Source organism: Streptomyces sp. NPDC001450, assembly GCF_053597295.1.
This window is the reverse complement of sequence record NZ_JBSFHY010000007.1, coordinates 1-56,930: the sequence shown is the minus strand read 5'-3', so window position 1 is coordinate 56,930 and position 56,930 is coordinate 1. Positions and strand designations below refer to the sequence as shown.

Annotated in this window: 50 protein-coding genes and 8 pseudogenes (1 of these 58 running past the window's edge); 23 read left to right on the top strand and 35 right to left on the bottom strand. The window is 69.9% G+C overall.

Features of this window, described 5'->3' with window-relative positions:
- The 3 genes in view from ACWC5O_RS09435 to ACWC5O_RS09425 are tightly spaced (at most 13 nt apart) and all read right to left on the bottom strand, a layout consistent with a single transcriptional unit that may run on beyond the window.
- Window positions 1–694 carry the 5' end (the start) of an ABC transporter ATP-binding protein gene (locus ACWC5O_RS09435; RefSeq protein ID WP_450581047.1) on the bottom strand. 1,208 nt of this gene lie to the left of the window's left edge, so only the first 694 of its 1,902 coding nucleotides appear in the window; it begins with the start codon at window positions 692–694; its stop codon lies beyond the left edge, outside the window.
- A gap of 5 nt (window positions 695–699) precedes the next feature.
- A complete protein-coding gene (locus ACWC5O_RS09430) occupies window positions 700–1,275 on the bottom strand; it encodes a TlpA family protein disulfide reductase (protein ID WP_450581048.1) in 576 nt (191 codons plus the stop codon).
- 13 nt (window positions 1,276–1,288) lie between these two features.
- Window positions 1,289–1,810, bottom strand: a complete 522-nt coding sequence (locus ACWC5O_RS09425; RefSeq protein ID WP_450581049.1) for a MauE/DoxX family redox-associated membrane protein — start codon at window positions 1,808–1,810, stop codon at window positions 1,289–1,291.
- Window positions 1,811–2,293: 483 nt separating this feature from the next.
- Here ACWC5O_RS09425 and ACWC5O_RS09420 point away from each other — a divergent pair, with 483 nt between their 5' ends.
- Entirely contained in the window at window positions 2,294–3,034 is a 741-nt protein-coding gene (locus ACWC5O_RS09420; protein ID WP_450581050.1) for a class I SAM-dependent methyltransferase, read from the top strand.
- A 66-nt stretch (window positions 3,035–3,100) separates the two neighbouring features.
- Here the strand turns inward: ACWC5O_RS09420 and ACWC5O_RS09415 are convergent, their stop codons facing one another.
- The 10 genes and pseudogenes from ACWC5O_RS09415 to ACWC5O_RS09370 form a co-directional block, all read right to left on the bottom strand.
- Window positions 3,101–4,222: an ABC transporter ATP-binding protein gene (locus ACWC5O_RS09415; protein ID WP_450581051.1), complete on the bottom strand. Its 1,122-nt coding sequence runs from the start codon at window positions 4,220–4,222 to the stop codon at window positions 3,101–3,103.
- Between the two features lie 19 nt (window positions 4,223–4,241).
- Window positions 4,242–5,306 carry an ABC transporter ATP-binding protein gene (locus ACWC5O_RS09410; protein WP_450581052.1) on the bottom strand — a complete coding sequence of 355 codons (1,065 nt, stop codon included), beginning with the start codon at window positions 5,304–5,306 and terminating at the stop codon, window positions 4,242–4,244.
- A gap of 10 nt (window positions 5,307–5,316) precedes the next feature.
- Entirely contained in the window at window positions 5,317–6,297 is a 981-nt protein-coding gene (locus tag ACWC5O_RS09405; RefSeq protein ID WP_450581053.1) for an ABC transporter permease, read from the bottom strand.
- Between the two features lie 85 nt (window positions 6,298–6,382).
- Window positions 6,383–8,191, bottom strand: coding sequence for an ABC transporter substrate-binding protein (locus ACWC5O_RS09400; RefSeq protein WP_450581054.1), 1,809 nt, complete (start codon window positions 8,189–8,191; stop codon window positions 6,383–6,385).
- A 121-nt stretch (window positions 8,192–8,312) separates the two neighbouring features.
- Entirely contained in the window at window positions 8,313–9,347 is a 1,035-nt protein-coding gene (locus ACWC5O_RS09395; RefSeq protein ID WP_450581055.1) for an ABC transporter permease, read from the bottom strand.
- Between the two features lie 565 nt (window positions 9,348–9,912).
- Window positions 9,913–10,400: pseudogene (locus tag ACWC5O_RS09390) on the bottom strand (translational GTPase TypA); the annotation flags it as partial.
- Window positions 10,364–10,588, bottom strand: coding sequence for a hypothetical protein (locus tag ACWC5O_RS09385; RefSeq protein ID WP_450581056.1), 225 nt, complete (start codon window positions 10,586–10,588; stop codon window positions 10,364–10,366). The gene ACWC5O_RS09385 and the pseudogene ACWC5O_RS09390, both read right to left, overlap by 37 nt.
- Window positions 10,589–10,909: 321 nt before the next feature.
- Complete coding sequence (locus ACWC5O_RS09380) at window positions 10,910–11,395, bottom strand: hypothetical protein (RefSeq protein WP_450581057.1); 486 nt, start codon at window positions 11,393–11,395, stop codon at window positions 10,910–10,912.
- Window positions 11,396–11,678: 283 nt separating this feature from the next.
- A complete protein-coding gene (typA, locus tag ACWC5O_RS09375; RefSeq protein ID WP_450581058.1) occupies window positions 11,679–13,586 on the bottom strand; it encodes a translational GTPase TypA in 1,908 nt (635 codons plus the stop codon).
- Between the two features lie 141 nt (window positions 13,587–13,727).
- Window positions 13,728–15,941, bottom strand: coding sequence for an ABC transporter family substrate-binding protein (locus ACWC5O_RS09370; RefSeq protein WP_450581059.1), 2,214 nt, complete (start codon window positions 15,939–15,941; stop codon window positions 13,728–13,730).
- A gap of 287 nt (window positions 15,942–16,228) precedes the next feature.
- On the opposite strand from ACWC5O_RS09370, the gene ACWC5O_RS09365 reads away from it, so the two are divergent.
- From ACWC5O_RS09365 to ACWC5O_RS09350, 4 genes are read left to right on the top strand one after another with little or no spacing between them, the layout of a single operon-like run.
- Complete coding sequence (locus ACWC5O_RS09365; RefSeq protein WP_393468646.1) at window positions 16,229–16,519, top strand: hypothetical protein; 291 nt, start codon at window positions 16,229–16,231, stop codon at window positions 16,517–16,519.
- Window positions 16,520–16,541: 22 nt separating this feature from the next.
- Complete coding sequence (locus tag ACWC5O_RS09360) at window positions 16,542–17,363, top strand: hypothetical protein (protein ID WP_450581060.1); 822 nt, start codon at window positions 16,542–16,544, stop codon at window positions 17,361–17,363.
- A 14-nt stretch (window positions 17,364–17,377) separates the two neighbouring features.
- Window positions 17,378–19,330 (top strand): fumarate reductase/succinate dehydrogenase flavoprotein subunit, encoded by a 1,953-nt coding sequence (locus ACWC5O_RS09355; RefSeq protein WP_450581061.1) that lies wholly within the window; start codon window positions 17,378–17,380, stop codon window positions 19,328–19,330.
- On the top strand, window positions 19,327–20,097 hold the full coding sequence (locus ACWC5O_RS09350) for a succinate dehydrogenase/fumarate reductase iron-sulfur subunit (RefSeq protein WP_450581062.1): 771 nt from the start codon (window positions 19,327–19,329) through the stop codon (window positions 20,095–20,097). The genes ACWC5O_RS09355 and ACWC5O_RS09350 overlap by 4 nt, the downstream gene beginning before the upstream one ends.
- 331 nt (window positions 20,098–20,428) lie before the next feature.
- Here the strand turns inward: ACWC5O_RS09350 and ACWC5O_RS09345 are convergent.
- Window positions 20,429–21,445 (bottom strand): annotated as a pseudogene (locus ACWC5O_RS09345) (hypothetical protein); the annotation flags it as partial.
- 74 nt (window positions 21,446–21,519) lie between these two features.
- Here ACWC5O_RS09345 and ACWC5O_RS09340 point away from each other — a divergent pair.
- The gene (locus ACWC5O_RS09340) at window positions 21,520–23,070 is read left to right on the top strand and encodes a hypothetical protein (RefSeq protein WP_450581063.1); all 1,551 of its coding nucleotides are present in this window, start codon (window positions 21,520–21,522) and stop codon (window positions 23,068–23,070) included.
- Window positions 23,071–23,380: 310 nt separating this feature from the next.
- On the opposite strand, the gene ACWC5O_RS09335 is transcribed toward ACWC5O_RS09340, so the two are convergent.
- The 6 genes from ACWC5O_RS09335 to ACWC5O_RS09310 form a co-directional block, all read right to left on the bottom strand.
- A complete protein-coding gene (locus tag ACWC5O_RS09335; RefSeq protein WP_450581064.1) occupies window positions 23,381–25,966 on the bottom strand; it encodes a SpoIIE family protein phosphatase in 2,586 nt (861 codons plus the stop codon).
- Window positions 25,967–26,216: 250 nt separating this feature from the next.
- Entirely contained in the window at window positions 26,217–26,645 is a 429-nt protein-coding gene (locus tag ACWC5O_RS09330) for an ATP-binding protein (protein ID WP_450581065.1), read from the bottom strand.
- 126 nt (window positions 26,646–26,771) lie between these two features.
- Entirely contained in the window at window positions 26,772–27,287 is a 516-nt protein-coding gene (locus tag ACWC5O_RS09325) for a (deoxy)nucleoside triphosphate pyrophosphohydrolase (RefSeq protein ID WP_450581066.1), read from the bottom strand.
- Between the two features lie 50 nt (window positions 27,288–27,337).
- The gene (locus ACWC5O_RS09320; RefSeq protein WP_450581067.1) at window positions 27,338–27,529 is read right to left on the bottom strand and encodes an SPOR domain-containing protein; all 192 of its coding nucleotides are present in this window, start codon (window positions 27,527–27,529) and stop codon (window positions 27,338–27,340) included.
- A gap of 337 nt (window positions 27,530–27,866) precedes the next feature.
- Window positions 27,867–28,619, bottom strand: coding sequence for a GntR family transcriptional regulator (locus ACWC5O_RS09315; RefSeq protein WP_450581068.1), 753 nt, complete (start codon window positions 28,617–28,619; stop codon window positions 27,867–27,869).
- A gap of 220 nt (window positions 28,620–28,839) precedes the next feature.
- Entirely contained in the window at window positions 28,840–30,063 is a 1,224-nt protein-coding gene (locus ACWC5O_RS09310) for a DUF4190 domain-containing protein (RefSeq protein ID WP_450581069.1), read from the bottom strand.
- 112 nt (window positions 30,064–30,175) lie between these two features.
- On the opposite strand from ACWC5O_RS09310, the gene ACWC5O_RS09305 reads away from it, so the two are divergent.
- A complete protein-coding gene (locus ACWC5O_RS09305; RefSeq protein WP_450581070.1) occupies window positions 30,176–31,396 on the top strand; it encodes a serpin family protein in 1,221 nt (406 codons plus the stop codon).
- Between the two features lie 762 nt (window positions 31,397–32,158).
- On the opposite strand, the gene ACWC5O_RS09300 is transcribed toward ACWC5O_RS09305, so the two are convergent.
- Window positions 32,159–32,971 carry a class I SAM-dependent methyltransferase gene (locus tag ACWC5O_RS09300; RefSeq protein WP_450581106.1) on the bottom strand — a complete coding sequence of 271 codons (813 nt, stop codon included), beginning with the start codon at window positions 32,969–32,971 and terminating at the stop codon, window positions 32,159–32,161.
- Between the two features lie 313 nt (window positions 32,972–33,284).
- On the opposite strand from ACWC5O_RS09300, the gene ACWC5O_RS09295 reads away from it, so the two are divergent.
- Entirely contained in the window at window positions 33,285–33,923 is a 639-nt protein-coding gene (locus ACWC5O_RS09295) for an HAD family hydrolase (RefSeq protein WP_450581071.1), read from the top strand.
- A gap of 55 nt (window positions 33,924–33,978) precedes the next feature.
- Here ACWC5O_RS09295 and ACWC5O_RS09290 read toward each other — a convergent pair.
- Both ACWC5O_RS09290 and ACWC5O_RS09285 read right to left on the bottom strand, forming a co-directional pair.
- Window positions 33,979–34,071 (bottom strand): annotated as a pseudogene (locus tag ACWC5O_RS09290) (IS21-like element helper ATPase IstB); the annotation flags it as partial.
- A gap of 125 nt (window positions 34,072–34,196) precedes the next feature.
- On the bottom strand, window positions 34,197–34,673 hold the full coding sequence (locus ACWC5O_RS09285; protein ID WP_450581072.1) for a hypothetical protein: 477 nt from the start codon (window positions 34,671–34,673) through the stop codon (window positions 34,197–34,199).
- 36 nt (window positions 34,674–34,709) lie between these two features.
- Between ACWC5O_RS09285 and ACWC5O_RS09280 the strand changes: the two genes are divergently transcribed.
- On the top strand, window positions 34,710–35,720 hold the full coding sequence (locus ACWC5O_RS09280) for a hypothetical protein (protein WP_450581073.1): 1,011 nt from the start codon (window positions 34,710–34,712) through the stop codon (window positions 35,718–35,720).
- Between the two features lie 28 nt (window positions 35,721–35,748).
- Window positions 35,749–36,744, top strand: coding sequence for an immunity 49 family protein (locus ACWC5O_RS09275; RefSeq protein ID WP_450581074.1), 996 nt, complete (start codon window positions 35,749–35,751; stop codon window positions 36,742–36,744).
- Between the two features lie 79 nt (window positions 36,745–36,823).
- Here ACWC5O_RS09275 and ACWC5O_RS09270 read toward each other — a convergent pair whose 3' ends face one another.
- On the bottom strand, window positions 36,824–36,964 hold the full coding sequence (locus ACWC5O_RS09270) for a hypothetical protein (protein WP_450581075.1): 141 nt from the start codon (window positions 36,962–36,964) through the stop codon (window positions 36,824–36,826).
- 131 nt (window positions 36,965–37,095) lie between these two features.
- Window positions 37,096–37,326: pseudogene (locus ACWC5O_RS09265) on the bottom strand (FAD-dependent monooxygenase); the annotation flags it as partial.
- Between the two features lie 164 nt (window positions 37,327–37,490).
- Here ACWC5O_RS09265 and ACWC5O_RS09260 point away from each other — a divergent pair.
- Together ACWC5O_RS09260 and ACWC5O_RS09255 are read left to right on the top strand one after the other, a co-directional pair.
- Window positions 37,491–38,912, top strand: a complete 1,422-nt coding sequence (locus ACWC5O_RS09260; protein ID WP_450581076.1) for an FG-GAP-like repeat-containing protein — start codon at window positions 37,491–37,493, stop codon at window positions 38,910–38,912.
- A gap of 52 nt (window positions 38,913–38,964) precedes the next feature.
- A complete protein-coding gene (locus ACWC5O_RS09255) occupies window positions 38,965–40,452 on the top strand; it encodes an FG-GAP and VCBS repeat-containing protein (RefSeq protein ID WP_450581077.1) in 1,488 nt (495 codons plus the stop codon).
- A gap of 121 nt (window positions 40,453–40,573) precedes the next feature.
- Here ACWC5O_RS09255 and ACWC5O_RS09250 read toward each other — a convergent pair whose 3' ends face one another.
- The 3 genes and pseudogenes from ACWC5O_RS09250 to ACWC5O_RS09240 form a co-directional block, all read right to left on the bottom strand.
- Window positions 40,574–40,966: an FAD-dependent monooxygenase gene (locus ACWC5O_RS09250; protein WP_450581078.1), complete on the bottom strand. Its 393-nt coding sequence runs from the start codon at window positions 40,964–40,966 to the stop codon at window positions 40,574–40,576.
- A 46-nt stretch (window positions 40,967–41,012) separates the two neighbouring features.
- Complete coding sequence (locus ACWC5O_RS09245; protein WP_450581079.1) at window positions 41,013–41,201, bottom strand: hypothetical protein; 189 nt, start codon at window positions 41,199–41,201, stop codon at window positions 41,013–41,015.
- 132 nt (window positions 41,202–41,333) lie between these two features.
- Window positions 41,334–42,027 (bottom strand): annotated as a pseudogene (locus tag ACWC5O_RS09240) (integrase); the annotation flags it as partial.
- A 22-nt stretch (window positions 42,028–42,049) separates the two neighbouring features.
- Here ACWC5O_RS09240 and ACWC5O_RS09235 point away from each other — a divergent pair.
- The 6 genes and pseudogenes from ACWC5O_RS09235 to ACWC5O_RS09210 form a co-directional block, all read left to right on the top strand.
- Window positions 42,050–42,616: pseudogene (locus ACWC5O_RS09235) on the top strand (hypothetical protein); the annotation flags it as partial.
- A gap of 64 nt (window positions 42,617–42,680) precedes the next feature.
- Window positions 42,681–43,442 carry a lysophospholipid acyltransferase family protein gene (locus tag ACWC5O_RS09230; RefSeq protein ID WP_450780946.1) on the top strand — a complete coding sequence of 254 codons (762 nt, stop codon included), beginning with the start codon at window positions 42,681–42,683 and terminating at the stop codon, window positions 43,440–43,442.
- Between the two features lie 89 nt (window positions 43,443–43,531).
- Window positions 43,532–43,810 carry a DNA methyltransferase gene (locus ACWC5O_RS09225; RefSeq protein ID WP_450581081.1) on the top strand — a complete coding sequence of 93 codons (279 nt, stop codon included), beginning with the start codon at window positions 43,532–43,534 and terminating at the stop codon, window positions 43,808–43,810.
- Window positions 43,811–43,826: 16 nt separating this feature from the next.
- Window positions 43,827–44,147: a tyrosine-type recombinase/integrase gene (locus tag ACWC5O_RS09220; RefSeq protein WP_450581107.1), complete on the top strand. Its 321-nt coding sequence runs from the start codon at window positions 43,827–43,829 to the stop codon at window positions 44,145–44,147.
- 390 nt (window positions 44,148–44,537) lie between these two features.
- Window positions 44,538–45,190, top strand: a pseudogene (locus ACWC5O_RS09215) (TetR/AcrR family transcriptional regulator).
- Window positions 45,187–46,596, top strand: coding sequence for an MFS transporter (locus tag ACWC5O_RS09210; protein WP_450581082.1), 1,410 nt, complete (start codon window positions 45,187–45,189; stop codon window positions 46,594–46,596). The pseudogene ACWC5O_RS09215 and the gene ACWC5O_RS09210 overlap by 4 nt, the downstream one beginning before the upstream one ends.
- Before the next feature lie 103 nt (window positions 46,597–46,699).
- Here ACWC5O_RS09210 and ACWC5O_RS09205 read toward each other — a convergent pair whose 3' ends face one another.
- Entirely contained in the window at window positions 46,700–46,873 is a 174-nt protein-coding gene (locus ACWC5O_RS09205) for a hypothetical protein (RefSeq protein WP_450581083.1), read from the bottom strand.
- A gap of 724 nt (window positions 46,874–47,597) precedes the next feature.
- Between ACWC5O_RS09205 and ACWC5O_RS09200 the strand changes: the two genes are divergently transcribed.
- Window positions 47,598–47,906, top strand: coding sequence for a TetR-like C-terminal domain-containing protein (locus tag ACWC5O_RS09200; RefSeq protein ID WP_450581084.1), 309 nt, complete (start codon window positions 47,598–47,600; stop codon window positions 47,904–47,906).
- Here the strand turns inward: ACWC5O_RS09200 and ACWC5O_RS09195 are convergent.
- The 4 genes and pseudogenes from ACWC5O_RS09195 to ychF form a co-directional block, all read right to left on the bottom strand.
- On the bottom strand, window positions 47,821–48,240 hold the full coding sequence (locus tag ACWC5O_RS09195) for a hypothetical protein (protein WP_450780944.1): 420 nt from the start codon (window positions 48,238–48,240) through the stop codon (window positions 47,821–47,823). The two genes, ACWC5O_RS09200 and ACWC5O_RS09195, sit on opposite strands and share 86 nt — an antisense overlap.
- 67 nt (window positions 48,241–48,307) lie before the next feature.
- Window positions 48,308–48,988, bottom strand: a complete 681-nt coding sequence (locus tag ACWC5O_RS09190; protein ID WP_450581085.1) for an SDR family oxidoreductase — start codon at window positions 48,986–48,988, stop codon at window positions 48,308–48,310.
- A gap of 151 nt (window positions 48,989–49,139) precedes the next feature.
- Window positions 49,140–50,465 (bottom strand): annotated as a pseudogene (locus ACWC5O_RS09185) (AMP-binding protein); the annotation flags it as partial.
- 320 nt (window positions 50,466–50,785) lie between these two features.
- Window positions 50,786–51,874 (bottom strand): redox-regulated ATPase YchF, encoded by a 1,089-nt coding sequence (ychF, locus tag ACWC5O_RS09180; protein ID WP_450581086.1) that lies wholly within the window; start codon window positions 51,872–51,874, stop codon window positions 50,786–50,788.
- Window positions 51,875–52,055: 181 nt separating this feature from the next.
- Between ychF and ACWC5O_RS09175 the strand changes: the two genes are divergently transcribed.
- On the top strand, window positions 52,056–52,604 hold the full coding sequence (locus ACWC5O_RS09175; protein ID WP_450581087.1) for a DUF6542 domain-containing protein: 549 nt from the start codon (window positions 52,056–52,058) through the stop codon (window positions 52,602–52,604).
- Window positions 52,605–52,615: 11 nt separating this feature from the next.
- Here ACWC5O_RS09175 and ppgK read toward each other — a convergent pair whose 3' ends face one another.
- A complete protein-coding gene (ppgK, locus tag ACWC5O_RS09170) occupies window positions 52,616–53,368 on the bottom strand; it encodes a polyphosphate--glucose phosphotransferase (protein WP_450581088.1) in 753 nt (250 codons plus the stop codon).
- Window positions 53,369–53,420: 52 nt separating this feature from the next.
- Window positions 53,421–54,437, bottom strand: coding sequence for a 4-hydroxy-3-methylbut-2-enyl diphosphate reductase (locus tag ACWC5O_RS09165; protein ID WP_450581089.1), 1,017 nt, complete (start codon window positions 54,435–54,437; stop codon window positions 53,421–53,423).
- Window positions 54,438–54,630: 193 nt separating this feature from the next.
- On the opposite strand from ACWC5O_RS09165, the gene xseA reads away from it, so the two are divergent.
- From xseA to ACWC5O_RS09150, 3 genes are all read left to right on the top strand, one after another.
- Complete coding sequence (gene xseA / locus ACWC5O_RS09160; protein WP_450581090.1) at window positions 54,631–55,839, top strand: exodeoxyribonuclease VII large subunit; 1,209 nt, start codon at window positions 54,631–54,633, stop codon at window positions 55,837–55,839.
- Between the two features lie 16 nt (window positions 55,840–55,855).
- A complete protein-coding gene (locus ACWC5O_RS09155; RefSeq protein ID WP_450581091.1) occupies window positions 55,856–56,080 on the top strand; it encodes an exodeoxyribonuclease VII small subunit in 225 nt (74 codons plus the stop codon).
- A 130-nt stretch (window positions 56,081–56,210) separates the two neighbouring features.
- On the top strand, window positions 56,211–56,801 hold the full coding sequence (locus tag ACWC5O_RS09150; RefSeq protein WP_450581092.1) for a malonic semialdehyde reductase: 591 nt from the start codon (window positions 56,211–56,213) through the stop codon (window positions 56,799–56,801).
- Window positions 56,802–56,930 lie beyond the last annotated feature (129 nt).

Genomic DNA, 56,930 nt, shown 5'->3' with positions numbered 1-56,930 from the left:
CGACATGGGAGAGCAGCTGATCGAAGAACATCTCACGGCGCTCCCGGGGGCTGATGCGCCAGAGCATCTGCGCACGTGTCCGGGACAGAACGATCTCCGCGGCAAGGACGGGAAGGGCGAAGACGAGGACGAACACGGCCATCAACGGGGCCAGTGCGACCAGCGAAGCCAGGAATCCCGTGATGGTGATGCCTGCCCGGACGACTCCGAGCGTCCCCCTCAGCACCATGCCGGGCGCGCTTCTCCCCGACTGCTTGGCCATGCGCAGCTTGTCGAGAAGGACAGGGTTCTCGAAGGGGCCCAGCCCCACGAACCGCGTCACGGCGGAGAACAGCCGCCCCTGGGCGAGTGTCCCGGTGGCGCGATCGAGTTCGGCCTGCAGGTAGGTGATGACCTGCGGGATGACCGCCTGGACGACGCCGACGGCAGCGAGTCCGACGGCGAGTGCGACCAAGGTGTGTGCCGGGGCGTGGTTGCTCAGCCGGTCGAGGGCCATCTTGGTGAGCCAACCGACGGCGACCGGCACGGCACCGCTGGCCAGGTCCAGTACGGCGTAGGCGATCAGCTTCGGGGCGGCGGACTCGTAGGCGAGGGACAGGGCGCCCCTCAGGCGGGACGCACCCCGCCCCGGCGACGCGAAGACCGTTCCATGAGTCGATTCGCCGCGTTGACTCCGTGACGCGCGTACAGGCATGGGGACTAGCCACCCACAGGAACCGGCGCGAGAAGCCCGGCACCGATCTCGGCCAGCCGGGTCGAGCTCTGGGGCGAGGCCAGCACCCGTCCGTTCCCGTCCACGACGAGGTAGGTCGGGAACATCGAAACACCAAGCTCCTCCACGAGCCGCAGCGCGTTGTCCGCCCCGTGGACGACATGGGCGTACTCGCCGAGTTCGTCGTCGTAGAGGGATACTCCGCCTTTGTCGCCGACGACGACGGAGAACACCCTGCTCCGGTCCAGCGCCATGTTCCGCAGGAACTTCTTGTACACCGGAAGCTGCTGCTTGCAGCCGGTGCACCCGACCGCCTGAAAAGTCAGGACCCAAGGCTCCGAACCGTCGGCGGGCAATTCCACTTGCGCCCCGTCCACACCGACCAGAGCGCCCGGCCGGGGAACCAGCGATCCCGTCTCGGGCCCCTCGACGCGCCGGCCGCTCAGCAATCCCTCCTCGGTCAGCGGGTCGAGGAGCTTCTTGACCCGCAGCGCTACGGCCAGGGAGAGACCGCAGGCAGCAGACGCCAGCAGCAAGGCGAGGGCAGACAGCGCGATGCCCATGTGCACTCCATTCTCATTTCACATGCGTCATACGGAGGAGCGAGACCAGCTCCGCGAGGTAGAGCAGGGTGATGCCGGTGACCGCCGCGGGCGCGGCGGTGAGCACGTAGTGGGACGGGCTCGGTCCGCTCGTGGAGACCGCTGCCCACCAGGTGCCCGCGGTCAGGGCCAGCAGGAGGGCGTTGCGCAGCAGGTGCGCTCCCGACACCGGTGTGTCGCTCGCTCCCGCACAGCCGCAGGATGCGTCCGGCCGTGTGCGCAGAAGGCTGAGCAGATAGACGGTGAAAGCGGCCAGAAGAAGCAGGGCCGTAGCCAGCCCGACGCGTTCCAGCGGGCGCACCACCAGAGATGCGACAACACCCAGCTCCATCAGGGGAACAGCCGTCGCCAGCATTCCTGATGAGAGTCGGCCGAGCCGTGGGACCGTAGCCGACACGTGACCGCGAAACGCACGGAACCCGTGCACCTTCTGCCCGCCCGACCAGGCGAACACCGTGATCAGACACAGCTGACCGAACGCCTCGACCGCTTGCATGGCTTCCTCAGGTCAGGTCCGACGTGGTGGGGTGGGACCGCCGCCGCCGCGCATAGCGCGGCGGCGGCGACACCTCAGCAACGCAGCACGCAGTGGGCGTCCCAGCAGCAGGTGATGTACTGGCCCTGGCGCCTGTCACCAGCTACTGGAAACTGTTCGCAACCCCCGCAGCCCGCGGCTGCGGACGTCTGGGGAAGCAGCTTGTCGGCAATGCGACCCAGCATGCCACTGAGCATCTTGGACATCGGAATTCTCCTCGTTCGGGATTCACCGGCCGGATCTCCCACCGGGGTGTCCGGCCTTTGCTCCCATCCTCTCCGGCCGTGCTTTCCCGTATCTTTCAACGCCCTTTCCGTCGCCGTTGCCCGGAACCGATTCGGCGGGCTGGCGTCGCCGCGCTTCAACTCGACCGACTGAAAGAAGACTTCATGAACCGGTACGATTCCTGACGCACCGTTCAGCAACGTGTGGCAGACTGCCGCGGTGGTCGATCACTCGTTCACCGATCTTTCACTCGCAGCGCTGTACGACGCTCTCAACCCCTGGGGGCCGAGTGACGACTTCTATCTCGGCCTGCTTAGGGGGGCACGCTCCGTACTCGACGTCGGCTGCGGTACCGGGCAGTTGTTGCGGCGCGCACGTGCGGAGGGGCACGAGGGCCGGCTGATGGGTCTCGATCCGGCCGCCGCCATGCTCGTACAGGCGCGGCGGGCCGCCCCGGACGTCGAGTGGGTGCTCGGGGACATGCGGACGCGGCTGTGGCACGGGGAGTTCGAGCTCGTCGTCATGACCGGGCACGCCTTCCAGGCACTGGTCGGTGACGAGGACATCCGTGTCTGTCTGCGCGCGGTCCGCGCGGCCCTGGCCGACGGGGGCCTCTTCGTCTTCGAGACCCGCAACCCCGCGGCCCGCGCCTGGGAGAGGTGGACGCCGGACCGGGTGCGGGAGATCTCCGCCGCCGATGGTTCGCCGGTACGCGTCCGGCACGAGGTGCTGGAGGCTCCGTCCCGGGGACGGGTCCACTTCACGGAGACGTACGAGAACGACGACTGGTCGACACCCCGGGTGAGCCACGGCGTCCTCCGCTTTCTGGACGGGGAGACGCTGCGGCACTTCCTCGCGGAGGCCGGCCTGGCGGTCGTCGAGCAGTACGGGGACTGGGAGCGGGGGCCACTCATCCCCGACTGCCCCGAGATCATCACCGTGGCCCGGCGGGCCGGTTAGCGCGCACAAGGGCCGGGGACGATCCCAGAGGATCGCCCCCCGCCGTGGTGCGGCGCCTCTGAAGCCCTAGGCCCGGCCCTCCTCCTCCAGCGCCACCAGCGCCGGATCCAGCACGATGTCCTCGGCGCGGGCCTCGGTCGTCGGCTCCTCCGGGAAGTGGCAGGCCGTCAGATGTCCGGTGCGGTTTCCGGAGATCTGCACCAGCGGCGGCTCCTCGGTCGCGCACCTGTCCTGCGCCTTCCAGCAGCGGGTGCGGAAGCGGCAGCCGGAGGGCGGGGAGATGGGCGAGGGCACGTCACCGGCCAGGCGAATACGCTCGCGCTCGGGTGTGTCGTCGGACCCGAGGTTCACCTCGGGCACCGCGGACAGCAGGGCGTGGGTGTAGGGGTGCCGGGGGCGGGTGTAGATGGAGTCGCGGTCGCCCACCTCGATGATCTTGCCGAGGTACATGACCGCCACGCGCTGCGAGAAGTGCCGCACGATCGCCAGGTCGTGGGCGATGAACAGGAACGCGATGCCGAGTTCCTTCTGGACCTTCTGGAGAAGGTTGACCACCTGGGCCTGGATGGAGACGTCCAGAGCCGAGACGGGCTCGTCGGCGACGATCAGCTTGGGTTCGAGGGCGAGGGCCCGGGCGACGCCGATGCGCTGGCGCTGGCCGCCGGAGAACTCGTGCGGGAAGCGGTTGAAGTGCTCGGGGTTGAGGCCGACGATCTCCAGCAGCTCCCGCACGCGCTTCTCGCGCCCGCCCGCCGGGTTAATGCCGTTGATCTCCATCGGTCCAGAGATGATCTTGCCGACCGTCTGCCGCGGGTTCAGCGACGAGTACGGGTCCTGGAAGATCATCTGGATCTCGGAGCGGATCGGCGCCAGCTCCCTGCGCGTCGCGTGACTGATGTCCTGGCCGCGGTAGGAGACCGTACCGCCGGTCGGCTCCAGCAGCCGGGTGATCAGCCGGCCCGTGGTCGACTTGCCGCAGCCCGACTCGCCGACCAGACCGAAGCTCTCGCCCACGTGCACGGCCAGGTCGATGCCGTCGACGGCCTGGACATGGCCGACCGTGCGGCGGATCGGGAAGCCGCCCTTGACCGGGAAGTGCTTGATCAGCCCCGTGACCTCCAGCAGCGGCTCCCCCTCCGCACCCTCGGTCGCCTCCCGCGCAGCCGGGAGGGCCAGGTCCTCTTTCATGACGGTGTCCTCCTCCGACCTAGCCCAGTCGGGGCTTGATCTCTTCGACGAAGATGGTCCGCTTCTGGTCCGCGGTGAGATGGCATGCCGAGGCCCGGCCGGGGGCGAGGAGCGGGCGCTCGGTGGTGCAGCGGCTCGTCCCCTCGACGCGGTCCTGGAAGGTGCACCGCGGGTGGAAACGGCAGCCCGACGGGGGATTGAGAAGCGAGGGCGGGGTGCCCGGGATGGGAGCCAGGGGGGCACCGAGGTCGGAGTCCAGGCGCGGCATCGAGTTCAGCAGGCCCCAGGTGTACGGGTGCTGGGGTGCGCGCAGCACCTCGTCGACGGTGCCCCGCTCCACCGCGCCGCCCGCGTACATCACCATGATGTCGTCGGCCATGTCGGCGATCACCCCCAGATCGTGGGTGATGAAGATGATGCCTGATCCGAACTCCTGTTGCAGATCCTTCAGAAGGTCCAGGATCTGGGCCTGCACGGTGACGTCGAGCGCGGTCGTCGGTTCGTCCGCGATCAGCAGGTCGGGGTCGCACACCAGCGCCATGGCGATCATCGCGCGCTGGCGCATACCGCCGGAGAACTGGTGGGGATAGTCCTTCGCCCGCTCCTTGGGGTTCGGGATGCCCACCTTCGCCAGCATCTCCACCGCTCGGTCCCAGGCGGCCCGCTTGGAGGCGCCGTTGTGCTTCATGTACGGCTCGGCGATCTGCCGGCCGACGGTGTAGTAGGGGGAGAGCGCGGTCAGCGGGTCCTGGAAGATCATGGCGACCTTGTTGCCGCGCAGCTTCTCCAGTTCCGATTCCCGGGCGGTCGTCAACTCCTGCCCGTCGAAGAGGATTTCACCCTCGACGGTGGTGAACATGGGGTTGTGCAGGCCGAGGATGGTCAGGTTCGTCACCGACTTGCCCGAGCCCGACTCCCCCACGATCCCCAGGGTCCTGCCGCGTTCGAGGTCGAAGGAGAGTCCGTCCACGGCCCGTACGACGCCGTCCTCGGTCTTGAAGCTGACGTGCAGGTCCCGCACCGAGAGCAGGGGGCCTGCGGCGGCCGGGGCCGGAGCACCGGCTTCTTTGGTGAGAGTGGTCACGACAGTGCTCCTAGGCCAGCCGTACACGCGGGTCGATGAAGGCGTAGGCCGCGTCGACGAAGATGTTGAACAGCAGGATCATGGTGGCCGAGAACAGCATCACGCCGAGCAGCAGTGGCAGGTCACTGAAGAAGACGGACTGGACGGCGAGTTGGCCGAGGCCCGGCAGGCTGAAGGTGTACTCGGTGATGATGGCGCCGCCCAGCAGCGAGCCGAGGTCGATGCCGAAGATGGTGACGATGGGGATCAGCGAGCCGCGCCAGGCGTAGCGAAAGAAGACGTACCGCCGGGACATGCCCTTGGCCCGCGCGGTGCGTACGTGTTCCTCCTGGAGCTGTTCGATCATGGACGAGCGGGCCATACGGGTGTACTGCGCGGCGAAGATCGTGGACAGGACCACCCAGGGGATGATCAGCCCCGTGAACCAGGTGACCGGGTCGCCGGTGAACTCGTTGTAGGCCGGTTTGTCGAACCAGTGGGTCTGGTAGACGAGAATCGCGAGGGCCAGCGGTCCGAGGAAGTAGATCTGCATCGAGCTGATGACCATCGCGCCGGCCGTGGCCGTCTTGTCGATCAGCGTGCCGCGTCGCCAGGCGGCGAGCAGACCGGTGCCGAGGCCCACGACGAGGAAGCAGACCGCGCCACCGAGGGTGAGCGAGACGGTGGTGGGCAGCCGGTCCATCAGCGTGCCCCAGACCTGTTCGTTGGTGTGGTACGAGTACCCGAAGCAGGGGGCCGGGCACGGGCCCTGGGCGAAGCCGTTGCTGCCCATGACCAGGTTGTGCAGGAAGATCCAGTACTGCTCGGGGATCGACTTGTCGAGGCCGAGCACATGGTGGATGTTGGCGATGCTGTCCGGATTGCAGGTCTTCCCGCACATCAGCAGCGCCGGGTCCCGGGGCACCCCGAAGAACAGCAGGAACGTGACGATGCTCAGCAGGAAGAGGATGACGACGGCACCGAGGGTCCGGCGGACGAGGAAGCGCAGCATGGCGTGGGCAGCTCTCTGACGTCGGCGGTCCGGGCGGCACCCGGTGCGCCGTGGGTGTGGCGCACCGGGTGCCGGGCGGGGACGGTTACTTGATGAAGAGGCGACGCGGGTCGATACCACCGATCACGTCGTCGTAGACCAGGCCGCCGATCTTGGAACCGGCGATCTGCGTCTGCTTGTAGTACGCGGTCGGGACGACGTTGATGCTGTCCTTCACGATGTACTCGTCGAGCTTCTCCCACTCGGCCGCGGACTTCACCGGGTCGGTGATCTTGTTGATGCGGTCGATCTCGCTGTTGATCTTCGGGTCGTTGATCTGCGAGTAGTTCTGCGCACCGTCGGCGATCACACGGCCGTCGTACAGCGGCGGGATCACGGTCGAGGCGGACGGCCAGTCGGCACCCCAAGCGGTGTGGAAGATGTCGTAGTTGTTGTCCAGCTTGGAGACCTGGTCGTAGTAGGTCTCGGCCGGGATCTCCTGGCGCTGGACGTCGAAGCCGGCCTTCTTCAGGCCCGCCGCCATGGCGGTGGAGTACTGCTGGCCCTCGGGGGTGTTGATGTAGCCGAAGGTCAGCTTCATGTTGAGTTTGCCAGCCTTCTTCAGCAGCTCCTTGGCCTTGGCCGGGTCACCGGCGGGCTTCTTCTTCTTGCCCCACGGGTCGAAGGCGGCGTCGTAGCCGGAGACGGTCGGGGAGATCAGACCGCCGGCGACCTCCATGGCGTCGTTGCCACCGTAGGCGCGCACGAACGGCGTGATCGGCAGGGCGTAGGCGATGGCCATGCGGACGTTCTTGTCCTGCATCGCCGGGTGGTGCATGTTGATGTTCATCTGGCCCACGTACGGCTGATAGCCGGAGACCGTGCGGGATTTCATCTTCGGGTCGCGCAGCACCTTGGACAGGTTGCCCGCGTCGACCTGGTTGTTGAAGCTGACGCCGGTCTGGTCCGCGCCGCTGTCGGCGAGCAGGGCCTTGGTGGAGGTCTCGAACTGCTGGTTGAACGTGATGTTGAACTGGTCGATGTACTGGTGGCGGATCGGGTCCGTCTTCGCGTCCCAGTTGGGGTTCTTGACCAGCACCATCGACTTGCCCGACTTGAACGACTGGATCTTGTACGGGCCGGTCACCACGGGCGCCTTGTCGTAGCGCTCCTTGGTGTCGCCCTTCTGGGAGACGATCGCGTAACCCGCCATGGCCAGCGCGTAGGGCAGGTCGGGGTGCGGGGTCTTGAAGTGGAAGACGATCGTCTTGTCGTCCGGAGTCTCCAGGACGGAGTCGGGTAGGTGCTTGCCCTTGTACGGACCGTCCTTGAGGAGCTTGCGGTAGGTCGCGCCCGGGGTGTCCGCCAGCCACTGCTGGAGGTAGGCGGGGCCCTGGTTGATGAACGGCGCGAAGAGCCGCTCGACCGTGTGCCGGACGTCCTTGGAGGTGATCGGGGATCCGTCCTGGAACTTGATGCCGTCCTTGAGCGTGTACTTCCAGGTCTTGCCGCCGTCGGTGGTGGTGCCGGAGTCGGTGGCGAGGTCGCCGACGACCTCGTGCTTGCTGCCGTCGTCGCTCGTGGCCTTGTACCCGGTGAGGCCGCGGTGGAGCAGGGTCGCGAGCGAGCCCTCGTCGGAGACGTAGATCTGCGCCGGGTCGAGGTGGGCGTAGCTGTCGCGCTGGAGTACTTCCATGGTGCCGCCGGACTTGGCCCCCGGCACGTCGGCCGCCGGGCCGGTGGAGTCCGCCGCACCACCGAACTTGATGGACGCCTGCTGGCGTTTGGCGTTCTCCTCCTGCTTCTTGTCGTTGCCGCCGCTGTCGCTGCCGCCCTTGCTGCAACCGGTGAGCACAAGAGCTCCGGCCGCGAGCACGGAGAGTGCGCCGTATACGTGGCGTCCGCCCCTACTCATCACGAAGATTCCCACCCATCTGTGTGTCACCAGTGCGTTGTCTGTGCCACCAGTGCGAAAAAACTGCTGGAAGTGCCGTGAGATGCAGTGCAATTGCCGTGCGGTGTGGTGAAGTGCGCGGTCAGCGCGCGGTCTTGGGATCGAACGCGTCCCTGACCGAATCCCCGAGCAGGTTGAACGCCACGACGAAGATGATCATCGAGATGCCGGGGAAGAACATGTAGGTGATGTCGTTCTGCATCACCAGTTCGGTGGACGCCTTGGAGAACATCTGCCCCCAGTCCGGCGTCGGTTCGACGATGCCCACGCCCAGGTAGGACAGGCCCGCCTCGGCGGTCACGAAGCCGGGCAGCAGATACGTCGACTGCACCAGCAGCGGTGTGACGACGTTCGGCAGGATCTCCTTGCGGATGATCCGCCACGGCGACGCACCGCTCACCCTGGCCGCCTCGATGAACTCCCGCTCGCGCAGGGCGAGGGAGGTACCGCGCAGGATGCGGGCAAGGCTCATCCAGCCGAGGAACCACTGGACGAGGATGAGGGCGACGACACGGACGTAGGTGGGGGTCTCGTCGCGCGGGCTGACGAACAGGGAGACGACGACCGGCATGCTCGCGATGAAGAACAGCTGGGCCGGAAAGGCGAGCAGGAAGTCGATGACCCGGCCGATGAAGAAGTCGGCCCTGCCACCGAGGTAGCCGGCCGCGACGCCGAGCAGGATGCCGGTCACGACGACCGCGATGGTGACGGCGACCGAGATCATCAGTGAAGTGCGGATACCGTAGATGAGCTTGGTGAAGACGTCGTAGCCGTTGCCGGGTTCAAGGCCGAACCAGAACTCGCCGCTGATGCCGCCGTTGGGCTGTACCGGCACACCGGCGCTGTCGAAGAGTTCGGGGCGCTCGTCGGCGTACACCGTGTACGGGTCCTTCCCGTACAGCTTGGAGATCACCGGGGCGAGCAGCCCTATCAGGAAGAAGAAACCCACGACGTAGGCCGAGATCACGCCGGTGCGGTCGCGTTTGAAGCGCATCCACATCAGCTGGCCGGGGGACCGGCCTTCGAGCTTGACGGCCTCGTTCTTCGTCTCCGGCCCTGGTTCGCCGTCCACGAGGACCGAAGTCCCGCCGCCCTCAATGTTGATAGGACTTGTCACGGTTCGTCCGTTTCACAGGTATGGGTGTGAGAGGTGTCCGGGTACGCCGAGAACACGCGAAGTCACAGTCGGACGCGCGTAGTTCTACGCCTGAATCACACCGCTGGAAGCGACGAACTGACCCACCTGGTGCTCGTGACACCGCGCATGGGGGTTCCTCCTCATGACTTCACGTGTTCACCAACAGGAGAGGGTTCCCGTCTTCCCTCCGACACCCCTGACGGAGGGTCAGACACCCCCTGGTGCTCGCGAGTCGGCGCTGTCCCCACAGCGCGAGACCCATTGACCCGAGCGGTACGCGGCTAACTATCTGCCATGAGCCAGGTGGCGACCACCGTCTTTAAATCTCAATTCAGTCACAGCTACCCCGAAGAACTTCCAAAAACTGGACAAACTGTTCGACGGGAGAAGGCCGCGAAACGGACGTGTTACATAGGTATCGGTCTGGGATCTCCGCATTACGGACACCTGCCGCCGGAAAACCGGTTGCGAAAAGCCCGGGTGCCCCCATGATGGGAGCACCCGGGCTCAAGTGAGGTGCGACCAGGCCGAGTCCGGCCCGGGATCAGCCGTGCTTCGCGTGGCTCGCGGCGCGGGCGCGCTCGCGGGCGTCCAGGTTCACCTTGCGGATGCGAACCGCCTCCGGGGTGACCTCCACGCACTCGTCGTCGCGGCAGAACTCCAGCGACTGCTCCAGGGAGAGCTTGCGCGGCGGGACGATCGACTCGGCCACGTCGGCCGTGGACGACCGCGTGTTGCCGCAACCAGCGAGCCGTTGTTACGGGTCTGCAGCGCGCCGAACCACGGCTCGTGGCCCTCGTGGATCGAGTGGCCGATGCCCGTGCCGCGGGTCTGGGTCAGGAACTCGGTACGGAAGCCGATCAGACCGCGGGAGGGCACCACGAACTCCATGCGCACCCAGCCGGAGCCGTGGTTGGACATGTTGTCCATACGGCCCTTGCGGACGCCCATGAGCTGCGTGACGGCGCCCATGTGCTCCTCGGGCACGTCGATCGTCATGCGCTCGACCGGCCCATAGACCGTGCCGTCGACACGTCGTCGAGCTTCTGCGTGGCCAGCAGGCCGGTGCCGACGGAACCGAGGGCGCGGCGCACTTCGCCGACGGGCGCGCGGAGGCGGGCGGCGGATACGCTGGGCCGTCCGGTGAGGGCGACGGCGCCCCCGTCGAGCTGGACCTCAAGAGGGCCTAGCAGGCGGAACCTGGGTTGGGAGGTGAGCATCAGCAGAAAATGGGCCAGTGCCACCCGGCGGGCAACGAACGCCCGTTCCCCCCTGGGTCCGTGCTCGACTCGGCTGCAGCGCAGCGAAGTCGTTACGTGAGCCTGTGCGGAGGGTCACGAGAGCGTCTGATGAGGCCCGATCCGGCCGCCGCCATGCCCCTACAGGGTTGGCGGGCCGCCCCAGACATCAAGTGGGTGCTCGGAGAGATGCGGACCCGGTTGTGCCAGGAGGAGTTCGATCTCTTCGTCATGACCGGGCACGCCTCCCGAAGTGGATGCCGGACCGGGTACGGGAGATCTTGCCGTGGCCAGACGGGCCCGTTAGTGCAGGGAGTACTTGACGATCCAGGTCATCTTCTTGATGTTGGCCGGCCGCTTCGTGCAGACGACCTTGGTCTTGCTGACTGCCTGAACGTATCCGCAGTCGATGTGCGCCAGCCCGGTCTTGTGGTTGTTGCGAAGGTCGTAGGTCTGCCACCCCGTCGTGTTCCTCCCCGTCTCACACCCTTCAAGCGTGGGCGTCTTGCGTCGCCCGTTGCTGTTGATGCAGATGCCGCCGAACGGATACATGTCAAGGCTGTAGTTGACGTACGCCGTCGCCCCGTAGTTGTTCCAGGTGAAGGCGTCCTTCTTCTTGCACGGCCCCAGCGACAGCTTCTTGTGCTCGCCGTTGCCCTTGAGGCACTGGTGGTTGTACTGATTGACGAAGTACCAACGCCCTCCCGCCTCAGCATGCGCTGCTGAGGACGGGATCACAGCGGAGAGCACGGCCAGCATGAGTGTTGCGATGAAGCTGGCGGATGCCATGAATCTGCTCTTCATTCCCGATCTCCATTCCCCGTCTTCGGCCTGTCTGAGCCCGAGGTCGGCCGATGGACACCTCCGACCTGGGCGCTCCAGCCTCTCCGGACGGACTTTCCGGCAACTTTCAGCGGTCTTTCAGCATGGCCAGTTCAGTTCAGCCAACCTGGAGAAATCTCCGCATTTCGAACACCAGCAGCCGGAAACGCAGACGCGAAAAGCCCGGGTACCCCCGTGACGGGGGCACCCGGGCTCAAATGGGGTGCGATCAGGCCGGAGCCGTCAAGCGTCAGCCGTGCTTGGCGCGGCTCGCGGCGCGGGCGCGCTCGCGGGCGTCCAGGTTCACCTTGCGGATGCGAACCGCCTCCGGGGTGACCTCCACGCACTCGTCGTCGCGGCAGAACTCCAGCGACTGCTCCAGGGAGAGCTTGCGCGGCGGAACGATCGACTCGGCCACGTCGGCCGTGGACGACCGCATGTTGGTGAGCTTCTTCTCCTTGGTGATGTTGACGTCCATGTCGTCGGAGCGGGAGTTCTCGCCGACGATCATGCCCTCGTACACCTCGGTGCCCGGCTCCACGAAGAGCACACCGCGTTCCTGCAGGTTCGTCATCGCGAAGGCGGTGACGGCGCCGGCACGGTCGGCGACCAGGGAGCCGTTGTTACGGGTCTGCAGCGCGCCGAACCAGGGCTCGTGGCCCTCGTGGATCGAGTGGCCGATGCCCGTGCCGCGGGTCTGGGTCAGGAACTCGGTGCGGAAGCCGATGAGGCCACGCGAAGGCACGACGAACTCCATGCGCACCCAGCCGGAGCCGTGGTTGGACATGTTGTCCATACGGCCCTTGCGGACGCCCATGAGCTGCGTGACGGCGCCCATGTGCTCCTCGGGCACGTCGATCGTCATGCGCTCGACCGGCTCGTAGACCTTGCCGTCGACGTCCTTGGTGACCACCTGCGGCTTGCCGACGGTCAGCTCGTAGCCCTCCCGGCGCATGGTCTCGACCAGGATGGCGAGCGCCAGCTCACCACGGCCCTGGACCTCCCAGGCGTCCGGACGCTCGGTCTCCAGGACGCGGAGGGAGACGTTACCGATCAGCTCGCGGTCCAGGCGGTCCTTGACCTGGCGGGCGGTGACCTTGCGGTCCTTGACGGCCGACTTGGCGTCGGCGCCCTTGCCGGTGCCGCCGCGGCCGACCAGCGGCGAGGTGTTCGTACCGATGACCATGGAGATCGCGGGCTCGTCGACCGTGATCAGCGGGAGCGGGACCGGGTTCTCGGTGTCGGCGAGGGTCTCGCCGATCATGATGTCCGGGATACCGGCGACGGCGCAGATGTCACCCGGGCCGGCCATCTCGGCCGGCTTGCGGGTGAGGGCCTCGGTCATCATCAGCTCGGAGATGCGGACGTTGCTGACCGAGCCGTCGCGCTTGATCCAGGCGACCGTCTGGCCCTTGCGCAGCTCGCCCTGCTCGACGCGGAGCAGCGCGATACGGCCGAGGAAGTTGTCGGCGTCCAGGTTGGTGACGTGGGCCTGGAGCGGGGCGGCCTCGTCGTAGGTCGGGGCCGGGATGTGCTCCAGGATCGTGGAGAAGAACGGCTCCAGGCTGTCGCTGTCGGCCGGGACCGTGCCGTCGTCCGGCTTGGTCAGGGAGGCGATGCCGTCACGGCCGCAGGCGTAGACGATCGGGAACTCGATCTGCTCCTCGTCCGCGTCCAGGTCGAGGAAGAGGTCGTAGGTCTCGTTGACGACCTCGTCGATGCGGGAGTCCGGCCTGTCCGTCTTGTTGATGCACAGGATGACGGGCAGGCGCTGCTGGAGGGCCTTGCGCAGCACGAAGCGGGTCTGCGGGAGCGGGCCCTCGGAGGCGTCCACGAGCAGGACGACACCGTCCACCATCGACAGACCGCGCTCGACCTCGCCGCCGAAGTCGGCGTGGCCGGGGGTGTCGATGATGTTGATGGTGATCGGGTCCCCGCCGTCCTTCGGGTGGTACTTGACCGCCGTGTTCTTGGCGAGGATCGTGATGCCCTTCTCACGCTCCAGGTCGTTCGAGTCCATCATGCGGTCGTCGACCGAGTCGAGCTGGTGGGCGGCGAAGGCACCGGCCTGCTTCAGCATGCCGTCGACGATGGTCGTCTTGCCGTGGTCGACGTGGGCGACGATGGCGACGTTGCGGATGTCGTGGCGCGTGGCCATATTGCGACGTACTCCCGGGGTGTGAGGAAGGCCCTCTGCGTACGTCCGTGTGACGCGGGCCCTGCCGGGCTTGACATGCCACGGCCTCACCCCATGTTACGTGGCCCTGAGGGGGTCGGCCTCCTCAGGGCCACGGCGGTCTCAGCTGCCGGACGGGCGCGGCGAGACCTTGGCGCCCTTCTTCAGGAATCCCATGTCCTCGTAGACGGGTGTCTGGAACCCGAAGGCACCTGCGTTGACCAGGTCTTTCCGGGCGCCGACCAGCTGCGGGCGCTGGTAGAGCGGGATGGAGCCGGCCGACGCCCAGATCCGGGAGTCCGCCTTGCGGATCAGGTCCCGCGCCTCGTCCTCGTCCAGCGTCGAGGCGGCCTGGTCGAAGAGCTGGTCGACCTGGTCGGTGCCGACCCGGGTGAAGTTCTGCTCGACGTTCACCGAGCCGTCGGCGGCCGGGACCGGCTTGGCGTAGATCGGCCGGGCGTCGGTCGCGGGGAAGGCGGAGGACGGCCAGGAGTACAGGGCGAGGTCGTAGTCGCCCGCGGCCACGTGGTCCTTGAAGTAGCTCTCGTCCGAGACCTTGGTGATCGTGGTGCGGATGCCGACCTTGGCGAGCATCGCCGCGATCCGTTCGGCGACGGAGTTCAGGGACTCGGAGCCGGGCCCCGAGGGGAGCACGAAGCGCAGGGCGAGGGCCTTGCCGTCCTTGGCCAGCGGACCGGTCACGGCACCGGCCGGGGCCGCGGTGCCCTTCGGGGCGTAGGCGCCGGGCGCGCCGCCCTGCCCGCCGTTGTACTGCTTGCCGTCCCGCGAGAGGTGCTTGCCGCCCTCGTCGCCCTTCTCCCGCTTCTCCTCGGCCGACTCGTGGTGCTTTCCCTTGTCGTCCCTGCCCTTGTCGTCCTCGCCGACGATGTACTGGCCGTCGTCACCGCCGTCGGACTCGTCCTCCTCCTTCTTCTCCTTCTCCTTCTTCTTCGCGTTCTCGGAGCCGGCCGCCTTCTCGGCCTTCTTCTGCTCCTTCACCGGTCCGCCGAGCACCCAGCCGGCGTCCGCGAGCAGTGCCGCGGCCTCCTTGGTGTCCGCGCCGCCCAGGGCGCCGCTGTTGTCGACGTAGTCGGCCTGACCGGACAGGGCGAGGTGGCTGCCGACCGGGACCGCGGGCAGGCCGAGCGGGGTCAGCACGAGCTTGGCCAGTTCCTCGCGGTCGATCGCGCGGGCGACGGCCTGGCGGACCCGCTGGTCGGCGAGGGGGCCCGCGGCGCCGTTGAGGGCGAGCTGGGTGTAGGCGGGTTCCAGCGACTTGCGGACGTCGAAGGCGTGCAGCTTCTCCTGCTGCTCCAGGTACCGGGTGATGGCCCTGCGCAGCGTCTTCTTGCCGGCCTTGACCTCGTCGGAGTCGAAGCCGTGCGCGAGCGCCCAGGAGCGCAGCTTCTTGGCGGAGGTCTTGCCGGCGCCCTGCAACGGGGTGCCGGTGCCCCCCTGGCGGGAGGCGAGGTTGATCCGCTCGGCCTCGGCCGGGTCGATGTCGGCGAGGTCCACCGTTCCGTCGGCGAGCGCCGCCGCCCGTTTGTCGCGGGCCACGGCGTGCAGCACGATCTCGTTCAGCTTGGCGGGCTTGCCCCACCAGCGCGGGTTGCGGGTGAGGACGATGTCCTTGGCCGCGGTGTCGACCTTCTCGACCTTGAAGGGGCCCGCGGTGACGTTCAGCTTGCGGCGGGCGCCGTCGTTGAAGGCGTCCGGGGTGCCCATGACGTCCTTCGGGTACAGCGGGGAGAACAGCGACTTCCAGTCGGCGTAGGGGCGGGCGAAGGTGACCCGGACCTGGAGGTCGTTCGCGCCGCGCTCGATCTTCTCGATGCGGTCGTAGCCGGCGTTGCGGGCGGTCCAGTAGGCGCTGTCCTTTCCGGACAGGGCGCGCCACTGGGCGACGAAGTCGGCGGCGCCGATCTCCCGGCCGTCGCTCCAGACGGCCTGCTGGTTCAGCTTGTACAGCACGACCTGGCGCGGCTCGGTCTCGATGACCTTGGCGGACTCCAGATAGGCGGGGTTGGCCACCGGACGCCCGGTGGCGTCGAGGCGGAACATCGACGGCAGCACGGCCTGGGCGACCCGGGTGGTGCCCGCGTCGGCGTCGGCCTGGAAGGTGTTCAGGGTCTCCGGTACGGCGTCCACGGCCCACTTCAGGGTGCCGCCCTCGGCCACCTGGTCGCGGGCGACGAGGTCGATGTCCTGCCCGGCCAGGGGGCGGCTCGGCTCCTCGTCGGAGCCGCAGCCGGCAAGCAGGGACGCCGCGAGGGCGCCCGCGCTGAGGAAGGCGGCCGATCGCAGGACCGCACGCATTCCGACGCCGTCGTGGGACATCTCTGCTACCTCCGGGAAGCCGCGGGCGTTATGATCACTTTTGGCCGTATATGGAGCTGATCAGATCTATGCACTCAGTCAAGAGGAAAGGATCCGGCAACAGCGGGCGACACGGCGACGACGCAAAGTAAGCCACCCGTGCGGCGCAACACACCCGGAGATGCACCCACGCGACTCCGCCAATCGATGCACATCTCTTCACAGCGACAGGTGTGACGCGCAACACTCCAAGGCGCATGAACGTTGCCGCCCAGGGCCCGCAGGACCCGTGGAAGTGAGGGCAAGTCATGTCCGTGCACGACGAACTGACAACCGTCCAGCGCAGCCTCGACGATCTGTACCGGTCGCTCGGGCGCCTGGAGAAGCAGCTGGGCAGCGGTGGCCTCGAGATGCGCCGGGTCCGGATGGACGCCGACCATCTGCGCGAGAGCCTGGCGCTGCTGCGGGACGCGGCCCGCAGCCCGGCCGCCCCGAACCGGCCCGACCTCGTCACCATCTCCGACACGCCGTACGACATCAGCCTGTGGACGGACTCTGACGACGAAGGCCTGGGCGCCCGCGACCGGCACGCTCCCTGAACCGAACCGACCGGAGTCTCCCTTGGCGACTGGTACGGAACCTCAACAGAACAGCGGCGGCGTACGTTCGCGTACGCGCGCCGCGATCGACGCACCGCATCTGCGGACCGACCGCTGGTGGCTGGCGCCCGCCGTCACCGCGGCCGGTCTGTTCGCCTTCGTCGTCTACTCGACCTGGCGGGCCTTCGCGAACGCGGACTACTACGCGGCGCCGTACGTCTCCCCGTTCTACTCGCCGTGCCTGGCGCAGAACTGCGCGACCATGCACGCGGGGCCGAACGCCGACCTCTTCGGGAGCTGGTGGGCCATCTCCCCCGCCGTCATCATCCTGATCTTCCCGCTCGGCTTCCGGCTGACCTGCTACTACTACCGCAAGGCGTACTACCGCAGCTTCTGGGCGTCACCGCCCGCCTGCGCGGTGGCCGAGCCGCACCGGACGTACACCGGCGAGACCCGCTTCCCGCTGATCCTGCAGAACGTCCACCGGTACTTCTTCTACGCCGCGCTGCTGGTCGCCGGCGTGCTGACCTACGACACCGTGCTGTCCTTCCGTGACGAGCACTACCGCTGGGGCCACATGGGCCTCGGCACCCTGGTCTTCCTGGTCAACATCGTGCTGATCTGGGCGTACACGATCTCCTGTCACTCCTGCCGGCACATCGTCGGCGGCAAGCTCAAGCACTTCTCCAAGCACCCCGTGCGCTACCAGGCGTGGCAGTTCGTCGGAAGGCTCAACGCCCGGCACATGCAGCTCGCCTGGGCGTCGCTGCTGAGCGTGGCGCTCGCCGACTTCTACGTCTATCTCGTCGCGTCCGGTGTCTTCGACGATCCGCGCTTCTTCTAGTGAGGGACTGACTGATGTCCGTGGTGGACCGGCAGGAGTGGGACGTCGTCGTGGTCGGTGCCGGCGGCGCCGGGCTGCGGGCCGCGATCGAGGCGCGCGAGCGGGGCGCCCGTACGGCGGTGATCTGCAAGTCGCTGTTCGGCAAGGCGCACACCGTGATGGCCGAGGGCGGCATCGCGGCGGCCATGGCCAACGTCAACGAGCACGACAACTGGCAGGTCCACTTCCGTGACACCCTGCGCGGCGGCAAGTTCCTCAACCAGTGGCGGATGGCCGAGCTGCACGCGCAGGAGGCCCCGGACCGGGTATGGGAGCTGGAGACCTGGGGCGCGCTGTTCGACCGTACGAAGGACGGGAAGATCTCGCAGCGCAACTTCGGCGGCCACGAGTACCCGCGGCTCGCGCACGTCGGCGACCGTACGGGTCTCGAACTGATCCGCACGCTCCAGCAGAAGATCGTCGCGCTCCAGCAGGAGGACAGGAGGGAGACCGGGGACTACGAGTCCCGGCTGAAGGTCTTCCAGGAGTGCACGGTCACCAGGGTTCTGAAGGACACTGCATCCGACAGCGGCTCCGCCGCGGGCCGCGTCTCCGGGGTCTTCGCCTACGACCGTGAGTCCGGCCGGTTCTTCGTCCTCGAGGCGCCCGCGGTGGTCGTGGCGACGGGCGGGATCGGCAAGTCCTTCAAGGTGACGTCCAACTCGTGGGAGTACACGGGCGACGGGCACGCGCTGGCGCTGCTCGCCGGGGCGCCGCTGCTGAACATGGAGTTCGTGCAGTTCCATCCGACCGGCATGGTCTGGCCGCCGTCGGTGAAGGGCATCCTCGTCACCGAGTCGGTGCGCGGCGACGGCGGGGTGCTGCGCAACTCCGAGGGCAAGCGGTTCATGTTCGACTACATCCCCGACGTCTTCAAGGAGAAGTACGCCGAGTCGGAGGAGGAGGGCGACCGCTGGTACGACGACCCGGACCACAACCGGCGTCCCCCGGAGCTGCTCCCTCGCGACGAGGTGGCCCGGGCGATCAATTCCGAGGTGAAGGCGGGCCGCGGTTCCCCGCACGGCGGGGTCTTCCTGGACGTGTCGACCCGTATGCCCGCCGAGGTGATCAAGCGCCGGCTGCCCTCCATGTACCACCAGTTCAAGGAGCTGGCGGACGTCGACATCACGGCGGAGGCGATGGAGGTCGGGCCGACCTGCCACTACGTGATGGGCGGCATCGCGGTCGACTCCGAGACGGCGGCGGCGCGCGGGGTGCCGGGGCTGTTCGCGGCCGGTGAGGTCGCGGGCGGCATGCACGGCTCGAACCGGCTGGGTGGCAACTCCCTCTCCGACCTGCTGGTGTTCGGGCGCCGGGCGGGCTGGCACGCGGCCGAGTACGCGGCGGGCGTGACCGAACGCCCCGAGGTCGCCGACGCCCAGGTCAACCTGGCGTCCGCGGAGGCCCTGCGGCCGTTCTCCGCGGAGACGGAGGGCGAGGCGGGTCCGCCGGAGAACCCGTACACCCTGCACCAGGAACTCCAGCAGACCATGAACGACCTGGTCGGCATCATCCGCCGCGAGGGCGAGATGGAGCAGGCCCTGCAGAAGCTGGCCGAACTGCGCGTACGGGCCCGGCGGGCCGGTGTCGAGGGGCACCGCCAGTTCAACCCGGGCTGGCATCTCGCCCTCGACCTGCGGAACATGCTGCTGGTCAGCGAGTGCGTGGCGCGGGCCGCGCTGGAGCGCGCCGAGTCGCGCGGCGGGCACACCCGCGAGGACCATCCGGCGATGGACCGCGCCTGGCGCAACGTGAACCTGCTGTGCTCGCTCGCCGACCCCACCGGAGGCCTCGCGGCGACCGATCCCGCGCGCGGCCAGATCCGGCTGACCCGGGAGAACACCGAACCCATCCGCCCTGACCTGCTCGCCCTCTTCGAGAAGGAGGAGCTGGTCAAGTACCTCGCCGAAGAGGAGCTGTACGAGTGAGCAGCTACGAGGCCCGTTTCAAGGTGTGGCGGGGTGACGTGGAGGGCGGCGGCCTGGAGGACTTCGCAGTCGAGGTCCACGACGGGGAGGTGGTGCTGGACATCATCCACCGGCTCCAGGCGACCCAGGCGCCCGACCTCGCCGTGCGCTGGAACTGCAAGGCGGGCAAGTGCGGTTCGTGCTCGGCGGAGATCAACGGGCGCCCGCGGCTGATGTGCATGACGCGCATGTCGGTGTTCACCCGGGACGAGACCATCACCGTCACCCCGCTGCGCACCTTCCCGGTGATCCGTGACCTGGTGACCGACGTCGGCTTCAACTACCAGAAGGCCAGGGAGGTTCCGGCCTTCGTACCCCCCGCCGGAGTGGGCCCCGGCGAGTACCGCATGTTCCAGGAGGACGTGGACCGCTCGCAGGAGTTCCGCAAGTGCATCGAGTGCTTCCTGTGCCAGAACACCTGCCATGTCGTCCGCGACCACGAGGAGAACAAGAAGGCGTTCGCCGGGCCGCGCTTCCTGATGCGGGTCGCGGAGCTGGACATGCACCCGCTGGACGCGGCGGAGGAGACCGGCCTGGACCGCAAGGGCACGGCCCAGGACGAGCACGGCCTCGGCTACTGCAACATCACCAAGTGCTGCACGGAGGTCTGCCCGGAGGACATCAAGATCACGGACAACGCGCTGATCCCGCTGAAGGAGCGCGCGGTGGACCGCAAGTACGACCCGCTGGTGTGGCTGGGGTCGAAGATCAGGAGGAGGTCTTCGTAGTGTCCCGGCCGGGGCGCCGGGCGAGGGCCTGGATGATCAATCCGGTCAGGAACAGCGCGAGATACCCGAAGAACGCGACGCCGCCGAAACCGGCGTCCTCGAACGGCCCCAGGAACAGGAGCAGGCTCAGCCCGAGCGCCATGACCAGGGTGCCCCACCCCCACAGTCGTGGCCGTACCACCCGGCCACGGGCGGGCCACGGCACCCGGTCCGCCGCGATGGACGCGATGCCGCCCGCCACGAGCAACGCCGTGACCAGCCATGCCGCCACCACCAAGTACATGTGCATGACGATCATCGTCCCATCGGAGTGCGTACCGGAGAAGTCATCCACCCAGTCCTTCCGGTACGCCCGCCAGTCCGCCTGCGTCGCCGCGAAGTCGACGTACAGGGCGACGCCGAAGCGGGTGCGGTCGGCGTCGGTGCGGGACAGGCCCAGGCGGACGCCGCGTACGGCGGCCGGGACGGTCTCAGCGGCGGCCCAGTGGCCCATTTTGTCGGTGTGGTAGAAGGGCAGGCCCATCAGGAGGTCGGTGGTGTCCGGGGTGACCTCCAGGGCGAGGCTGGTCTGCTGGGCCACGTAGCCGCCGTACAGGCTCTGCAGCGGCTGCGCGGTGTCGTACGACATGACGGCGATCTGGTCCACTCGGCGGGCCACCTGCCCGAAGTAGGCCTGTGACCACCACTTGGGGTGGCCGGTGGTCAGGCCCGCGAGGGAGTGGAACGCGGGCAGTGGGTCTATCTGGTGGGCGGCGACGGAGAGCAGAGCGTGGTGGGCGTGGGTGAGCGCGCGGAGGTCGTCCAGGAGGGAGAGGTAGTCGCGGTCGCCGGAGTGCAGGGGCTCCAGGTCGAAGTGGGCGCCCTGGAAGCCGGTGGCGAGGATCCGGCGGGTCGAGGTGACGACGGCGGCACGGGTGGCGGCGCGCTCCAGGTGCAGGCCGTCGGGGGTCTCGCCGGCCAGCTTGTCGCCCAGCCAGGCCTGGACGCGGATGCCGGGCACTTCCCGGTGTACGGCTTGGATCAGCCAACGCGCCTTCGAATAGGCCGACTTGGGGAGGGTGCCGTCGTGTTCCAGCGGGCCCGAGTGGACGTAGAGGTCGCGGATTCCGGTGCCCTGCAGGCGGTGGGCGAGGGCTTTGACGTCCCTCTCGCTCTTGCGGCCGTCCACCCAGGCGTGGCCGAGCCAGATCGCGTCCTTGTGACGGGTGTACGTACCGCCTGCCGGATCGCCGGTGTAGTTCAGGCGCAGGGCTGTTTCTGCGGCGAGCAGGGGAACGAGCAGCAGGAGGACGAGGGTGAGGGCGCTGCGTCCCGCCCAGCGGCGGGCGCGTCTCGTGTCCATCTGGTCCCCCTGCCCTCGTGTTCCCCCAGCCGTATCCGCCCCACTCGCGAAGCCGCCTACCTGCCCATACGCTCCAAAATGTGACGTCCTCCCTGATCCGGGGCCGGCCCCGGCGTGCCAAGGCGCACATACGGGTGCGGCTGGTGCATGCCGTGCTGGGTGCGCTCGTGGGGGCCGGGTGGCTGGTGTTGCCAGTGATGACGACCGGTGAGCATGATCCGGTTCCCGTCTCCCCGGCCGGGCCGGTCGCGAGTGCCGCCGCGCCGCAGCAGGACGGGACGTCCGTCACCGACTACCTCATGCCGCTGGTCGCCGTCGGTGCGGCCGGGGCGCTGGCCGGGTACGGCTATCTGCGGCGCACCCGCCGGGCCCGGACCCGGACGACGCCGGGCGTGGTGTCGGCCGCGCCGCCCGTGCCCACCGCGGTCGAGACCGAGCGACAGGCCCGCGCCGCGCTGGTGCTGGCCGACGACTGCGTGCGCGGCAGCAGGGAGGAACTCTTCTTCGTCGAGGAGCTGTTCGGGGGCGAGGCGGTCGAGCCGTTCGGGCATGCCCTGCGGGCCGCAGAGACCGAGCTGTCGGCCGCGTTCGCGATATGGCGGCGGTACGAGGAGGGGGTTCCGGGGGAAGAGAGGGCCCGGCGGCAGGCGCTGGTGGGGGTGGTCGGGCGGTGCGCGGAGGCAGGGCGGCGGCTGGACGCCGAGGCAGCGGGACTCGACCGGCTGCGGGGGCTGGAGCAGGGGCTGGGTACGGCGCTGGAGGTCGCCGAGGAGCGCTTCCGGGAGCTGGCCGCACGGACGGCCGCCGCCCAGGCCACGGCGGCGGATCTGCACCAGCGGTACGCGCCCTCGGCCGGGGCCCCCGTCACCGGGTATGTCGAACAGGCCAAGGACCGGCTGGTGTTCGCCACGTCGCAGCTCAACGAGTCCCGTCAGGCGGCCGATTCGGGAGACGGGCGGCGGGCGGTCCGTCGGTTGCGCGCGGCCGAAGGCGGGGTCGCCCAGGCGGGTGTTCTCGTCGGCGGGGTCGAGCGGCTCGCGGCACAGCTGCGGGAGGCGGCCGCGCTGGCGCCGGCCGCGCTGACCGGCGGGGAGGCGGAGATCGCCGAGGCGCGGCGGGGCGGCGGGCGGGCCCTGCTGGCCCCCGGTGAGCTGCACGCGCGGGTCGCCCACGCCGACGGCGTGCTGGCCGCGGTACGCGCGGAGCTGACCGCCGGCCCCTACGACCCGCTGGACGCGCTGCGGCGCATCGCCCGGGCGGTGGAGCGGCTGGAGGTGGGGCGGTCCGGGGTGGTGGAGGCGGCCGCGCGGCTCGTGTCGCGCAGCACGGTCGGCGAGGCCGAGGACTTCATCGCCGTGCACCGGGGGGCGGTGGGCGCGGAGGCGCGGGCACGGCTGGCGGAGGCGGAACGGGCGCTCGGCTCGGGTGCCGACGCGGACGTACTCGCCCGAGAGGCCCGCGATCTGGCCGAACGCGATGTGCGGGCCCGCGGGAACCCGTACGCCGACGGCCACGCCGCCGGCCTCGCCGGCGCCGTCCTCGGCGGAATCCTCCTGGCCGAGGAGCCGGACGGCGGCCCTCCGGCCGGCTTCGGCGGCCCGGAGACCCGGGGCCGCCGACATCTCCGGTAGCCGCGACCCGGCACGCCGACGCCGCGCAGCGCCCCCACCCCCACAGCCGACCGAGACGGCAGGGCGGAGAGCACCTGGGTGGCGCCCTTCCAACCGACCAAGTCCGGGTGGGCGGGTGAGCGGGTGAGCGGGTGGGAAACAGCGGTCTGAGGGCCCAGCCCAGCGCGCCAGCGCCTCCCAGCGACGACACCCCCGACAGCCGACCGAGACGGCAGGGCGGAGAGCACCTGGGTGGCGCCCTTCCAACCGACCAAGTCCGGGTGGGCGGGTGGGAAACGGAGGCTGGGGGGCGGAGCCCCAGGGCGGAGGGTCAGAAGAGGCTGAGCAATGCCTCCGCCGGGTCCGTCAGGCTGTTCTCGCCTCCGGGGAGCGGGAGTTCGAACCACACCGTCTTGCCCCGCGGGGTACGGCGCGAGCCCCACGCCGCGCTGAGCAGGCCGACCAGTTGCAGGCCCCGGCCCCCCTCGTCGGTGTCGCGGGCGCGGCGGCGGCGGGGCTGGACCAGGCCGGAGTCCCAGACCTCGCAGACCAGGGTGCGGTCCAGCAGCAACCGGAGCCTTATCTCGCCCTCGCCGTAGCGCAGCGCGTTGGTGACCAGCTCGCTGACCAGGAGTTCCGTGGTGTCGACCAGGGGCTCCATGTCCCAGCTGAGCAGCTGCGCGCGGGCGTACTCACGGGCCCGCCCCACACTGCGGGGCTCGCGCGGCAGCGTCCAGTCGCCGACGGAGTCGGCGGGCAGGCCCTGGACCCGGGCCATCAGCAGGGCGATGTCGTCCTCGCCGTGGTGGGTGTCGAGGGTGTTGAGGACGTGGTCGCAGACGTCCTCCAGGGGGCGGGAGGGGTCGGTCAGCGCACCGACGAAGGCCTGGAGGCCCTCGTCCAGGGGGTGGTCGCGGGATTCGACCAGGCCGTCCGTGTAGAGGGCGAGCAGGGCGCCCTCCGGGAGTTCGACCTCCACCTCCTCGAAGGGCTCGCCGCCCACGCCCAGCGGCATGCCCGGCGGCACGTCGAGCATCAGGGCCGCCTCGCCGGGTTCCACCAGCACCGGGGGAAGATGGCCGGCGTTGGCGAACGTGCAGCGTCTGGTCACCGAGTCGTAGACCGCGTACACGCAGGTGGCGAGGTACACCTCGGAGAGGTCGGCGTCGCGGGGCTGGCGGGCCGCGCGGGTGGCCTGCTGGACGCCGCCAGGGGTGCCGAGGCCGCGGGCGATCTCGTCCAGCGCCGAGAGCACCTCGGCCGGTTCGAGGTCGAGCAGGGCCAGTGTGCGGACCGCCGTGCGGAGTTCGCCCATCGCCACCGCGGCACGCAGACCGCGGCCCATGACGTCCCCGACCACCAACGCCGTGCGATGGCCCGGGAGTTCGATCACGTCGAACCAGTCGCCGCCGACCTCCGTCGCCGCGTTGCCGGGCAGGTAGCGGCACGCGATGTCGAGGCCGGACGCCTCGGGGTCGCCGGGCGGGAGCAGGGACCGTTGCAGGATCAGCGCGCGTTCGTGCTCGCGGCGGTACAGGCGGGCGTTGTCGATACAGACGGCGGCCCGCGCGGCCAGTTCCACCGCGAGGTCCCGGTCGCGGTCGCCGAACGGCTCGCTGCCCTTCGTACGGGCGAACTGGGCGAGACCCACGACGGTGTCATGGGCGACCATCGGCACGACCAGCATGGACTGCACGAGACCGCCGTCCTCGGCGGGGACGCGCTGCGGCCGGGCGGTGCGCAGGGCGTCCGCGCAGGGCGAGTTGAACGGGAAGTGGTGGACCGCGCCGACCGCGACGGGCTCGCCGGAGCCGCTGAAGGGCGCGTCCGACACGGCGCTGGCGAAGGCGACACGGCGCAGTTCCGCGCTGCCGTCGGCGAGGCCGGGCGGGGTCTCGTCGCCGGTGAGCAGGCCCTGGTAGAGGTCGACGGTGGCGAGGTCGCAGAACCCGGGGACGACGACGTCGAGGAGTTCGCGGGCCGTGGTCTCCAGGTCCAGGGAGTTCCCTATGCGGGCGCCGGCCTCGTTGAGCAGGGCGAGGTTGCGCCGGGCGGCGGCCGCCTCGCGGGCCGCGGCGCGGCGGGCGGTGATGTCGGTGCCGAGCCAGGCGATGCCGATGGGCCGGCCGCTGCCGCTGTGCACGCGGTAGAGGTTGACGGACCAGTGCCGGCGTTCCTCGGAGTCCGGGACGAAGCCCGTGACATGCATGTCGGTGATGGAGTCGCCGGTCTCCAGCACTCGGCGCAGGGTGGCCGAAACCCGCTCGGCCTCACCACGCGGGAGGTAGTCGTGAACTCCCTTGCCACGGTGGTCGTCCGGGGATCCGCCGAAGATGGAGGCGAAGCGCATGTTGGCACGGCGCACCCTGAGGTCGATGTCGATCAGCAGGAAGCCGAACGGGGATTGGCCGAAAATCGCCTGCGAGGCGGCGAGGTCGGTCTCGATGCTGCGCAGGGTGCGGACGTCCACCACTATGCAGACGGCGGCCTTGTCGCCCTCGGCGGTCCGGGTGGGCATGACGTAGACCTCGGCGAGCCCCTCCTCGCCGCGCGCTCCGTCCGGCCGGTCCGGCATCCGGAAGGGGACCACCCCGGTCCACTCCCGCCCGTCGAGGATTTCGGCCATCTTGCGCTGGCCGCGCTCGCGCAGGTCGGGATCGACGAACGCCTCGATGGGGTCCATGCCGACGGCGCGTTCGGCGGGGATGCCGAAGAGTTGCTCGGCGCGCAGGCTCCACTGCTCGACCACCCCGCCGGGGCTGATGGAGAAGGACGCGACCCTGATGTAGTCGTAGATCGAGCCGGGCGGACTGCTCTGCCACATGGCATCGCCGGGCGCCGCGGTCTGCGCGGCCTGGTTCCTCGCGCCGCCCGACGGGTCCTCGGACTCCGTGGCCTTCGCTGGTATCTCGCTCACGCGAACCGTCCCCTCCAGCTCACCGCGCCCGGCACCGGTCACCGGTGGCGGCTGCCCGCAGTATCCAGCACTACGGCGCCGCACGACACGGTGTTCACGATCACAGCTCGGTCCAGGCGTTTTTCGGACCTGACTGCGAGAACACAACCAGTCTTCTAACCAGGGAACACGCCCTCGAATCACGCACCCCCACCCCGGTGCCGGGCGCGCATCGCAGCATGGACGGCGCACAGCGGCCTGTGCACCGGACTCACCTGGGCACCGCCAGTTCGAACCAGACGGTCTTTCCGGTGTCGCCGGGCCGGGTGCCCCAGCGGCGCGAGGAGCCGGCGACCAGTTGCAGACCGCGGCCACCCTCGTCCTCGGGATGGGCGACGCGCTCGCGCGGTGGGTCCGGGAGCGGGTCGGAGACCTCGACCAGCAGCGTGTCGCCGAGCCCCGCGGGGCGTACCAGCCGTACACCGATGGGCCCGGTCGCGTGCCGCAGGGAGTTCGTCACCAGTTCGCTGACCAGCAGCGCGGCCAGATCGGCGAGGCAGTCGAGGTCCCAGCCGCGCAACTGGCCCCGGACCGCTGCGCGTGCGGTGCGCACGGCGCCGGGTTCCGCGGGAAAGGTCCACTCGGCGCGCTCGCCTTCGGTGTCGATCACGCCGATCACTTCCCAGGCCAACGAGCCCACCCATGTCCGGTTTCATGGGGTTAATGAGGACATACCCGGTATCCGGGGAGCATTACCGCGTGGGAGGGCGCGCGGTGGCACGAACGGCGTACGGGGCGCGTGCGCGCCGCGTGGGGCAGAGTGCGCCTAAGAGCTCGGGCGGTGCGGCTGTCGGGCGACTGCAGGATTGTCGCGGCTTGTCGCGCCCCGCGGCGGAGCCGCGGATTGATGCAGCCCCGTGCCCCTTTCGTCGGAGCTTCGCCCCGGACTCAGGCGGGCGACCAGTTCCCCGACCGCAGGGACGTCCTGGTCGAGCCAGTTCACATCCCAGAGCTCGTCCGGAGTCAGCCACCGCACGTCGTCGTGGTCCTGGAGGGGGCGGGGTGCGGCGGAGCCGGGGCGCAGGCGCGCGGTCCACACCTGAAGGACGTACGGGGACCGCAGGGGCCACTCCCCCGGTACGCGCTCGACCGCCTCGGTGTCGATGCCGAGTTCCTCGCGCAGTTCGCGCACCAGGGCGTCCTCGGGTCGCTCGCCGGTCTCGACCTTGCCGCCGGGCAGCTCCCAGCGCCCGGCCAGCTCGGGAGGCGCGCTGCGCCGCGCGGCGAGGAGCCGGCCGGCGTCGAACAGGGCTGCTCCCACCACCACGATCCGTTCGGTCATAGGGCGGAGCCTACGGGAGCGCGCCAGTGGTCAGTTGAGCGCGCCTGAGGTCAGTTGTGGGCGCCGTCGCCGTTCTGGCCGAGCCGTTCGACCCAGTAGAGCTGCTTGTGGCCGCGGTCGTCGAGACTGTCGGCGATCTTCTGGGCCTCGGCCCGGGTCGCGTACCGTCCCACGCGGTAGCGATTGCCGTTGTCGTCCTGCCTTATGACGATCCAGGGCAGGGAGACCGTGCCCTCACTCATCGCCCCCACCGTTCCTTCTCGCACCGCCCCACCCGCTTTCCCTCCCGGGCCCCCGTCGCGCCCCGCCTAAGGAAACCGCAATCCGCATATGCCCGAGCGTACGCCCTACCTTCACGGAGCGAATACGCCTTTTCACAAAGAGGTACGCAACCAGCCAGAACGCAGGGGGCGCGCGATGGCGAACGCGCCGCCCCACCCACCTCTGTCGTGCGTCGGGGGCATATCGGGCGGACCCTGGATCACCTGGGAAAACGGCCGGATTGCAGCGGGCCGCAGGGGGCCGGGAGCCGGGTTTCGGGGCGCAGACGCCCACCCCGGGAGCGTGCGGAGGTGTGCGCTACTTCACGGGCAGGTGGTACGCGACCCGGTAACGGTCGGCGGGAATCACGACGTCGGCAGTCTCCACGGGGCGGCCCGATGCGTAGTAGGTGCGCTGGATGACGAGGACCACATGCCCCGGGACGCCGCCGAGGACGTGCAGTTCCTCGGCGAGGCCCGGGCGGGCGCCGACCTCCTCGGTGACGTTGTCCACGATGACGTCGATGGCCCGCATGCGCTCGACGACGCCCATGCCGCCGAGCGGTCCCTCCTCGGGCAGCATCACGGGCGTGCGGCCGGTGACGGCGAGGGGCTCCCAGGAGGTGGAGAGCATCATCGGCTCCCCCGCGTCCCGGAACAGGTACCTGGTGCGCATGACCCGCTCGCCCGGCTTGAGGCCGAGCCGCTCGGCGATGGCGGCCCCGGCCCCGGCCTGCTCGCTGCTGGACTCCCAGGTGCCGCGCACCGTGGCGTCGGCCTGCTCCTGCCGGAAGGGCGTGGCGCCGGCGGGCGGCCGGAACCCGGAGCGGGCCACGCGCCGGGGCACCGGGCGTTCGCGCACGTACGTCCCGGAGCCAGAGCGGCCCTCGACCAGGCCCTCGGCCATCAGCACCTTGCGGGCCTCCAGCGCGACCGTGTCCGAGACGCCGTACTCCTCGCGGATGCGGGCCTGGGAGGGGAGCCGGGTGTGGGGCGGCAGCGAACCGTCGACGATCTTCTTGCGGAGATCACCCGCGACACGCAGGTACGCCGGCTGCTCACCGAAAGTCACTGGCCGCTCCCATCAGGTTGTACAGACAGCAACAGCCTGGCAACCGTGGGTTGTGCCATGCAAGCAAAGGCCAGAGAATCACTCGATGTGATGACATGTGGCCGGGGAGGGCTTTACCCAGGCACTTTCTCCCCGTTATAGCCGCGGTCACACCTCTCCGCGGTCACACCTCTCCGCGGTCACACCTCTCACACCTCTCCGCGATCACGCCCCCGCTCGATCACACCGCCAGGGCGCCGCCGCTCCCGTCGCCGGAGTCCCCCGAGCCGCCGTCACCCTTGTCGTCGGCGGGCGGAGTGGTCTCCAGTCCCAGGGCCCCCCGCGCGGGTACCGCCTCCTTCGGATCGAGCAGCCCGAGCCCGGCGTCGTAGTGCTGGTAGAAGGCGTCCAGGCCCTTCGCCTTCGCGGCCTTCGCCCACTCCGCCCGGGCCTTGTCCAGGTCGCCCGTCAGGGCCGTGATCCGCCCCACGGCGCTGGCGGGCCACTCGTGCCCGCGCAGCATCCGGGCCTGTTCGGCCAGCGCGGCCGACACCCGGCCCGCCCACTCCTTGTGCCCCGGCAGGTCGTCCTCGACGTACTTCGTGTCGGGGGCGGTGGCGAGGGCCGCGTTGAGGACGTGAGCCGCCTTCAGATAGGCGACCTGGTCGGCGTCCAGGACGGTCTCGTCGTTGCGCAGCGAGCCGGTGAGGTTCCCGCCCTCGGTGACGCTGCCGAACACGCAGGTGACCTCCCGGTCCCCGGCGGACCAACTGCGCTCGGTGGGCGTGAGGTAGTAGACGTCGACGTCGTCGGGCACGGCCCAGCCGTCCATCGCGTAGGCGTCCTGGAGGCCGTAGCAGCGGTCGTCGGCGGTGCCGCCGACCGAGTCGTCGCCTGGGTAGGCCCCGTCCCTCAGCCGGAAGGAGGCGAACACCTCGCCGTCGTGCTCGCCGGAGCACGGAACCTTGTCGACGTCGTCCGTCTCGCCGCTGAGGCTTCCGCCGGGCGCGTCGAAGCACTCGCCCTTGACCAGCGAGATGCTCGCGCCGTCGCGTGCGCCCTCCTTGACGCCGTCCCAGAAGTCGGACGCGCCCCCCGTGGCGAGCATCAGCACCCACACCGCGAGCCCGATCCCGGACAGCACCGAGCCGCCGACCGCCAGCCCCTTGCCGCGCTCGCCCCGCCGGCCGATCTGCCGCAGCGCGATCAGCCCGAGCACCAGCCCCACACCCGGCAGACAGCACAGCACGCCGAACACGAGGGAGGCGATGGCGAGTCCGTTGACGGGCGCCGGCTGGTTGTAGGGGCTGTAGCCCTGAACCCACGGCTGGTACGGCCCGTAAGGGCTCTGCGGGCCCTGCGCCTGCGGGTACGACGGCGGCCCGTACGGCCCCTGCGGGTACTGCTGGGGTGGCTGATACGGCCCTTGTGGCTGGTGGGGGCCGGGGGGCGGGGGTATGGACACCGGTACCGTGCTCCTGGGTCGGGCGGTGGGACTGGTCAGACGGGCCCTGGGGCCGACGGCTGGACCGACGTACGACTGGGCGCATGGTAAGCGGGGCACGAGTGGGGGCGGAATGAGGGTGGAACTCCGGGCGGACAGCCGGGTGGGGAGCACCACCGTAGGTGCGGTGAACGGGCTCACCGCACGGTGGGCGGCGGCAGCGGCACCGGAAGGCACGGCGTTCTCTGCGGCCGGGGTCTGGCCCCTGCTGGCCTTCCTCGCGGACGGCGCGACCGGCGCCGCGCGGGCCGAGCTGGCCGGGGCGCTCGGCATGCCCGCGGACCAAGCGGCCGGCGCCGCACGGGAGTTGCTGGCCGGGCTGCAGACGGTGTCCGGACTGGACGCGGCGCTCGGCCTGTGGACGCACGAGATGCTGCAGCTGCGCGAGGAGTGGCGGGCCGGGCTGCCTGCCGGGACGTACGGGGTGTTCGGGGAGGACCTCGTCACCGCGCAGGAGCGGCTGGACGCCTGGGCGGCCGAACGCACCGGCGGGCTGGTCGAGCGCATGCCGGTGACGCTGACACGGGAAGCACGGATGGTGCTGGCCAGTGCGCTCACGCTGCGCACGGACTGGCGGCAGCCGTTCACCGAGACGGTGCTGCGCCCGGACTCCGGTCCCTGGCAGGGCCGTTCGCTGCTCGGGCTGCACCGCAGGAGCGTGCGGCCGGACCGGGTCGGCGTGACGAGCACGCCGGACGGCTTCGTGACGGCGCTGACGGTGCCCGGCGACAACGGCATCGACGTCCATCTGGTGCTCGGCGAGGAACGGATGACACCGGGTCAGGTGCTCACGGCCGGGGTCGGGGTCGTGGAGCGCACGCTCGCGGTCACCGGGGGCGGGCAGCTGCCGTTCGGGCATGTCGGCCCCGGCCTGCACGTGGAACAGCAGCCTGCCACCGCGCCGGAGCCGATCACGCTGGACGTGCGCACGGTGGCGTACGAGGTGCGCGCCGACCACGATCTGCTGGCCATGGCCGGACTCTTCGGGCTCACGGCGGCCACGGACGCCCGGGACGGCCACTTCCCCGGCATCAGCCCCTTCCCGCTCGCCATCGGGACGGCCCGCCAGTCGGCCCTCGCCCGGTTCGGCGCGCTCGGCTTCCGGGCGGCGGCGGTGACGGCGGTCATGCCAGTGCCCGCCGGCGCCGTCCCGCAGTACCGCTACGAGACGACGGTCGTGCGGGTGGCCTTCGACCGCCCCTTCGGCTTCCTCGCGGTCGACCGCGAGTCCCGGCTGGTGCTGATGGCGGGCTGGGTGACGGATCCGGTGCCGTATCCGGCCATGGGCCGTTAGGAGCGCTGTTCCCGCGGGACGTCCACGGCGGGGCCGAGGACACCCGCCGGCGGCGGGGTGGTCAGCGGGGCCGTGCGGGGGCGGGTCAGGGTGACGTACGCGGACACCGGCACGGCGATCGACAGGTCGAGGCGGGCCGCGTTGAAGTAGATCCAGTCGTTGTCCAGCAGGGCGGTGTCGACGACCAGTTCCCGTCGCCGCAGCCCGGGCAGATGCGCCGGCCGAAGCGCACGGTGTGGGCCGGTACGCCCAGCAGCCCCGCCACCGCGCGCCGCGCCCCCGCGCGAGTCGTCGTGAACGCCGCCGCGTCCCGTGGCGCGTGGAAGCGCCGCATGCGGGCCCGTTCCTGCTCGTCCAGCAGCACGAAGTCAGCCGGATCGGTCGCCTCGCCGAGCGGCCACCACCACACGTGGGCCGCACCGCTCTCCCGCAGCCGCGCCACCACCGCGCGTGCCGTCTCGGGTACGTACACCTCGCCGACGTCCGCCGCGTGGTCGATGTGCGCGGCGGCCGTGGCCGGTCGCGTGGACCGATTCCACCAACACGCCCTCGACCGAGGAAAACAGCAGCTCGTTCAACTGCGGCAGCACTTCGTTCACGGCGAAGGACTGTCGACCACACCACCATCCAGCCAGGCGATTTTCGGGCGAACTTTAGTGGTCGTAGGCGGTCGGTGCGCGCCTGACTGGCTGGCCGCGCATGAACCTGGCTCCACTCATCAGGCCCCCTTGGAATCGATCATCTAGGAAACGGGGAGGCGCTCTACCGGCGGACCGCCGAGATCAGTCCGCCGGGCCGCTCCTCGCGCTGCGGCGGGGTGCTGATCGGGCGGCCGTAGGCGGCAGCGCGCTCGCGCAGGGTGTGGCTGTCTGCCTCCCAGCCGTGCCCGGCCAGCCAGCCCACCGGGTCGTCGGGCATCTCCGAGACCCACATGGACGCCGCCGATCCCGGCGCGGCGTCCGCGCCGAAGCGCTCGATCACGCCGCGCGAGCCCAATGTCAGCCCCATCCGACTGCCTGCCGCCGACTGCGTGCTGATCCGGGCCAGCAGCAGCTCCACCGCGTCCTCGGGCAGATAGATCAGTAGTCCTTCAGCGATCCACGCGGTCGGCACAGCCGGGTCGTGCCCTGCGGCGGCCAGCGCGCCTGGCCAGTCCTCACGCAGATCCACCGCGACGGTGATCCGCTCGCAGCGTGCGACGGCCCGCTCCTGGCGCAGCACCGAAGCCTTGAAGTCCAGTGGCGCGGCGGTGTCGACCTCGAACAGCCGTGTGCCCTCGGGCCACTCCATCCGGAAGGCCCGGCTGTCCATGCCGGCGCCGAGCAGCACGACCTGCCGGACCCCGGACGCGGAGGCCTGCTGCAACAGGTCGTCGAGGAACTTCGTCCTGATGACGATGGAGAACGACACGGCCAGCCGGCGGCGTCGCGCGGCCTCGTCATCGGGCGGCGGTGAGGAGGGCCACAGGCCGCCGGCGGTGGCGAAGGCCTGTGCCAGTGGGTCGCGGAACAGCGCGTTCTCCCGCTCGGTCTCCAGCGCCCGCACCCTGGCCACCCCCACAGCCGTGGCCCACACTCCCGACGGCTGCACCCGCTCCTGCTCATCAGCCACCGCGCCAGCCTGTCATGCGCGCACCGGCCGCCTACGACCACTAGAACCACCATTAGGCGAAGATCAACACTCACCCTGCGTACGCGACCACACGAAGTGGACCAGAGCCCTTCTTCGACAGCGCTTGTTGACGAGTTCTGACGTCAGCGTCCGGCCCGGGGCAAGGTTCCAAGATCGCTTGACCTTGCCCCAGCGGGAAGGGCAACAGTGTCTCCATCGATCACATGAGCGGGCGGTGCGTGCTCGCCTGCCGGGCAGGACGAAGTGGGGAGTTCGCGTGACCGCGACTTGCGTCATTCTCGATATAGGCGGCGTGCTGGAGATCACGCCGAAAACTGGATGGGTGCGACGGTGGGAAGAGCGGCTGGAGCTGCCGCTGGGCACTGTCCATGAGCGGATGCGGGACGTGTGGCGGGCTGGAAGCATCGGGAGCATCAGCGAACGAGAGGTGCACGAGCAGGTGGCGGCGCGCTTGGGTCTCGACGCGCTCCAGGTTGAAGCCTTCATGGCTGATCTCTGGGCGGAATATCTGGGGACGCCGAACGCGGAACTCATCGCCTGTGTGCGAGGGCTGCGCGGAAGCTGCAGGCTGGGCATCCTGAGCAACAGCTTCGTTGGTGCCCGGGAGCGGGAGACGGCGCTGTACCACTTCGACGAACTGGTGGAGCAGATCGTCTACTCGCACGAGATCGGTGTCGGCAAGCCTGACCTGCGTGCCTTCGAGGCTGCTTGCGCCGGCTTGGACGTACGGCCGGAGAGCTGTCTCTTCATCGACGATGTCGCGGTCAACGTTGAGGCCGCTCAGGCGGCTGGCATGCAAGCGCATCTGTTCGAGGACAACGCCAGGACCATCACGCGCATCGCAGCTCATCTGGACGCCGGGCCCTTGGTTCCAGGGCGCGTCCCGCTCGGATGACGGCGGCCTGGCCGGTGGCTGCCGGCCAGGCGGTGGGGCAGGTTGGTCACCCGGCTTCGGCGTGCTCGGCCATCTCGTGGCGGATCGACGGCAGCCGCAGCAGGCGGCAGGCGGTGTCAATGGCGATGGCGACGGCCTGCTCGGTCAATCCTCGCCGGCGGGACGGGGGTCCACTATCAGCTCGTCGAGTGGGAGGCGAAGGTCCTCAACGTCCGCGATCCGGGCCACAGACGCGGCATCCGGCTCGCCCGATGATGCCGGGCCCCGGCGTCATCAGCCGCGGCGGGCTGCCCCGTCCGGCCAGACGACGTCGACGGGCAGCCCGGCGTCACGGGCTTCCAACACGGTGTCCGCCGTACCGCCGCCCTTGCCGGGCGGCGGTGTGCCGTCCCAGACGGCGACGAGCCGGTCAGCCCGCCGCAGCAGCGTGCGGTCGGCGTCCTCGTACGCCGCGCGGTTCGCCGTCTCGTTGTTGAGAACCAAGACCTCGGCTGCGGCTTCGGTGAGCCGGTCGAAGGTGTCCACGTGATCCGGCTTGACCTTGTTCTGCCGGTAGTCCAGTGAGGGGATGACGGCGACCAGGTGCCCGCCGAGTTCCAACACGACCTCCGCGAACAGCGAGTCCGACCCCTTCGCGATGCAGGAGACGCCGGTCAGGTCCGCGGCATACGGCTTCAGCGCCTCCCGCAGGGCCCGGCACCGCGAAGGTCGCCGTTGACGTCGAGACGAGGAGTAACCCCCACCTCGCACCTCCTCTCGGGCACCCCTCTCTTCGCCGGGTCCTGTGTGGAGAGGGTCGTCCCTGAAACCACTGCGCAGTCGACCGCGTGCGCCATTTATGGTCTCGGCATGCGGCGCACAGACATCACTCGGGACGACGGCACGTGGACGGGCCTGTCCCTGGAGGTACAGACACGCCGCCAACCAGGCCTGTGCCTGTTCAGTGCCGAGCGGCGGCTGCTTCTCGCCCAAATGTCGCGGCCCGTGCTCCTTGCCGCTGTCGACGAGGACCACTGCGGAGTTGAGTTCTGGCGGACTGACGCCTACCGCTCTCTCATCCCGCCGTTGCGAGCCGAGACGGGACGGACTTTGGCCGGCAACCTGGATCGTTGGGCGTACCGTTTCGTAGGGCATCTGCTCGATTCACCAGGCAGTCCTCTGCACGACGGCCGATGGCTGCTCTCGTGCGAGAGCCCGCTCCTGCGCTGGAACCACGGCCGCCGGCCGCAGGCCGAGTACTGGAACTCCATGCTCATCCAGGGCCATCCGGACGGATACATCGACTGGTTCATCCATTCCGGCTCGTGGGAGATCCTCCCGTTGCACTCGATGCCCGATGCGGGCGACGGCCGGGTCAAGGCGTACCGCAAGCAGGCCCGTGACGGAACGCTCCCGCCCGTCCTGTTGTGGTGGGTCAGCGGCTTGGACTGCCATCTGATTCTGGACGGTCACGCGCGACTGGCAGCAGCGATCGCGGAGTCGACCTCACCCTCGCTGCTGAGTCTGCACCGAACTGCACCGAGCGACGAGGTGGTCACAGGCACCGAACGGGCGGTGCACTCCTACGAGTCCGAACTGGCCCGCTTCGCCGAACTGCGCACCATTCACGGCGCCGCCGTTCCCGATGGTGCCGCCATCGCAGGCCCGTCCCTCGCCCACCGTCTCCGGGAACTGCACACGGCGCAACGGCCCACCTGGGCCTGGCCGCTGCCAGGCGGGGAAGTCCAGTGGCTCCGCATCGCACGTGAGGTGACTGCCAACCAGAAGTGGTCCGGAAACGGTTGGTCATCAGCGTGATCGATACCCGGGTGCGCAGGCTCTCGAAGTGGCGCTCAAGCAGTGTTCGCGCACATCGCGCAGGGCTGCGTTGTCAGTGGGTACTGCCAGGATGATGTGCATGACGATCAGGGAAGTGACATGTCACGGAGTCGCACAGCAGCGGATTGAGGACACCCTCCAGCGCGGGTTCCGCCGGGCCGTCGACCATTGCTCCGACATGCGCCACAACGGCCGGCCCCTGCGTCAGGGCCTGCGGGAAATGGGCGGCGACCTCCTCGACCTCGCCGCCGCCCGCACCCTTCAGGACCCCGCCCTCGAGACTCCGCAATCCCGCACCGTCCTGCTCACCGCAGCGGAGTGCGCTCTCGGGGAGCTGACTTTGGGCTGCTTCCCCCACGGCGACTTCCACGTCCCCCTCCCTCTCGTCGACGAGACGCTCAGCGACGCGGACATCTATTACCGGGAGTTCAGGGAACCGACCACCCCGGCGACCACGGCGCGGACCTGGATCAAGGCCTTCGCCCTGTGCGTGATCAGCGGCCTGATATGGGAGCGCAGCCGAGTGATCGGCCCGCTGCTGCACGAAGACTTTGCACCCGCCATCCGTGACGGAATCCCCTACTCGAAGCGGGAGTCGGTATCGGCACCCGCCGACCTCGCCGAAATGGACGCGCTGTGCGCATACCTGGCGGTCGTACAGGGGCAGTATCCCGGTGCGGTCCCCGGCCCGGTCCCGCTGGGCAAGCCGGACATCGAAGCTCGTGCGCGGGCGGCCGCGCAACTCGATGCGACTGGCGTGCTGACGCCGGATCAGCGGTTGCTGCAGGTCCTGCTCGATGACGACCAGGTTGCCTTCGAATCCGCCCTGGAAGAACGGCTCCTGGCGCACCGCGAGAACGTCGGCACCGACCCGGCCCCCCGGAGCCTGCTGCCCGTAGGTGCCGTTGCGATGGCCGCGATCGCCTCCCTCGCGCATGGCTGGCACCTGGGCATCCGGTCCGCCTACCTGCCCGAATCCGTGATGCGCGCCCCGCAGCAGTAACCGCCGGTGAGAAGACGCGCCGGAAATGTGCGGGCCCCCGACGCCAATCACGGCATCGGGGGCCCTGGGCAAGGAACGGTCACGCGGCGCTGTCCCCCGACACGTCCCCGTACAGGCTCTGCTCGACATCATGCGCGAGGATCCACGACACGTCGGCCGCCTGCTCCCGCACACCCTTGCCGGGGCCCCGGCCGCCGCCGTCCCGCAAGCCCAGTTGCACGCGTGTGGTGTGCGGGCGGCGCACCCCCTCGAACGGGCCAGCGCGGCGGCGACGCCGTCCCCGCCGGGTCCCGCCTCGGAGAGGCAGACGGCGAGTGCGACGCCGTCCTCGATGACCTGGTTGGCGCCCTGCCCGTGGTGGGGCGGCATCGGGTGGGCCGCGTCGCCCAGCAGCGTGGTGCGGGCGGTGCTCCAGCGCCGCAGCGGCTCGCGGTCGTACAGCGCCCAGCGCCGCACGTCCCGAGCCGCCTCGACGAGCCCCCGCACCTGCGGTGCCCAGCCTTCGAGCGCGGCGTCGAGGTCGGCGCACTCTGCTGCGCTGGTCCAGGACTCGGCGTGGCCCTCCGGTGCCGGGGCGACCACGCCGTAGGTGAACTGCCGCCCGCAGCTGAGGGGAAGAACGCCTGCCCACCGCGGTCGCGGTGGCGATGGCGCGCGTTCACCTCGTGCTTTGTCGTGTACAACCCTTCGTTCACCACGCGTGTCGTACGTCGCTGAAGCCTCGGTTCACTGACGGGAGCATGACCTTGCGCATACGTACCTTCGCCGTTGTGGTGGCTGCCGCCCTTGCCTGTGCGGAGCTGGGCGCTCCCGGTGCCGTTGCGGCGCCCTCCGGGCTGTGGGACGACTTCAACGGTGACGGGTATCGCGATCTGGCCATCGGCACGCCCAAGGCGAGCGGTGGCACGGTCACCGTCCTCTTCGGCTCGTCTTCCGGCGTCAGCCCCGCCCGGTCGGTGAACATCACCCAGAACACCCCGGGCGTTCCCGGGACCTCGGAGTCCGGGGACCAGTTCGGCGAGAGCGTCACCAGCGGTGACGTCGACGGCGACGGATACGCCGACCTGATCGTCGGCGCACCCTACGAGCAGATCACGGGTAAGGCGAACGGCTCGGTGACCATCATCTGGGGCGGAGCGAACCCGTTCACGTCCGGCGGCACCATGCTCACCGCCCCGAACGCCGAGGCCGTCGCGTTCGGGACGGGCGCCGCCTTCGCCGACCTCGACGGCGACGGCACCGGCAACCTGGTCGTCGTCGGCGCCAACACCTTCTGGTGGTACGCCGACGGGAAGCCCACCCAGGACGGCGCGCTGGCACCGGAGGCGGGGTTCCTGCCCGAGGGCGTACGCCTGGACGGGATCGTCGCCGGTCACTTCTCCGCCACCGACGGCAGCGACTTCGTCGTGCACGGCGGCCACGCGGACGGCACCGGCGCCACCCACGGTTACGTGGGCCTCCTACGCGGCGGTTCCGGCGACATCGGCTCCGGCTACACCGTGCTGGCCGACGGCACCGGAGCGGGCGGCACCGCCTGGGATCGAGCCGTCGCGGCGGGCGACATCAACGGCGACGGATACGACGACCTGGTCACCGGCAACTCGGAGATCGGTAAGGGCGGTTCCTTCACCGTGCGGTACGGCAAGGCCGCCGGACTGCCCGCCACGGGCACCCGGTACACCCAGGACAGCGCCGGTGTGCCGGGCATCGGCGAGGACTACGACGACTTCGGCGCCGCCGTCGCGGTGGGCGACGCGACCGGCGACGGCTACGCGGACATCGCGGTCGGCGCCCCGTACGAGGACGTGGACGGTCACCGAAACGTCGGCAACATCGATCTCTTCAAGGGCAGTTCGGCCGGACTGACCACGAGCGGGGCCCAGTCCTTCCACCAGGCCACGCCGGGCGTTCCGGGCGCCGCCGAGGCCGGCGACCACTTCGGCTCCTCGCTGCGGCTGGGCGACATCAACGGCAACGGCAGGGCGGACCTGGCGATCGGCGCGTTCGGCGAGGACGTGGTGCCCGGGGGGTACGACGACGGGGCGGCGTGGGTGCTGCGCGGCACGACCTCGGGCCTGACGACGTCGTACGCAACCGCCTTCAACGCGACGGACTTCGGCTATCCGGTGGTCGAGGGCCGCAAGTTCGCGGATGTCTTCGCCCACTGACCACACCAGTTCACACCGATTGTCTTGAGTACCACCAGGAGAAGCGACAACGATGCGTAACAAGATCCTTTCCGCGACGGTGATCTGCGCTGCGACCCTGCTGGGCGTTACCGCGCCCACCGCCGCACAGGCCACCGACGCCGCCGCGCCGCAGGGAGACTTCAACGGCGACGGCTACCCGGACCTGGCGGTGGGCGTGCCCTCCGGGCAGGTCGGCGACAAGGCCAAGGCCGGCTATGTGAACGTCGTGTGGGGTGGCCCGGACGGACCGGGCAAGTACGGCTCCGTACGGATCAGCCAGGCCACGAGCGGAGTGCCGGGCACCCCCGAGGCGGGTGATCTCTTCGGCTCCGCGGTCACCGCCGCGGACGTCGACGGCGACCGCTACGCCGACCTGGTCGTGGGCGCCTCCAGCGAGTCGCTCTCCGCCGACAAGACCGCCGAACACGGCACCGTCACCGTGCTGCGCGGCTCCGCCTCCGGCTTCACCAACGGTGGCTACACGGTCGCGCAAGGTGCGAGCGGGCTCTCCCGGATCGGCGCGGTGATCGCCGCCGGGGACGTGACCGGCGACGGCCGCACCGACCTGGTTCTCAGCCGCAGCGGCGAGGAGCACGGCGGCGCTGTGCTGCGTCCCGGCCCGCTCACCGCCGACTCCCCGGACACACTGAGCGGGGAGATCGCCGGGGCGGACTTCGGCGGCGTGAGCGCCCTGACCACCGGCGACTTCGACGGCGACGGTGACGACGACCTCGCGGTCTCGATCAAGGCGACGGAGAGCAGATTCGTCCGGATCTACCGCTGGCAGGACGGCGCCCCGGTGCAGCTGTGGAGCACCACGGCCTCCGCCGCCTCCCTCGCCGCCGCCGACTTCGACGCGGACGGCACGGACGACCTGGCACTCGGCTCCTGCTACCCGAACTACGAGGCCGACGCTCCGGACTGCGCGGACTACTCCACGGGGCGTGCCGAGGTGTTCAAGGGCGGGCTGGTGAAGGTGGCGTACGGCTCGAAGTCCGACGGCTTCGGCGCCCGCACCCAGGAGATCCAGCAGGACACTCCGGGCATCGCCGGCACCGCCGAGCCCGAGGACCGCCTCGGCGCAGCGCTCGCCGCGGGCGACATCGACGGCGACGGCTACGCCGACCTCGCCATCGGCGACGCGTACGAGGCGGTCGGCTCGCAGCAGAACGCGGGCACGGTGGTCCTCGTCCACGGCACCGCCACCGGCCTGCTGTCCTCCGGCGGTACGGCGACGAGCGTCGGCTTCACCCAGAACAGCAGCGGCGTCCCGGGCACCGCGGAGACGAGCGACCGGTTCGGCGCATCGGTCCGCCTTCAGGACTACGACGCCGACGGCTACGCGGACCTCGCGACAGGCGCTCCCGGCGAGAACTCCGCCCAGGGCGGCGTCTGGCTCCTCCCGGGCACCGCGCAGGGCACGACGGCGACGGGTTCCAGGGCTCTGACGCCGAAGAGCCTGGGGCTGCCTTCGTCGACGAGCGCCCTGGAGTACGGGCTGGTGATCGGGCGCGGCTAGGGAGTTCCCACGCTGCCCGGCAGTGATCACGATGGACGCCCTGACGAGGCCACACTCCCAGGGCCCCCGGCGCCGGTGACGGCATCGGGGGCCCTGGGGTGGTGGGTCCGTCGGGTGCGGGTCAGGCGGCGTTGTCGCCGGACATCTCGTCGTGCAGGCTCTGCTCGACGTCGTGCGCGAGGATCCAGGACACGTCGGCCGCCTGCTCCCGCACACCCTTGCCGGGGCCGCGTCCGCCGCCGTCCCGCGAGCCCAGTTGCACACGGGTGGTGTGCGGGCGGCGCACCGCCTCGTAACGGGCCAGCGCGGCGGCGATCCCGTCGCCGCCGGGCCCCGCCTCGGCGAGGCAGACGGCGAGCGCGAGGCCGTCCTCCACGGCCTGGTTGGCGCCCTGCCCGTGGTGCGGCAGCATCGGGTGGTCCGCGTCGCCGAGCAGCGTGGTGCGGGCGGTGCTCCAGCGCCGCAGCGGCGCCCGATCGCGCCGGCCGACGATCTCCACGTCGATCAGCCGCACGGCAGCCCTGTTACCGGCCCCAGTCCGCCTGCCCGCCCACATGCCTTCAGGCATCGGGCTCCTCCGGGTCCAGGGACTCCTCCAGCATGAACTGGTCCATGACGGCATCGAGGGCGGCCTCGTCCAGCGTCGGTACCGTCCAGCCCGAAGCATCCATGTGCCGCAGGAACTCGTCCGGAAGCTCCGTGTGGTATCTGACGAGGTAGTAGGCGAGGCTGCTCGGCCAGACCCACACTCCGTCGGTACGGATCGAGTACTGGCAGATCCTCTTGATGTCCGAAAGGGGTCCTCGACCTGGACCGGGAGGGGAAGGCGGCCCTGGTCACGTGCTCCACCGTCAACTTCGAGCTGCGGTCGGCGGCCCGGCGGGGTACTTCGCGTCGCGGTCGCGGATGACGAACTTGGCCTTGGTGCTGGCGTCTTCCAGGTCCATGGCCATGTTCTTGATCGCCTGGGTGACCCAGGCCGCGGCCGGGTGCGCGGTGGTGCCCAGGATGCGGACGCGGCGGGTGGCGTGCTCGATGGCGGCGAGGACGTACAGGCGCTGCCCGGTCAACGTGACGGTCTCGAAGAAGTCCATCGCGAGGAGGGCGGGCCTGGGAGCGCAGGAAGTCGGCCCAGGTGGTTCCGCTGCGTTCCGGCACGGGATCGATGCCCTCCTGCCGGAGGATCTCCCAGACGGTGGAGGCAGCGATTTTGATGCCGAGGGTGGCGAGCTCTCCGTGCACGCGCCGATAGCCCCACGACAGGTTCTCGCGCACCAGACGCAGGACCAGTTGTCGGATGGAGCGAGCGGTGGGCGGCCGTCCGGGCCGCTTCGGGCGGGAGGCGTTCGCGTGATGCCGCTTGGCCAGGTCGCGGTGCCAGCGCAGCACGGTGTCCCGGCGGACCAGCAGGCGGAGGCGGCGCAGCACCTTGCGGGGCAGCGGGGCCAGGAGGGTCGCAAGGAAAGCGCGGTCCCCGGGGGCGAACGTTGCCTTCCGCGGCCCGAGTTGCCGCTCGAGGACACCGAGCTGGTGGCGAAGCGCCAGGATCTCCACGTCCTTCTCCCGGTCGCTCATCGGTAGCAGGCGCAGGGTCGGCTTCGCGACCAAGCCGCAGCTCGCCGGCAGATGATCGAGCGTGCACTGGACGCCGGGTCCCGGCCGCATGGGCGGCCGGCGACGAGGTCTACGGCGACAACCCCCACCTGCGTGCCGTCCTGGAAAGGCGGCAACTCGGCTACGTGCTGGCCGGGGTGCGTGGGGTGGTGACGGGCAGGGCCAGCTGCCCCAGTACTACGCCGCCCATCCCCGCTGGACCGTGGAAGAGGTCTTCCAGAGTTCAAAAACCCTGGCCGGACTGGACGAGCACCAGGTCCGCCTCTGGAACTCCTGGCACCGCTGGGTCACCCTCGCCCTGCTCGCCCACGCCTTCCTCGCCGTCACCGCCGCCCTCGAACGACAAGGCCAGGCCCCCGCCGACGACGGAACCAGCCCCGACGGACTGATCCCGCTCACCTGCAACGAGATCCAACGCCTGCTCACCGCCCTGCTCCCACAGCCCGCCCGAGACCTCGCACACCGACTGCACTTGTCCCTCTGGCGACGACGCCACCAAGCCAGAGCCTGCCGCAGCCACTACCGCCGCCAAGCCGCCCTGCAACCATGAAGATCGCATCTCAGGCTGGAGTATTAACCAGCTGAGGGCGTGCCGCTAAAGCCCGCCTTATTTTATGCTGGCCGACAGTGGGCCTCGTGTAGAACGGGTCCATGCGGAGAAAAGTGCAGTCGTCGACTCCAACCGAAGGTGGGCCCGGACGTACTTATGTGTTCATCGCCGTGATCGTGCGCGGGTTCTTGCGTCTTGTCGCGCGGAGGGAATGGAATGGCGGGGTGCCCGCCATCTCCCCTGTCAGGGCGGATATATCACAGTGATCAACCACACGTCATATGTGGATCCACTCGTCTATGGGCATTTCCAGTACAAGAACGGCTTGCCGCCCAGATTCCTGATCAAGTCCTCGCTCTTCAGCTTGCCGGTGATCGGTGCCGTCCTGCGGGCCATCGGTCAGATCCCTGTGGAGCGCAACAGCCACCGAGCGGCGGACGCGCTGCACGCCGCGGCCGAAGCGCTCGAACGCGGGCAGTGCGTGGCCATCTACCCGGAGGGGACCCTCACCACCGACCCCGATCTGTGGCCGGGGCGGCCCAAGACCGGCGCGGCCAGGCTGGCGTTGACCACCGGAGCGCCGGTCGTCCCGGTGGCGCAGTGGGGTTCACACAAGATCGTTCCTCCTTATGGCAACGGCGATCGGCGCCTGCTGCCGCGCCCCACGCTGGTCGTCGCGGCGGGCCCTCCCGTCGACCTGTCCGACCTCTACGGCGCCGAACTCACGGTGCCGGTGCTGCGCCAGGCCAGCGAACGGATCATGGAAGCGGTGACGGCGCTGCTGGAGGAGATTCGAGAGGAGAGGCGGCCGACTCGGGGGGACTGATTCCTTTTCAGCATTGCGGCTTCATGGTGAGGACGGTTGCGGTTGACGACATTCGTTGGGGCTGCAGCGGGCCTTGAGGGAGAGCCAAAATGCTCCTGCGGATCGCCGCCCACGCGATCTCCACCTACACCCGCCCCGGCGGCCTGGTCCTCGACCCCATGTGCGGCATCGGCACCACCCTCGTCGAAGCCATCCACCTCGGCCGCAGCGCCCTCGGCGTCGAATACGAACCGAAGTGGGCCGAACTCGTCCGCCTCAACGCCGCTGCCGCAACCCACGAAGGCGGCACCGGCACCGGCGCCGTCGCATCTACGGCAACGGGGCACTGTGACAGCGTCCGGTCTGGAGGTGCTGTTCGCGCCGCGTGAGCGGGGCAAGGGCACCATGCCCACCGCGACAACCTACGCATACCACTTCAAAAAGGCGCTCAAGGACGCGGCCATCGTCAAGCCGGACGGGAGCCCGAAATGCACACCGCATGGCCTGCGTCAGTTCTTCGCCTCCACCGCCCACGCCGCAGGCATCCCGATCCACGAGGTCTCTCGTCGGCTCGGCCATGAGTCGATCAAGACTACGGTCGACGTGTACGGGATCTCGTCCCCGCCTCATGGGACCGCTGCCGGACCGTCATGCAGGCTGCCCTCCGTCCGGATTCACCTACGCTGTAGCAGTTCAGGCATCATCGTGGTGACGGGAGCGTGCTGACTGTTCCGGGCCTCGGCCACTCGCTACTCGGCGAGTTTCGCGAACTCGCCGAAACGGGCACGCAGCCGCAGATCAGCGACCGGCCGCTCGCGTTCCAGCGAGGCGTTCGCCCGGTGTCGGAGTGAATGCCCGCCAATCCGACCCGGGAGGCCGTCGGGTGGCCAGGGGCGAGTGTGTGAGGCCTCTGGAAGCTGCCGCACGCGATGGCCACGTAGCCGGCGCTGCGGCCAAGGCTCAAACGCAACGGTGTTGGCCCAAGGGGCCGTGCTCGCTCCGCGTCCTGGTTCGATCCGGCGTCACGTGATCAAACCGGCCCAACGCGACTCTCCCCGGCACCCCGGCAAGGCTCATCAGTAGACAGCGTCTACGGCTAGGATGTAGACACTGTCTATGGAACGTGAGAACTCCCTCCGGGATCGGCTGATCGATGTCGGGGTGGACCTTGTGATGACCGAGGGAACGGGCTCGTTGGGGCTTCGGGAGTCGCCCGTCGGGCCGGGGTGTCGCATGGAGCGCCGCGCCGGTACTTCCCGACTCACCACGCCCTGCTGCCCGCCATCGCCCGCCGAGGTCTCACGGACCTCAAGGACCGGTTCACCGCTGTGACAGCTGGCATTCCGTCAGCGCGCGGCCAATTGGAGGCGCTCGGCAAGGCGTACGTCGGGTACGCGCTGGAATGCCGTGGCATGTTCGAGCTCCTGCTCCGGCACGATCTGCTCGACAGCGAACGGCACGCGTCGGACCAGCCTCGGCTGCGGGAGCTGACCCTTCCGCTCTTCGGGATCATCGTCGAACTCGTCGCCCGGCACCGCGAGGAGGAGAGGGGGGCGCTCTGCCTCGGCACGACGAGGGACATGCCCCCGCCAGCCGTCTCGGCCGGGCTGCTCTGGTCCAATCTGCACGGCATCGCCCAACTGTGGGCCTGGGGCAGCCTGCCACTCGCTCTCGACACCGCCGGGACCGGCGGCGCGCCCGCGAGCGGTGTGCTCGACGCGCTCGTCGCTGCCGCTATGGACACCCACCTTGGACTGGTGAACCCTTGACCGCGACCGTACGGCAGCGCCTCGCACTCGTGGTCAGCGTCGCCGGCGCGATGATCGTCGCACTCGACGGAACCGTGCTGACCGTGGCGCAGCCTGGGCTGCAACGCGACTTCGGCGCCAGCGTCGCGCAGGTCCAGTGGACCAGCACCGGCTACATGCTCGCGGTGGCCGCGCTCCTCGTCATCGCCGGACGCCTCGGCGACCGGTACGGGCACCCGCGGCTGCTGCTCCTCGGCGTACTGGGCTTCGGGGCCACCTCGGGCGGCATCGTGCTCGCGCCCGGAGTCGGCTGGGTGATCGGACTCCGCGCCCTGCAGGGCGTGTTCGGCGCGCTCCTGCAACCGGCGACGCTCGCCCTGCTGAGACTCGCCTACCCGGCGGACAGGCTCAACACGCCGGTCGCCATCCGCACCAGCTCGATCGGGGTCGCCGCGGCCACCGGTCCGGTCCTCGGCGGCTTCCTCGTCACCCATCTCGGCTGGCGTGCGGTGTTCATGGTGAACGTGCCGATCGCGATGGTGATCGCGATCGTCGTCCTCTTCGTTCGGGTTCCGGCGCCGTCCGGCAGCGAACGCCAGCGGCTCGATCTGCTGGGCTCGGCCCTGCTCGCGGCCGCGCTCACGGTCATGGTCCACACCCTCGTCGCCATTCCCCGCGGCGGGTGGAGCTCGGCGCCGACGCTCCTGGGGTTCCTCGCCACCGCGGGGCTTGCGGTCGCGCTCGTCGTGCACGAACGCCGCACCACGAACCCGATCGTGCCCCCTGTCGTGCTACGGGCCGTACCAGTGACGGCGTCCATGGTGATCCTGCTCCTCACCACCAGCGGCATGTTCGGTGCCCTGTTCGTGGGCACGTTCTCCCTCCAGGACGTCCTCGGGCTCGACCCGTTCGCCGCCGGACTGCGGGTCCTTCCGATGACCGTGCTGATGGTCTTCGGCGCCCCTGCCGCCGCCGGGGCGTTGCGCCGGTACGGCGCACGCCGCTGCGCGATCGCGGGTACGCTCCTCGTCGCCCTCGGTATCGTGGGACTGGTCCGGATCGGATCGGCGGGCACGTGGTGGATCACCGGTCTCGCCTTCGCCGTGCTCGGCGCGGGGTTCGCCACCGTGATGGTCACCGCCACCGGCACCGTCGTCGGCGATGCGCCTGCCGGCTACGCCGGGGTCGTCGGCGGACTCAAGCAGACCGCGATGAACATCGGCCCGACCCTCGGTATCACCGTCGCCGCAACCATGATGGTGGTGAAGCCCTCCCGCGGCGGGGCACCCGCCACGGCCGCGAGCCCGGCCGTCGCCCTCGGACTGGGGCACACCCTGCTCGTTCTGGCCGCGATCGCCGCCCTCGCCACGCTGCCGGGGTGGCTGCTCCCCTCGAGAGCGTCCCGCGATACGGAAGTACCGGGCTGATCCGGGTGGTTGCACAACGCAGATCGCCCGGCCCGGGTAATCCGGGCCGGGCGACCGCAGGGCGGTTTGGGTGATCTGCTTCGGCCAAGCGCCTGATGATAAGTCAGCGACCGGTCCGGCGGGAACGGATCACCTCGATAGGCACCGGCGAGAACGAGACGACCATGATCAGGGCGATCGCCGGGAGCATGTAGGAGTCGATGCTGCCCTTGAGCGAGTCGCCGAGTCGGTAGCCGAGCAGGACGATCACCACCGTCCACACGGTTCCGCCGATCACGTTCCACACGAAGAAGGTGCCCCCCCCGCACGCCGAGGATTCCGGCGACGGGGTTGAGGAAGGTGCGCACGACGGGCACGAAGCGGGCGAGCACGATGGCCTTCCCCGCGCCGTACCGGGTGAAGTACGCCTCCGCCTGCGCGACACGCGCCTGCTTGAACATCCGCGAGTTGGGGCGTGCGAACAGCTTCGGTCCGAGCCGCGCGCCCATCAGGTGACCGAGTTGTGCGCCGCAGACCGCGGCCACGGGCGTCCCGATCAGCAGCGCGGGCAGCGAGAGGTGGAAGCCGGGGCGGCCGAAGACCTCTGCGGCCGCTCCTGAGGCACCGACCCCGGCGAGGAAGAGCAGCGAGTCGCCGGGCAGGAAAAAGCCGACCAGCAGTCCGGTCTCGACGAAGATGATGGCCAGGATGCCCATGAGTCCGAACGCCGTGATCACCGACTGGGCGTCCAGCACGTTTACAGCAAGGTCCATGTGGACCCCCCCAATGAATGTTGGTGTGGGTGTCGGTGCCGCCCCTGTTCGGCGGCACCGGGTGGATATGAGTGGTGTGTGGCCGCCTCGGTCGACCGAGGCGGCCGCGTCGGTGAGCAGGCCTCCGGTGGGAAGCGGCCGATGGGCACGTGGCCGATGAGTACGGGGCCGATGAGTACGCGGCCGGTGGGCGCCGGTCCGCTAGCCCGCGCGGCCGCGCGCTTCCCACTCGCCTACCCTCCGGATCAGATGCCCACCGAGCTCGTCGGCCTCTTCCGGCACGTGGAGTCGAACGCCACGCTCTACCGGCGAATGCTGGGGCCGACCGGTACGGCACGGTTCGTCAACCGTCTCCGGGACCTGCTCGCCGACGAGGTCGCGGCACAGATGGACGAAGCGGATGCCCGGCTGGCAGGCGCGCTGCCGAACGACCTGCGCGCGCACTATCTCGGCGGCGCCTTCGTCGGCCTGATCACCCGATGCCTGACGAGGCCGGACCGGCTGTCCGCCGAGGCCGCGGCGACCGCGGCGTGGGAGGGGCTGCGGAGCGTCTCCTGAAGTCGCCGCCCCGGACCGCCTCGTCGGCCAGCGCGTGCGCAGCCCGCATGCCCTCCTCCACCGCCCGCACCGCGTTAAGGCCGCGGGCGTCGGCTGCGCCGCCCGCTGATCGGTGCGCGACGCCCGCCGCGGTCAGCACCGGACGCAGCGCGGCCACCGGTGACTGCCCCGCCGCGACCACCACCGAGTCGGCCGGGACGAGCCGCTCCGCCCCGTCGGCCTCCCACAGCAGGACCCCCTGCGTCAGCACGGCCAGGTACCGCACGCCGGTCAGCCACTGGGCCCCGTACCGGCGGAGCTCGGCCAGTACGGCCCACCGCGTACTGCGGCCCATGCCTTCACCTATCCGTCCCGAGCGGCGCAGGAGGCATACTTCGTGGGCGGAAGACGCGCTCCAGCGCCTACGCCTCCCCTGTGGGCCGCTCGCCCAGGCTGAGCGGCGCGGAGGTGTCGGCGAAGAACGGCGGGGCGACCACGCTCAGCCCGCCGTCCACCGCCACGGTCTGGCCCGTGATGTACTCGGCGCCCGGCGAGAGCAGGAAGGCGATGGTGTCGGCCACCTCCTGGACCGAGCCTGGCCGTCCCTTCGGGATGCGCTCGAGCACCGTGGCCATGTCTGCCATCCCCGGCACGCCATAGAAGTACTCCAGGGAGTCGGAGTCGATCAGGCCGCCGTTGACGGCGTTCACATTGATGCCGTACGGGGCGAACTCCAGGGCCATGCACCGGACCCAGGACTCGATGGCGGCTTTCATCGAGCCGAGGGCGGCATACGTCGGGTAGGCGCGGATGCTGCCGTAGCTCGACAGGGCCACGATCCGCCCGCCGGAGTCCATCAGCCGGACCGCCTGCTGCGCCCCGAGCACGAACGGCCGCAGGTTCATGGCGTAGGTACGGTCAAGGTGGTGCGGCTCCAGGTCGAGGATGTTCTTGAAGGCGCCGGCTGCGGCATTGGAGACGAAGTGGTCGAGCCGCCCGAACTCGTTTTTCACCGTGGCGAAGAGGCTCTCCACGCCCTCCACCGTCTCGACGTCGGCCTGTACCGCTAGGCCGCGGCCGCCTGCCTCCTCCAGTTCGGCCACGGTCTTCTCGGCGCCGGTTGATCACGTCCTTGACCCGGCCGGTGATCCGGACGTAGCCATCGGAATCGATGACGGCAAGGTCCCCGGTGCGGTACCAGCCGTCGGTCGTCCAGGCTTCGGCCGTCAGGTCGGGACGGTCCAGGTAGCCCACGAAACTGGTGGGGGACTGGACCTCGAAGTTGCCCTCGCGCCCGGCCGGCAGCGTCCGTCCCGTGTCGTCGGTCACCCTGAGCCCGACCCCGGGCATGGCCCGGCCGTCGGTGCCCCACACCTTCTCGGGTGGGTCGTTCGGCGCGGAGAGCGACCCCAGGCAGGTCTCCGTGGTGCCGAACGCGCCGCAGACCTTGGTGCCGAGGACGGCGGTGGCCCGCTCGGCCAGGCTCCGCGGCAGCGCGGCTCCGGCCACGACGACCGTCTGCAGCGTCTCCGGGGCCCGGCGCCCCGCCTCGACCTCCTTGAGCAGGTCGGCCAGGAACGGCGTCGCCGCCTGGACGAAGGTGGCGCCGTGCTTGACGGCCGCCTGCAGGGCGGTACGCGGGTTCCAGTGCGCCTGGACCAACTGGGGCACCCCAAGGGTGACAGCCAACCACATCCCGTAGAGGAAACCCGTCTGGTGTGCCAGCGGGGACGGGATGAAGACCACGTCGCGGTCGTCCAGTCGGAGCCGTTCGGCCTGCAGCCGGACGGCATGGCCGAGGGTGTCGTGCCGGTGCAGGACACCCTTCGGCTCACCGGTGGTCCCAGAGGTGAAGAGCAACTGCGCCAGGGCGTCGGGGGCCGGCTGCCGGGCGGCGAGCGCCACGGTGTCGACGCGCGTGGCGGCGGTCGCGGCGCCCCAGTCGGACCAGGTCAGTCCCTCGCCGTCGGCGGGGAGTTCCACCGCTCCCCCGTCTGCCGAAACGACGGCCACATGGCGGACCTGGGCCCGGCCGGCCGGGTCCTCGGCGAACCAGGACGCGGTTTCCCGGCGGTGGTCCCGGTTCCTGAAGCTGTCCGCGATCAGCAGCACGCGCGCGCCGGAGCGGCGCAGCGCGAAGGCCATCTCCCGCTGCCGGAGGATGGGCATGAGCGGGCAGCAGACGGCGCCGATTCGCAGTGCGGCGAGCGAGACCTCCACGAACTCGGCCCAGTTCGGGAGTTGGTACGCCACCGCTTCGCCGGGTTGTTCATCGAGGACACCGTCTTCCGCGTGCTCGACGGTGAGGTCGAACTCTTCACGCACCGCAGGATCAGCGACAAGCCAGTGACCCGCTTCGAGGCAGTCGCCCGCGCCAGGAGACAGCGGCGCATGTCCAGCGCCTACCGGTTGCGTCCAGCGTCTCCCGGAGCCAATCCGCCCAAGGTTTCGTGGGACCTCACACTCTTGGGAGAGCTGCGACGCCGGTGACAGCCGGGCAGCCGCCGCTCGCGGCGGCCGCGCCTTCGCGGTGGCAGCAGCACGAAGGTGCCATGACCAGTCTCGGAAGATCGCGATCATGCCGTCTATGCCCAGGTCTACTGGGGCAGCGCCGCCTACGTGCGTGTGGGTGAGGTGGGCGTTGATCGGGCGGTAGCGGCTTTGACATGCGTCGTGTCGCCGCATGTCACGATGTGGGCGCGCGACTGGTGGTCATGCTGGATCGACGCTGGATCCTGTGCCGACTTCGGCGATCACTGCAGGTGACAGCCGAGTCGTCGATGTTCCGGTTCGAATGCCGGAATCCAGCCACGGGTACGCCAAGGGGCCGACCCGAAATCGAGCCGACCCCGCCTGACCTGCGAACTTGCTAATCCGCCGGATCCGCGCTAATGCGTGGCCTATACATTGAACCGGAACTCCACCACGTCCCCGTCCTGCATCACGTACTCCTTGCCCTCCATGCGGGCCCTGCCCTTGGCGCGGGCCTCGGCGACCGAGCCCGTTTCCACCAGGTCGGCGAAGGAGATGACCTCGGCCTTGATGAAGCCCTTCTGGAAGTCGGTGTGGATCACACCGGCGGCTTCGGGGGCCGTGGCGCCCTTCTTGATCGTCCAGGCGCGGGACTCCTTGGGACCGGCCGTCAGATAGGTCTGCAGGCCGAGGGTGTGGAAGCCGACGCGGGCGAGGGTGGCCAGGCCCGGCTCGTGCTGGCCGACGGACTCCAGCAGCTCCAGGGCCTCCTCCTCGTCCAGCTCGGCGAGGTCGGCCTCCAGCTTGGCGTTCAGGAAGATCGCCTCGGCCGGGGCGACCAGGGTGCGCTGCTCGTTCTTGAAGTCCTCGTCGACCAGCTCGTCCTCGTCGACGTTGAAGACGTAGAGGAAGGGCTTCGTCGTGAGCAGGTGCAGGTCGTGGAGGAGTTCGTTGCGCTCGGTGCCCTGGACGATGCCGTGCGCGAAGAGCGTGTCGCCCTTCTCCAGGATCTCCTTGGCCTCCTCGACGGCCTTGACCTTGGGCGCGACGTCCTTCTTGATCCGCGACTCCTTCTGAAGGCGCGGCAGGACCTTCTCGATGGTCTGGAGGTCGGCGAGGATCAGCTCGGTGTTGATCGTCTCGATGTCCTCCTTGGGCGAGACCCGGCCGTCGACGTGCACGACGTTCTCGTCCTTGAAGGCGCGGATGACCTGGCAGATCGCGTCGGACTCGCGGATGTGCGCGAGGAACTTGTTGCCCAGGCCCTCGCCCTCGGAGGCGCCGCGCACGATGCCGGCGATGTCGACGAAGTCGACCGTGGCCGGAAGGATGCGCTCGGAACCGAAGATCGAGGCCAGCTTGGCCAGGCGGGCGTCGGGGACGCCGACCACGCCGACGTTCGGCTCGATCGTGGCGAACGGGTAGTTGGCCGCCAGCACGTCGTTCTTGGTCAGGGCGTTGAACAGGGTCGACTTGCCGACATTCGGCAGGCCGACGATTCCGATCGTGAGCGACACGTTGCGACTTCCCGTAGATGAGAGGGGCCAGGGGCTGCCAGGGGCCAGAGACACTGGCCGATCCACCAGTCTACGGCGTCGTCGGCGGCGGCCTCACTGGAGCGTCGAACGCCCGGCCAAGCTCTCCTCATCGGCGTGTCTGAGGGGCGATTCGGCACATTAACCGACCTAGGTTGGTCCAGTGGAGTATCACAGGACGCGACCCCCGAACGACGGACCACGCCGCGGCACACCGCACGCGCCGCTGCCGCCGCAGGCCCGGCGGCCGGCCGGTGAGCGCAGGCCCGCGCCGGGTGCGCAGCGGGGGGCGCGGCCGGTACGGACCGCCCGGCCGGTGCCCCCCGGTCAGGTGCCGGGCCCCCGGCTCACCGGGCTCGGCGGGGGGCTGTTCTGCACGGTCGTGATGTTCCTGCTCGGCTTACTGGACCAGCTGCTGTTCGGTGCGTCACTGACGCTGTACGGGGTGCTGTTCCTGCCGGTGTGCGTGCTGACCGCCCTGTGGGTGCGCGGCAGTGATCTGCTCACCGCGCCCGTCGTCGTACCGATCGCCTTCGCCGTGGGTCTCTTCCCCGCCGTCGACGGCAGCGGGGGCCTGCTCGGCCGGCTGGTGGGGCTGGCCACCGGGCTCGCCACGCAGGCGGGCTGGCTGTACGGGGGGACGCTGGTCGCGGGAGTGATCGTGCTCGTACGCCGGGTGCTGAGGGTACGGGCCCGCAGGCGCCGCACCTGAGCATCGCCCCGTTATCCCGCGTGGTCGTGCGCCGCGCGCATCGCCGCTCCGACGATCCCCGCGTTGTTCTGCAGCTGGGCGGGCACGATCTCGGCCTTGACGCCTTCGATGAGGTGCAGGAATTTGTCCGCCTTGCGGCTCACCCCGCCGCCGAGGATGAACAGCTCGGGCGAGAAGAGCATCTCGACGTGCGCGAGGTACTTCTGCACGCGGCGGGCCCAGCGCTCCCAGCTCAGCTCGCCGTCCTCCTTGGCCTTGCTGGAGGCCCGCTTCTCGGCGTCGTGGCCGTTCAGCTCCAGGTGGCCCAGTTCGGTGTTGGGCACGAGGGCACCGTCCATGAAGACGGCGCTGCCGATGCCGGTGCCGAAGGTGAGCAGGATGACCGTGCCCTTGCGGCCCTGGCCGGCGCCGAACTGCATCTCGGCGACGCCCGCCGCGTCCGCGTCGTTGACCACGGTCACCGGCAGCCCGCCCAGCCGGGCGGTGAACAGGGCGCGCGCGTCCGTGTCGATCCAGCTCTCGTCGACGTTGGCCGCCGTGCGCACCGTGGCGCCGCCGGTGACCACTCCGGGGAAGGTGAGGCCCACCGGGCCCGTCCAGCCGAAGTGGTCGACGACCTGCTTCACCCCGTCGGCCACGCCCTCGGGTGTCGCCGGGTGCGGGGTGAGCACTTTGCACCGCTCCTGGGCCAGGTCGCCCTTGTCCAGGTCCACGGGAGCGCCCTTGATCCCGGATCCGCCGATGTCCACGCCGAAGATCTGCATGGCCCCACGTTACGACGGACGACTGACAGTCACGTCCCGGACGTCCGTGCGGTCACGCGTCCGACGTACCCGATCCGCCGCGCTCGGCGACCAGGGCCGCCGCCTCGTCGCGCAGGTCGCGGCGGAGTTCCTTGGGCAGTGAGAAGGTGATCGACTCCTCGGCCGCCTTGACGATCTCGACGTCGCCGTAGCCCCGCGCGGAGAGCCACTGCAGGACCTCCTCGACCAGGACCTCCGGGACGGAGGCGCCGGAGGTGACACCGACCGTGGTGACGCCCTCCAGCCAGGCCTCGTCGATCTCGTCGGCGAAGTCCACCAGGTAGGCCGCGCGGGAGCCGGCGAGCTTGGCGACCTCGACCAGCCGCTTGGAGTTGGAGGAGTTGCGCGAGCCGACCACGATGACCAGCTCGGCCTCGGCGCCCATCTGCTTCACGGCGAGCTGACGGTTCTGCGTGGCGTAGCAGATGTCGTCGCTGGGCGGGGAGACGAGCCCCGGGAACTTCGTCTTCAGGGCGTCGACGGTCTCCATGGTCTCGTCCACGGAAAGGGTGGTCTGGGACAGCCAGACGACCTTCGACTCGTCGCGGACCGTGACCTTGGCGACGTCCTCGGGGCCGTCGACCAGCTGGATGTGGTCGGGGGCCTCGCCGGAGGTGCCGATGACCTCCTCGTGGCCCTCGTGGCCGATCAGGAGGATGTCGTAGTCCTCCTTGGCGTACCGGACGGCTTCCTTGTGGACCTTGGTGACCAGCGGGCAGGTCGCGTCGATGGTGGCGAGGCGGCCCTGCCTGGCTTCGTCGTGCACGACCGGGGCGACGCCGTGCGCCGAGAACATCACGATGTTGCCCGGCGGCACCTCCTCCGTCCGCTCGACGAAGATGGCGCCCTTCTTCTCCAGGGTCTGCACGACGTACTTGTTGTGGACGATCTCGTGCCGGACGTAGATCGGGGCCCCGTACTGTTCCAGGGCCTTCTCGACGGCGATCACGGCGCGGTCCACACCGGCGCAGTAGCCCCGGGGGGCGGCGAGCAGGACACGGCGGCCAGGCGAAGCGGTCATGGGACCCATCGTAAGGGTGCGTTCGACGGGCCGGAGATCGCGTGCCCGTCCCCTTCAGGGGAAAACCGGTCCCCATGTCCGACACCGGCACGGCGGTACCCGGTTGTGTGTCGCCCGCAGCCGCAGGACGGCCCCCAGGGCAGCGGCGGCACGGCTGCCCGCAGCTGCGCAGGATGTCAGTACCGGCCACTACGCTCGCCGCATGGCTGTGAACACGTCGCCCGAAGCGCCGCTCCCCGTCGGTGAGGTCTCGCGGCTGATCGGGGGCTGGATCGATCGGCTCGGGGCTGTGTGGGTCGAGGGGCAGATCACGCAGTTGTCGCGGCGGCCGGGTGCCGGGGTCGTGTTCCTGACCCTGCGGGATCCCTCGTACGACATCTCCGTCAGCGTGACCTGCTACCGGCAGGTGTTCGACGCGGTCGCCGACATCGTCGGCGAGGGCGCCCGCGTCGTCGTCCTGGCGAAACCGGAGTGGTACGCACCGCGCGGGCAGCTGTCCCTGCGGGCCGCCGAGATAAGGCCCGTCGGCGTCGGCGAGCTGCTGGCCCGGCTGGAGCAGCTGAAGAAGGCGCTCGCGGCCGAGGGGCTGTTCGCGCCGGAGCGCAAGAAGCCGCTGCCCTTCCTGCCGCAGCTGATCGGGCTGGTCTGCGGCCGCGCCTCCGCCGCGGAGCGGGACGTGCTGGAGAACGCCCGCCACCGCTGGCCCGCCGTCCGCTTCGAGGTGCGCAACGTCCCCGTGCAGGGCGTGCACGCCGTCCCGCAGGTCGTGCAGGCCGTGAAGGAGCTGGACGCGATCGGGGACGTGGACGTGATCATCGTCGCGCGGGGCGGCGGCAGCGTGGAGGACCTGCTGCCGTTCTCCGACGAGCAGCTCGTACGGGCGGTGGCGGAGTGCCGTACGCCCGTCGTGTCCGCCATCGGGCACGAGCCGGACAACCCGCTGCTCGACCACGTCGCCGACCTGCGCGCCTCCACGCCGACCGACGCGGCCAAGAAGGTCGTACCGGACGTCGGCGAGGAGTTCGAGCGGGTGCGGATGCTGCGGGACCGGGCCCGGCGGTGCGTGGAGGCGTTCGTGGACCGGGAGCAGCGGGGGCTGGCACACGCCCTGGCGCGGCCCTCGATAGAGGATCCGCACCGGATGATCGACGAGCGCGCCGACCACGTGGCCTCCCTGCTGGACCGCGGCCGGCGCACCCTCGGCCACCTCCTGGACCGCGCCGACTCGGAGCTGACGCACACGCACGCGCGCGTGGTGGCCCTCTCCCCCGCCGCCACGCTCAAGCGCGGCTACGCGGTGCTGCAGAGGGCCGACGGCCATGTGGTGCGCGATCCGGAGGAGGTCGCGGAGGGCGAGGTGCTGCGGGCACGGGTCGCCGAGGGTGAGTTCACGGTACGTGTCGATGTCTGATGTCTAGGGTGGGTGGATGACCAGCAAGGTGGATGAGGCGCTCTCGTACGAGCAGGCGCGGGACGAGTTGATCGAGGTCGTGCGGCGGCTGGAGACGGGCGGCACGACGCTGGAGGAGTCCCTGGCGCTGTGGGAGCGCGGCGAAGAGCTGGCCAAGGTGTGCCGGCGCTGGCTGGAGGGCGCACGGGCCCGGCTGGACGCGGCGCTCGCCGAGGAAGAGGCCCAGGAGGAGGGCGAGTAGGCAAGAGCGGGGTGCTGTGAAGCGGATCACCGCACCCCGATTTTCGTTGAACGTTGAACTTTGCTTGCGTAAGGTCGTGCACGTCAGCCGGTCGCACCCCGGACCGGACGCGCACCCGAGGAAGTCACGCATGTCTCTCGCCCTTGACCCCGCCGCCCAGGACCTGCTGTTCCGCGAGGCCCGTACCGCGAACACCTTCACCGACGAGCCGGTGACCGAGGAGCAGGTCCAGGCGATCTACGACCTGGTCAAGTACGGCCCCACCGCCTTCAACCAGAGCCCGCTGCGCATCACCCTGGTCCGCTCCGCCGAAGCCCGCGAGCGCCTGGTGCAGCACATGGCCGAGGGCAACCGGGCCAAGACCGCCACCGCCCCGCTGGTCGCGATCCTCTCCGCGGACAACGAGTTCCACGAGGAGCTGCCGGCCCTCTTCCCGCACTTCCCGCAGGCCAAGGACGTGTTCTTCAGCGAGCGCCCGGCCCGTGAGGGCGCCGCCGCGCTGAACGCCGCCCTGCAGGCCGCGTACTTCATCATCGGCGTCCGCGCCGCCGGCCTCGCGGCCGGCCCGATGACCGGCCTCGACTTCGAGGGCGTCCGCAAGGAGTTCCTGGACGGCGACCACACCCCGCTGATGGTCGTCAACATCGGCCGGCCGGGCCCGGACGCCTGGTTCCCGCGCTCGCCGCGCCTGGCGTACGAGGACGTCGTCACGACCGTCTGAGCCGCCCGGACGCACAGGAGGCCCCCAGCAGCGTCTTCCGTTCTAGTGGTCGTCGCAACACCCCAGCTCAGGGGATGCGATGGACTTCGAGATTCGGGATGAGCGGAAGCCTCAGGGGCCCCGCAGGTT

Bases quoted from the DNA above. Each gene is read 5' to 3' on its own strand.
- ACWC5O_RS09425 (WP_450581049.1), bottom strand. From the start codon at position 1,810: ATGCAAGCGGTCGAGGCGTTCGGTCAGCTGTGTCTGATCACGGTGTTC.
- ACWC5O_RS09400 (WP_450581054.1), bottom strand. From the start codon at position 8,191: ATGAGTAGGGGCGGACGCCACGTATACGGCGCACTCTCCGTGCTCGCG.
- ACWC5O_RS09305 (WP_450581070.1), top strand. From the start codon at position 30,176: ATGAGGGTGGAACTCCGGGCGGACAGCCGGGTGGGGAGCACCACCGTA.
- ACWC5O_RS09385 (WP_450581056.1), bottom strand. From the start codon at position 10,588: ATGCTCACCTCCCAACCCAGGTTCCGCCTGCTAGGCCCTCTTGAGGTC.
- typA (WP_450581058.1), bottom strand. From the start codon at position 13,586: ATGGCCACGCGCCACGACATCCGCAACGTCGCCATCGTCGCCCACGTC.
- ACWC5O_RS09365 (WP_393468646.1), top strand. From the start codon at position 16,229: ATGTCCGTGCACGACGAACTGACAACCGTCCAGCGCAGCCTCGACGAT.
- ACWC5O_RS09230 (WP_450780946.1), top strand. From the start codon at position 42,681: ATGCTGGCCGACAGTGGGCCTCGTGTAGAACGGGTCCATGCGGAGAAA.
- ACWC5O_RS09415 (WP_450581051.1), bottom strand. From the start codon at position 4,222: ATGAAAGAGGACCTGGCCCTCCCGGCTGCGCGGGAGGCGACCGAGGGT.
- ACWC5O_RS09200 (WP_450581084.1), top strand. From the start codon at position 47,598: ATGCCCACCGAGCTCGTCGGCCTCTTCCGGCACGTGGAGTCGAACGCC.
- xseA (WP_450581090.1), top strand. From the start codon at position 54,631: ATGGCTGTGAACACGTCGCCCGAAGCGCCGCTCCCCGTCGGTGAGGTC.
- ppgK (WP_450581088.1), bottom strand. From the start codon at position 53,368: ATGCAGATCTTCGGCGTGGACATCGGCGGATCCGGGATCAAGGGCGCT.
- ACWC5O_RS09225 (WP_450581081.1), top strand. From the start codon at position 43,532: ATGCTCCTGCGGATCGCCGCCCACGCGATCTCCACCTACACCCGCCCC.
- ACWC5O_RS09430 (WP_450581048.1), bottom strand. From the start codon at position 1,275: ATGGGCATCGCGCTGTCTGCCCTCGCCTTGCTGCTGGCGTCTGCTGCC.
- ACWC5O_RS09405 (WP_450581053.1), bottom strand. From the start codon at position 6,297: ATGCTGCGCTTCCTCGTCCGCCGGACCCTCGGTGCCGTCGTCATCCTC.
- ACWC5O_RS09150 (WP_450581092.1), top strand. From the start codon at position 56,211: ATGTCTCTCGCCCTTGACCCCGCCGCCCAGGACCTGCTGTTCCGCGAG.
- ACWC5O_RS09325 (WP_450581066.1), bottom strand. From the start codon at position 27,287: ATGACCGAACGGATCGTGGTGGTGGGAGCAGCCCTGTTCGACGCCGGC.
- ACWC5O_RS09195 (WP_450780944.1), bottom strand. From the start codon at position 48,240: ATGGGCCGCAGTACGCGGTGGGCCGTACTGGCCGAGCTCCGCCGGTAC.
- ACWC5O_RS09155 (WP_450581091.1), top strand. From the start codon at position 55,856: ATGACCAGCAAGGTGGATGAGGCGCTCTCGTACGAGCAGGCGCGGGAC.
- ACWC5O_RS09380 (WP_450581057.1), bottom strand. From the start codon at position 11,395: ATGGCATCCGCCAGCTTCATCGCAACACTCATGCTGGCCGTGCTCTCC.
- ACWC5O_RS09255 (WP_450581077.1), top strand. From the start codon at position 38,965: ATGCGTAACAAGATCCTTTCCGCGACGGTGATCTGCGCTGCGACCCTG.
- ACWC5O_RS09320 (WP_450581067.1), bottom strand. From the start codon at position 27,529: ATGAGTGAGGGCACGGTCTCCCTGCCCTGGATCGTCATAAGGCAGGAC.
- ACWC5O_RS09370 (WP_450581059.1), bottom strand. From the start codon at position 15,941: ATGTCCCACGACGGCGTCGGAATGCGTGCGGTCCTGCGATCGGCCGCC.
- ACWC5O_RS09165 (WP_450581089.1), bottom strand. From the start codon at position 54,437: ATGGGTCCCATGACCGCTTCGCCTGGCCGCCGTGTCCTGCTCGCCGCC.
- ACWC5O_RS09220 (WP_450581107.1), top strand. From the start codon at position 43,827: ATGCCCACCGCGACAACCTACGCATACCACTTCAAAAAGGCGCTCAAG.
- ACWC5O_RS09355 (WP_450581061.1), top strand. From the start codon at position 17,378: ATGTCCGTGGTGGACCGGCAGGAGTGGGACGTCGTCGTGGTCGGTGCC.